Here is a 57,671-nt window from a genome sequence, read left to right on the forward strand (position 1 = left end):
GTTGGGAGCTGTAAACTGTACCCCGTTGATTCCGTTATAATTTCCGATGAAAGAATCCTGGAAGATAGGATCTGTAATTGATTTATAGAAAACACCACCACTCAGAATTCCCACATTGGAAAAATAATATTCTCCCATCAGGTCAAAATTCAATGAATAGGTAGGATTAAGGTTAGGATTTCCACCCTTGAATTTATTATCCGCTTCAATATAAGTTCCTCCCGGCGTAAGGTCTCCGAAATTGGGTCTTGAGAACGTTCTTGTAGCTGCAAAACGGAGATTGGTTTTGTCATTCAATGTATATTTCAAATGGATCATCGGAAGAACAGCCAGATAGTTTTTGGTATTTTCAACAGGCGTAAGGACGTCGTCAATTACGCTGTATCCCCTTACTTTCGTATTGGTATTTGACAATCTGATTCCTCCAAGAAGGGTTATCTTATCATTCAGTTTGTAAGTTGCCATTCCATAAGCATCTGCATGCTTTTCGAACACATCAAAGTTTCTTCCCAATGCTTTATTATACTCTAAAGCTTCAGAATCTGCTGTATTGATCTGTAAGTTCCCCTGATTCTGGTACCAGAACTGGTTCATTCCGGTCGTGGAAAGCACAGGTCCGAAAGTATTCCCGATATGGGCATTCATTTCACTTAAATATTTCCGCCCGTTGGCTTGTGTGGTGATGTATTGGGAATAATCTGACAGAAGGGGTGCCGTTCCGCTGCTCCAGTTGTAGAAAATATCGGAGAATTTCGCATTACGCTCTTTGTCTCGGTATTTGAAACCGTACTTTAAAGTCAGTTGATCAGAAGCATTGATCTCATGATTGAACGCTGCCACGATTTTATCTTTTTCTTCCACAAAAACTTTATAGAATTCAAGATCTGTAAATCTCATCCGGGAAGCATCCATTTTAAAATTAGGATCGCTGTAGAAACCGAAGAGAGCGTCGGGGTTTTTATAATCCAGTTTCCCACCGTCGGCTTTCCAGTACGCTCTTGGTCCGTTTCCGTGATCCGAGATATAATCCGGATTGATGCCCACCCCTGATTGAGTGTATTTGATGACATAATAAGAATTGTTCTGCTTATCAGGAATATTACCATACTTGAACCTATTGTCGTAATAAGATAAATCCCAGTCAATTTTTCCTTTATTTAAATTATGAATTCCTCCCAAAGACACAGACGTAAGTTCTGTAATCAGAAGGTTGTGAATATTCTGAAGTTCAACCCTGGCCGTATTATTTGCAGAACTGAATTTATCAAACCTGATTCTGTGTTTATAGTGTGTCTCGTCATCTGAAAGTGTACCATACATTCCTTTCAGATAGAACGTTGTCTTGGGTGATAAAACATATTCAAAAGCAGTATTGATACCGGTTGTTTTTCTTACTCCGTTGTAATCACGCAGCTCCATTCTGAATACACCTTCATCACCACTTCTTCTCGCTTCAAAATTATCTGTAGACCAGTTTCTGATAAAATGGGCAAAGTTGAAAAGATACCCGAACTTTTTATCCTTTGTTCTTCCGCCATACAGCAATCCAAGATTGTAAACCCCTTTATCTGCCTTGCCATTATATCCGCTTCCCAAAGTTGCTTTGAACTCTGTTTTCATTGGGGGTGTTTTGGTAATGAAATTGACGCCGCCGCCAATTCCGTCCGCTTCAATATCTGGGGTAAAAGACTTATTAACATGTACATAAGAGATCAGTTCTGTTGGAAAGAAGTCAAATGCCGTCGCTCTGGAAGTGGTCTCTTCTTCAGCGGTGGGAAGCCTGTTTCCGTTAATGGTCGTTGATGCCCAGAATGGCGGAAGACCTCTCAGTGAAACAAATCTTCCTTCTCCCTGGTCTCTTTCGATAGAAACTCCCTGTACACGTTGTACCGTTTCTGCTGCGTTTCTGTCCGGTAGCTTTCCGATTCCGTCTGAAGCAATAACATTGGTAATATTGATCGCATTTTTCTGGAGATTTAATGCTCTTGCTTCCGTATTTTTCAAAGTTCCGGTCACTACAACTTCATCAATATTTTTTCGCTGCTGAGAAAGCCTGATCGTTCCCAGGTCAAATGTTTCTCCTGATTTCAGGTCAACATTAATATCAGCAGATTCATAGCCGATGTAGCTTATCTGAAGGTTGTATTGACCTTCTTTGATATCATTGATGGTAAATTTTCCGTCAACGTCAGTGACTGTATTTCTCGACAGCCCTTTTATTTTAACTGAGGCGCCGGGAAGTGGCTGGCTGTCGTCAAGAACAGTTCCTATAATTAACTGTTTCTGCGCTGAAACAAAAATAATGAAGCAGACAAAAACAAGGGTAAGTAATTTCTCTAATGTTGTTTTCATTTTTACATATATTAAATTTTTTATGCAAATCACGCTAATAATTTTAATATATATAAATATTTTGTATTAAGTATTGTTTAACAAATAAGCACTTTTTGTTACGCCTGGTTTACTTTGGAAGCTAAAGAAATTAATGAATGAAAACACTGTTAAATGCTGTTTAAATTCACTATATCAACGTTTTTTGTAAATAATACCTGAAAATGATTGATGGAAATATTTCATAAAAAAGGCCCTTTTTCAGTTAATATTCCGTTCATTTAAGAAAAGAATAGAAAATTAAAAGTTGCATATTTGTAAACTTTTTTGTCAGGACCAATAACGTAGATCAAAAGTAAGTAGATCTGAAAAGTATAAAATAAAGGCTTACCGGTTCGGAAACTTTGAATTTTTTTCATCGTTTGACTTAGGAAAAAGGCGGATAAGTTTTTTATTTAACGCAAAGTTTCAAAGATTCAATTTTTTATGGAAGGGAGCAAAGATGCAACGTTGCCGCTGATGAAATTTTATGGATATGCGTTCGCTTAGACAGAACCAATTTCATTGATTCCAATCTTTGCTCCCTTAAGATATTATACCTGGAAAAATAAGCCTTTGCGTTTGAAAAATATGCAGTTCTGCTGTAAAAGACTCAATGGTTTTTCGTTACATTGAAAATCTGTCACACGGATGATAAGTTTAGGCTAAAGCCAATGGAAATAATCTTTTTAATGAGAACGGGCTAAAGCCCGTCCCTATTGAATAGAATGAGCTAAGGGAATGTGCTGTTGATAAAAACTACTACGCAGTATAAAAGTACAGCACCAGCATCACACAGCTTTCATCACTAATACTTACCGGTACGTGTGGAAACTTACCGTTAAAATATAATGAATCACCTTCTTTCAGAATTACTTCTTCATTATCAATGACATACTTGACTTTGCCTTTTAAAATATATTTGAATTCCCAGGCATCGGTGATTACTTTTTCCCTTTTAGAATTAGGCTCAAGAGTCAGTAAAACAGCTTCAAAGCCTAAAGAGTGAAGACTTTTGCTGAAAATATGCATGTATTTAAAGCCTTCAGCTTCAACCTCTTTTTCTATGATCTGCTGGCTTTCTTTGGGAACATAAATGAATTTCGCATTAGACTTTTTCTCTACACCTTCAAAGAAATAGCTGGCATCAATCTCAAGTGACTGAATAAGATCCAGTAAAACAGGAAGTGAAGGAATGGTTCTCCCGTTTTCAATCCTGGAAACAAGACCGTTGCTTACATTGGCTTTGAAAGCCAGTTCATTAATGGTTAAATTATTCTTTTTTCTAATATCCTTTAATCTCTTACCGATACCTATTAAAAAGTCATTCATACGCTGTGTAATTTAACCTGAATTATATATTGAGAAACAAAGGTAATATTATTCTGTAGAGATTGTATATAAGGAAGGAATCAATTCATTGAAAATTATTGCAGAGGATGTAAATGATGAATTTCGTTCCTGAGTGCTTCCGGCTTTTCAGGAAAAATTTCCCTATTTTTGTAAAACTCCTTATTTCATTTATGAAAAAAATTATTCTTATCGAAGACGAGACCAGCGTAGTTTCTTTTATTAAAAAAGGGCTTCAGGAAAACGGGTATGAAATTTCTGTGGCTTTTGATGGGCGTACAGGAGTGCAGCTCGTTCAGGCCAACGATTTCGATCTGGTAATTCTGGACATTATGCTTCCGGAAATGAACGGTTTGGATGTATGCAAAGAAATAAGAAAAACCAATCAAAGTGTTCCGATTCTATTCCTGACAGCTTTGGGAACTTCTGAGAATATTGTGCTTGGTCTGGAAAGTGGAGGAGATGATTACCTTGTGAAGCCATTTAAATTCATTGAATTGGTTGCCCGTGTAAAATCCCTGCTGAGAAGGAGCCATAACAACGGGCCTCAGGAAGTGGCAGAACCTGAGCCGGATAATGAACATGTGTTTCAGTTTTCGGATCTTACGGTGAACGACTATACTAAAAAGGTGACCCGTGCCGGAGAAGATATTTCTCTTACCTCCACAGAGTATAAATTACTTCTGTATTTCCTTAATAACCCTGAGAAAGTAATCTCCAGAGCTGAAATCCTGGATGCGGTGTGGGGCGTAAACTACGAACTTGGGACCAATGTAGTAGATGTATACGTTAATTATTTAAGGAAAAAACTGGATAATCATGATGATAATAAATTGATTCACACGGTGATAGGGATGGGTTATGTATTGAAAAAGACATAATGAATGTTTAATAAAGTAGTTACAAATCAGACCAAAACGATGGTGCTTTTGATGTTGGTTTTTACAGCCATCATTCTGCTGTTCAGTGGTTTGGTTTACTTTTCAATTGTCAATTTTTCCCATCAGCGATTTTATGAATTGCTGAAAATCCGTACTGCGACTATTGTTCAGATCGAAAAAAGCAAAGACCATCTCGACCTTCCGGAGAATTATATCCTTAATAGCCTGAATGATGAAGAGCTTCCGATGGAGAAAGATTATGTGTTTGCAGTTCCTTCTGATTCCAATTTCAAAAAAATATCCCAGGAAGTTCATATCCCCGATTATTTCTTTAAAAATATCATCAAAACAGGGGAGTCCAATTATAATGATAAAGAGTTTTATTATATAGGACAGAGTTTTAAATATGATAATAAGGATTATATTGCGATTGCTTCTGCCAAAAACCATTATGTGATCTATTATCTTGGTTTTTTAAAGAGAACACTGCTTACCTGCATCGTGCTATCGCTGTTCTTTAGTATGATTTTCTCTTTTTATCTGTCTAAAACATTATTCAGACCGATCTTAAAAATTACAGGCAAGGTAAAGGAGATCAGCTCGGAAAATCTTCATTTAAGATTAGAGCCCCAGCCGGATAATAAAGAACTGAATGAGCTGGTAGATACCTTTAATGGGATGCTCAACCGCATTGAGACTTCTTTTGAAACCCAGAACCACCTGATCGGAAATGTTTCCCATGAATTAAGAACGCCTTTGACCTCCATTATGGGTGAAGCGGATGTCGCACTGTCTATCAGCAGGACACCTGAAGAGTATAAAGAAACCCTGGAAATCATCCTGGATGAAGCGGAAAAGCTTGACAGAAAGATCAAAGCTTTACTGATGATTGCCCAAACCGGATTCGATGGTAAGATCCAGAAAATGGATAAGGTCAGGATCGATCAGCTGCTTTGGGATGTGATCGAAACCCTGAGAAGAATTGATTCCAGAAACAATATCTATCTGGATATCAGTATGCTTCCTGATAACCCTAAAAAGCTTAAGGTTCAGGGGAATGAGCAGCTCCTGCATCTTGCGGTAGCCAATATCATCAGTAATGGCTGCAAGTATTCTAATTTCCAGCAGGTTAAAGTTTCTCTGGGAGCAACGGATACTGATGTGTATATTATTGTAAAAGATAATGGTATCGGAATCCCGGAAGAGGAAATGAATAAAATCTACGATCCTTTCTTCAGAGCTTCCAATACTAATAATTACGAAGGCTATGGAATTGGGCTTCCTCTTGCCCGGAATATTGTGAGAATGCATCACGGTGAGTTGATCGTAAGCTCGCATGAGAACCAGGGAACAACCGTTCAGATGCGTTTTCCTAATTTTTACAGTACACATAAAGAAACAGTGTAAAAGACATACTTGTCGAAAATCTTTGATTGTATTTCGCCTTAAAATCTTTTTTCCCCATATTAATATCCGTTAACAATTTTCTAATCTCATTTTAATCTCTTTAATGACATTTTAATTCCGTTCCAAAGATCCTCTAATCTGGTCGTTCTAGTTTTGTATCATCAAAAAAGATCAACACAATACAAAATAATAAGAACATGGCTAAAACAATTTTAATTGCAACAGATTACTCTCTTGAGTCATTAAACATATTGAAAAAAGTACTGAAGGAGAAAGACGCATCGGAAGATCAGACCCAGTACAATATTCTTCTTACTTCAGGATATGACTCAGGGGACTCTATCAGAGATCTTTTGTTCAACACCAAAACATCGGTTTTCAATAAGATCAGACCGGAAGAGTTTTGTGATGCCTACGGAATTATCAAGAATAAGTACCCTCACCTGGTTAATAAAATTATCTGCGACATTTTTACGGGAAGCTTCCAGAGAACATTCAACCAATATGTGAAAGCTGAAAACATTGAAGAAGCTTATTATTCTTCATCTGTCAAAAGTAAGGGTAAGGGAAAATTTGATCTTATTCCCTATATCAAAAAATGCAAAGACCTGCAGTCTCATGAAATTGCAATTGAAGTAAGAGAAAGACTTCCGGAAAGAGGAAGGTTGGCAGAGATCTTTGTAGAGGTTTAGAAACACATCATGAACAATTTAAAAAATAACAAATGTTAAGAAATTATAGTAACAGCAGGACACTGGGAGACAATATCAGATTGGGGACGCTGACTGCATTTACAGCAGGTACTATAAATATTGCATCCCTATTGATATTTCTCTCTTTCACATCAAACGTAACCGGACATTATGCCATTTTAGCAGCAGAAATCAGTAAAGGAAACTGGACGCAGGTTGCAGTTGTAGGCGGATGGATCTTTTTATTCTTCTTCGGAAGTTTTCTATCCAATTTTATTGTGATCAATTTTAATAAGAAAAGTAAATATTTTGCCCATGCCATGCCGATTGTGCTGGAGATCATATGTCTTCTCTTTGTAGGAGTATACGGGCAGTTGTACTATCAGAAAACCCTGGAAGAAACAGAATATCTGGTTGCCCTGATGCTTTTTGCCACAGGTCTGCAAAACGGATTGACAGCCAGTATTTCCAATTTCTCTGTAAAAACAACCCACCTTACCGGAACTACAACCGATCTTGGAATTCTGGTCTCTATGTTTACCCAGAAAAAATACAGGAAAAACGGTGAGCTGATCGGGAGAGCAAAATTATTAATGAGTATTATGCTTGCCTATGTTTTAGGAGCGGTATTCTCAGGAATGACTTATTATTATCTGGAATTCAGAGTCTTTTATGTCATTAGCCTGTGTCTTCTGATCGTGATCGGATATGATGCCTATAAAATTCATGTGCGCCACTTCAATACAAAATACAGGTATAGCAGGATTTATAAGAAACCCAATCTGTTTGCGTACCTGTATGATAAGATTCACGGAATCCCCAAAAGAGAAAAGAAAAGAAAGCTTGTCTTTGAAGATTAAAATAGATACATCACTATTAATTTTTTTGTATAAACTAGCTGTTACACCCTTGTTTTATCATAAAATGAGGGTGTTTTTTAATGATTTTATGATCAGCACAGGTTTATACTCACAATATCGAATAGAAATAGGCTTGAGCGTATTCTCTAAGCGAGAGAAATAATCATTCTCCAACGATGAACCTGATCCGTAAAACCGGATTTTCCGAATTCAATGAAGAACCTTCCTAAAGTCCTTCGTTACAAACAATAAAAAAACCGGATGGGGATAAATAGGTAAAAATGTTGATAATTAAATATTAAATCCCGTTTTTAGTATTTTAATTCCCGTTTTCATTGACTATTTTTGTAAGTTGATTTACGTTTTTATGTCAGATATTATTCAGCTTTTACCGGATCATGTAGCCAACCAAATTGCAGCGGGAGAGGTGGTGCAGAGACCTGCATCCATCGTGAAAGAACTTTTGGAAAATGCTATAGATGCAGAGGCAACGAAAATTGAATTGATCATCAGGGATGCCGGAAAAAATCTAATCCAGGTAGTGGATGACGGAAAAGGAATGTCTGAAACAGATGCCCGCATGGCATTTGAAAGGCATGCGACCTCCAAAATCAAGGGAACAGAAGATATCTTTAAGATTGCAACAAAAGGATTTCGAGGAGAGGCCTTAGCTTCCATTGCTGCTGTCTCTCAGGTTGAGCTGAGAACAAAACAGAATGACGCTTCCATCGGAACCAATATCTATATAGAAGGTGGAGTTTTCCAGTTTCAGGATCCGGTTCAGACAGCAGACGGATCCAACTTTTTGGTGAAGAACCTGTTCTATAACGTTCCGGCAAGAAGAAAGTTTCTGAAAAATAATAATATCGAGTTCAGACATGTCATTGATGAGTTTCAGCGTGTTGCCCTGGCCCACGAGAATCTGGAGTTTTCTTTATTCCATGATGATGAAGCGGTTTTCAGACTGAGAAAAGGAAGCCAGATGCAGCGTATTGTAGATGTTTTCGGAAGAAAATTACAGCCGCTTCTGATTCCGATCAAAGAAGATATTATCTGGTGTAAACTTCATGGGTTTGTTGCCAAGCCTGAAGGAGCTAAAAAATCCAGAGGAGAACAGTTTTTATTTGTCAACGGAAGGTATTTCAAGAGTCCATACTTTAATAAAGCAGTACAGGAAGCTTTTGAAGGACTGCTTCAGCCTGGATATGTCCCTTCATTCTTCCTTTTCCTGGAGCTTGATCCGGAGAAAATAGACGTGAATATCCATCCGCAGAAAACAGAAGTTAAGTTTGAGGATGAACACCTTATTTTTGCTTTACTGCGCTCAACAATTAAAAGATCTTTAGGAATTTATAATGTCTCTCCAAGCCTTGATTTCGACAGAGATCCTGAATTGGATGAAATGATGAATAAACCCATTCCGAGTAAAGGAAACGGCGGTGGCGGAAGCGGCGTTATCAAAATGCCTGAGATCATCGTAGACAAAGATTATAACCCGTTTCTTGAGGAAAAAAATGTAGTACATCCGGAAGAAATTCAGAACCTTACGGAAATGTACCATCAGAATATTACGGCAGAGCCTTCAAAGATCAATTTATTTGAGGATGAAGATTTTGACGAAGATTTAATGAGGCTCCCGAACGGCTATTGGCTGTTCAACAAAGGAGATGTTACCCTCATGCTGGATTTGGGAAGAATGCACAGGTTATTGGTTTCTGAAAACAATAAATCAACAAGGAAATCAACCACCAACAGCCATGCCCTCCTTTTCTCTCTGGAGTATCATATGAATGAAATTGAAAAAAATAAATACAATTCGTTCAAAAAATATCTTCCGGAATTAGGGTTTGACATGAAAATTGCTCATGAAAGCGTATTGAGAATCGATTCCCTTCCTGAAGGACTGAAAGAAACCCAGGCTATGAAATTTCTGGAAAACCTCTTCGAAATCCTGGATTATAAAACTGAAGAAGAATTTCTACAGTATTACCACAATCAGTGGAATAAAATGCAGTCGAAATCAAGATTTGATTTTCTCTATAAAAAAGATGCGGAACAGGTCATCAAAGACTTTACAGCACTGGGCTTCCCTGAGTTTTTACCGGATGGGAAAAGATGCTTCTATGAAGTTCCGTTTAATGATTTTAAAAACAAATTTTAGAAATTATGTTTAACAATATACCGCCGATCACAAGAAATATTATCATTTTAAATGTTATTGTTTATTTGATTGCTAATTTTTTGTACTATCCGAGTTTATATAATACTCTTTCTGGGTTTTATCCTTTTTCTCCCAACTTTAAGTCCTGGCAGGTGATCACCCATATGTTTATGCATGCTCCCCTGAGAGAATCCGGAGGATTAATGCATATTTTATTCAATATGTTTACACTGTTTAGTTTTGGGCCCATTCTGGAACAGACATTAGGAGAAAAGAAATATCTTATATTGTACTTTGCGAGTGGTTTAGGCTCATTCTTTCTGTTTAACCTCTGGAATTTTGTAGAAGGCCAACAAATTATTTCCGGATTACAAAGTTTAGGGCTTAGTGCTTCTGAAATTTATCCGAAAGCTGCTCTTGATTATGTTGGAAGCCTAAAAATTAGTGCTACAACAGTCGAAGGACAGGAACTGTCAAGTCAATATTATGCTTTATTAAAAACGCCTATGCTTGGAGCTTCCGGAGCTATCTTCGGAGTTGTAGCTGCCTTTGCAACACTATATCCAGATTCAAAAATTGGAATCATGTTTATTCCGGTTCCTATCAAAGTAAAATATCTGTTACCTATTATTGTTGTAATTTCTGTTTATCTTGGTGTTTCGGGCAATGGCGGAGGTATTGCTCACCTGGCACACGTAGGAGGTGCTTTGGTAGGATGGCTGTTGGCACGAATTTGGAAAAAGCATTTGTACAGATTCAACTAAAACAATTTTGTGAAGATTTTCCGACTCATACTTCTGATTCTCCATATCGGAATTCTGTTTTTGCTGCTGGGTACCTTATTGAATGCCTATATTCCGCCTAAGATTTTTCCGTGGTTTAATCTGCTTTCCCTGGGTTTCCCGATCCTGATCATACTGTACATCATACTGACTGTTTTCTGGGTATTCAGCTGGAAAAAAAGAGCTTTTGTATTTATGCTTGCAGGACTGGCCTTTTTAACCCCTGCAAAAAGATGGGTTAATTATTCTGCAGACAAGAATGAGACCTCAGATATAAAAGTTTTGTCATTTAATATTAAAGCCTGGCTTGCAGGAGGTTCAGGAATTACAGATTATGTAGCTTCCCAAAAGGCCGATATTATTTTTCTGCAGGAATTCGGAGGGGTTAAATTACCTTTGTCGGAAGGTTATACATCAGTGAAGACAGGAAGTGCTCTTGCCCTATTAACGAAGTATAAAATTGTAGATCATAAAATATTAGGTTCAAATGGAGGTTTGCAGGCAGACGTTGAAATAAATGGCAGAATATACAGATGTATTAATGTTTATCTACATCCATTCAAGTTTGAAAAAGAGATGATGGACCTTAATGCAGATACAGATGTCAGTAAAAGAAAATTAAAAGATATCCTGAAAAGATTGATTCCTACCTTTAAAAAACATCAGGACCAGGTAGCACTTATCCGGGAATCTATTGAAAATTCACCTTATCCTGTTATCCTTGCCGGAGATTTCAACTCCGTTCCCAATTCTTATGAATATTACCACCTGTCTGACGGTCTTGAAGATGCCTTTCTTACTGCAGGAAAAGGTAGCGCAACAAGCTTTCACGACTATAAATTTCCTATCAGGATAGACTATGTTTTTTCTTCGAAATCATTAAGTGCGGTTTCCTACAAAGTTGACCGTTCTGTCAGTCTTTCAGATCATTATCCGGTCATCGTTAAATTTTCAACACGAAATAAATAATCATAAAATTAGTTAAAATTTGACTACTTGGTAGGATTTTTGCTAAAAAATATCCGTACCAAGACCGTTTTTTTCATGAAGTCGAATCAGATATTACTTTTTATACATATCGCTGTTGCCGTATTGCTGTTATGCACACTGGGAAATGCATGGATTTCACCTAACCTTTTGGGCAATCTTAATCTTCTTTCCCTTGGTTTTCCCTATCTGATGGCTACATATATTATTCTTACACTGGTCTGGGCGTTTAAGAAACAAAAAATAGCCGTTGCTTTTGTCTTAGGTGCACTTATTTTTTACAATCCTGTCAGACGTTGGATCAATTATTCTCCCAAAATAGAGAATGCAAAAACAATAAGAGACATCAAAGTTTTAACCTTCAATGTAAAATATGGTGATTACGGATGGGATAAGATAAAAGACTATATCAAAGAACAAAATGCAGATATTATCCTGGTTCAGGAAAAAGATACCAACCGTGCTATCAAAAAGGATCTGGTAAAATATCCTTCCGTTATTCTCAAAACAAAACATAAAATTGTAAGACAGGCTGAATTGATTGATGAGAAATCCAGAGGAAATTCCTTCTTTGCAGATGTGGATATCAACGGTAAAGTTATCAGAATTGTGAATGTATATCTGGAACCGTTCCGTCTTCATAAATCCATGTTTACCAAGCTGGACGCTTTGGGAATGGGGAATATTTCTACTCTTCTTTCCCATATGGTGCCTACTTTTCAGGAACACGAAGAACAGGTAAAAAGAATCCGGAAAATAGTGGATATGTCTCCGTATCCTGTGATCCTGGCCGGAGATTTTAATTCTGTACCCAATTCCTATGAATATTACAATCTTGGAAAAGACCTGCAGGATGCCTTTCTTGTTGCAGGAAAAGGGAGTGCCAGCAGCTTTCATGACTATAAGGTACCTTTGAGAATTGATTATATTTTCACCTCCAAATCAATCATTCCTTTAAGCTATAAAGTGGATCATTCTGTGAAATTATCGGATCACTATCCAGTAATTGCAGAATTTCTGTTAAATTAGTTCCATGAAAAATTTACTGTCAGCGTTTTTTGTTTTTATGATTCTGTTTATTGCATGTTCCAAAAAAGAGTCACCAGGCTTTGGAGCAGAACAGGAGGTTAAGATGCATTATGATACACTGGCTGTTGATTCATTCTCAAACGGGGCTGTTTCAGTAGATATTGCCCGTAAGATAAGAATGTCTTCGCCAGAGTATCTGGACTCCGTAAAACAGGCTAAAAAGATTGAAGAAGAAGAAAAAAAGCTGAAGGCAGAGCTTGAAAAAGAAAATAAAGCGAAACTGGAAGAAGAAAAGAAAAAGACAGAAGCGGAGAAAAAACAAAAGACAGCAGAAACGCCGGTCGCCAAAGAAGCCCAACCATAACAGATCAAAATATTCCTAAAAATATACAATATGAAAAAACAAATCTTAGCAGCTATTGCAGTTTCTGTATTGGCAGTAGCCTGCACAAAATCAACGACAAAAACTGAACAGGTAGAGAATCCTGACGGGTCAACCACCACTACAACTACTACTGTGACAGAAACCTCTTCCGGAGTTGATACTTCCAAGATCAATAAAGCCAAAGAAGATGTGAAAACAAAAGTAGACGAAGCTGGGAATAAAATAGATGATGCCGCTCAGAAAGCTAAAGATAAGATTGATGCTACAGCGGATAAAACCAAACAGGATCTTAATAAGGCAGGTCAGGATATCAAGAACGAAGCCAATAAAGTAGGGAAAGATGCTAAGGAAGCTGCAAGAAAAGGAGCTTCAAAAGTAGAGGAAGCAGCTAAAAAAGTACAAGAGGACTTAAGCAAATAAAAAATGAAAAACCGCAGCTCAAACTGCGGTTTTTTTATATTTAAAATCCTTACCTGTTGAGTTCCAGCAAAGGATCTATGTACTCTCTGTCATTGCTCAGTCTCGGAACTTTGTTCTGGCCGCCCAGTTTACCTTTGGATTCCAGCCAGTTGTAGAATAAATTATCTTTAGCAATATGAACGATGGGTCTCCTGAGTGTCATATTGTTGTATCTTTTGGCTTCGTAGTCTGAATTTATTTTCTTTAAATGCTGGTCGAAAGCATCGATAAAACGATCCAGATCATCAGGGTGCTGACTGAATTCAAATATCCATTCATGGGCGCCACCTTCGTTTTCCTTCATGAAAACCGGAGCTCCTGTGAAATCTGTGATCTGTGCGCCGGTTAGCTCACATGCTTTAGACAATGCAGATTCTACATTCGTGATCATCAGCTCTTCACCAAAGGCATTAATATAATGCTTGGTTCTGCCCGTTATTTTTATTCTGAACGGATTGGTTGAAGTAAATACTACCGTGTCACCAATCAGATATCTCCATAAGCCTCCATTGGTGGTAATCACCATTGCGTAATTTTTTCCAACTTCCACATCCTCAAGACTCACTACTTTCGGATTGGAAAAATGGAACTGATCCATAGGGATAAATTCATAGAAAATTCCGTAATCCAGCATCAGCAGCATTTCATCGCTGTCGGATCTGTCCTGTATCCCAAAGAAGCCCTCAGAAGCATTGTAAATTTCGTAGTAATTGATGTTTTTTCCGATGATCTGCCTGTATTGTTCCCTGTAGGGCTTAAAGCTGATTCCGCCGTGAAAAAACACCTCAAGATTCGGCCAGAGCTCAGAAACATTGTTAACGCCGGTTTCCTTCAGAACTCTTTGTAAAAGAACCATCATCCAGCTTGGAACGCCCAGAATGCTTCCCACATCTTCATTCTTTACTTCAGAAGTAATGGCTCTCAGTTTGCTTTCCCATTCTCCCATCAAAGAAACTTTTTTGCTTGGAGTGGTGGTAATTTCTACCCAAAACGGAAGGTTATCGATTAAAATAGCTGATAAATCGCCAAATTTTGTATTAAAATCTGCATACAGCTCAGAGCTTCCTCCCAAACGCAGGTTTTTATAATTGAAAAGCTGATTTTCAGGATGGTTGTTGGCGTAAATAGACACCATGTCTTTTCCGGCTTTCATATGGCAATATTCCAGGCTTTCTGCAGAAATAGGGATGAATTTGCTCTTGGCATTCGTAGTTCCTGAAGATTTTGCAAAATGTTTGATATAACCTGGCCAGCTTATATCTTTTTGCCCCTGTCTTGCCTTTTCAATATAAGGTTCAAAATCTTCATACGTTACAATCGGGACTTTATTTTTAAAATCCTGATAGCTTGAAATAGAGTTGAATCCGTAAAGTTTACCGTATTCAGTATCTTCCGCATGAAACAGCTGGGAAAACAATATACCTTTCTGTGTCTCAATGGGATGGTCCATGAAATTCTGGATCTGGTCTATCCTCTGACGGATGAACCAGTTGACTACTGTATTGAAAAGTGCCTTGGTTGCCATTCCAACAAATATAATGATATTTGAATTTTCTGAGAATTTTTTACGGTATTAAATAAAAAAACCGTTACAAAATATGTAACGGTCTGGTATTTAATATATTGTTTATTAGCAATATTCGTCATAAGCAGCCTGAAGGTTTGCTGCGATAGCGCCTGCAGGGTTTCCTTCAATGTGGTGTCTTTCCAGCATGTGAACCAATTCACCGTCTTTGAAAAGTGCTACACAAGGAGAGCTTGGAGGGAAAGGCGCAAGGTGTTTTCTTGCTTCTACTACTGCTTCAGTATCAAATCCTGCAAAAACAGTAGTTAAATGATCAGGTTTTTTATCTCCTGTCAAAGAGTATACTACTCCAGGTCTTGCAGCTCCGGCAGCACATCCGCATACGGAATTGATCACCAATAATGTAGTACCTGACTGCTTTAAAGCCTCTTCTACCTGAGCTGGCGTTGTCAAATCCTGAAAACCTTTATCTGTAAGTTCTGCCTTCATTGGCATTACTAAATCTGTTGGATACATATATTTTGTTTTTTATCAGTACAAAGTTAAGCATTTCTTTACGTTTGATCAATATATAATAACTATCAATGGATTAGGCATATAAAATTAACACAATATTAATACTTCAATAATATTCATAAAAATGTGAATTAAAATTAGGTATAATCAAATATTATTATTAAATTTGAAATGATTCTGAAAAACAGACGACCATGAAAAAAACATTTAAGGCTTTCCCTCAAGCAATCAACCTCTTAAGTACTGTCTGAAAAAGGTAGTAGTTAATTTCTTTTTCAGTTTTTAATTAAAGCTGAATAACAAACTTTAATATCCAAAGAAAACGAAGCCCGGAACTGAAAAGTTCCGGGCTTCTAATCAAATCGATATGCAAAGGTTGTATATCCTTAGTTATGGACTGTGATACATACTGATCACATTATGAAAGCAGCTTTTTGGCCATCTCGGAAATACTTTTTCCGTCTGATTTTCCGGCTAATGTTTTTGAAGCAATACCCATTACCTTTCCTAAATCTTTAACAGATTCAGCTCCGGCTTCTGAAATAATATTCTTCATTTCTGCTTCCAGTTCTTCTGCAGTAAGCTGTTTGGGTAAGAATTGCTCAATGACTTTCATCTGCGCATCTTCCACTTCAGCCAGGTCATTTCTTCCCTGTGCAGTAAACTGATCGTAAGAATCCTTACGCTGTTTTACCATTCTCTGAAGAATAGCAATTTCCTGTTCTGCTGTCACTTCCGCTCCTATAGCTTCGGTTTTCAGCAATAATATCTGTGATTTTACAGCACGAAGAGAATCCAAAGCAACTTTGTCTTTAGCTCTCATCGCTGTTTTTATAGCTTCGTTTATTGTATTTTCTAAACTCATGGTTTGGGCTTTAGGCTTCAGGCAATAGGCAGTAAGTATTTTGATCCGGCTGGCATAGCCTATAGCTTACTGCGTACAGCCTATAGCGTTTAATCTACGTCTTTATTTAAAAATCTGTTTTCTCTGATCTGCATAGAACCGTTGTTGTCAGACAGATAAGTGTTGATATTCTGGTCTGAAGCATTGGTTCCGTCAATCGAGATATTTTTTCTTTTGAAAGCCGGAATAGATTCAAATTCACTTGTGCTGTCAAAGCTCTGATAGCGTGAGTTGAATTCTTTTAATTTATTTCTTCTTTCAATAACTCTGTCCTGATCAATCGTTTTGTTCACAAAAGTGAATTCTGATTCTTCAGTTTTTGGAGTCTCAACTTCAGCTTTGGTTTCAAAAGTTGATCTGATCTCGGCTTTCGGCTCTTCCTGTTTCTGGTAGAATGTTTCAATTTTCTGAGCAGGTTCTGCTACCGCACTTGTCGGAGCATTAAATTCCGCCTTAGGCTGTCCGAAATCATTTTTAGGTTCATTTCTGGTCGGCTCATTCACGAAGAAGCTGAATTCAACAGGTTTTTCCTCTGAAAAAGAGTTGTTGAATGCGTTCCCGGACTGAGGTTCATCTTTTTTATTTTCAAAATCAAATGAGAAAGACTGGATCTCCAGATCGTTCGGATCATCATTTTCTTCATCTACAGAGAATAAACTGTATGCATCCTGCTGATTTTCTTCCTCATTTCTCCAGTTTTGTTCCGGAGTATTGATGATATCTCCTTCTTTATCAGAGAATTTTATTTCTGTTTTAATCTCTTCTTCCTCAATGATCATTTTTTTTTCAATAGAGGTAACCTTGAACTGCGGAGTATCATGGTCTTCATCATCTAATCTGAAATGACTGCTTCTGCTGGAATCAGAGGTTACTTCCGGAGCTGTTTCTCTTTCCTCTCTGGTTTTGAAAGGGGAAGACTTCGGAGTTTCAAAACTATCATTAAGGTTAATTCTGATCTTTTCCGTAGGACCTGCAAATTTCTTATTCTCGTTGGAGAACCCTGTTGCGATAACAAGAACGCTTACTGCATCTCCCAATTCTTCATCAGCACCCACTCCGAAGATGATATCAGCGGTATTTCCAGCCTCCTTCTGGATGTGGTCCATAATGATACCGATCTCATCCATGGTCACTTCTTCGGCTCCACTTCTGATCAGCAATAGAACGTTTTTGGCTCCTGTAATCTTATTATCGTTCAATAACGGAGAATCTAAAGCTTTTCTTACCGCTTCTTCAGCTTTGTTTTCACCTGAAGCTGTTCCTGTAGACATCAGAGCGGTACCGGAGTTCTGAAGTACGGATTTAGCATCTCTGAAGTCAATATTTACATCAAAGTAACCTGTAATAACCTCCGCCATACCTTTGGCTGCATTGGCTAATACTTCATCCGCTTTTGAGAATCCCTGTTTGAATCCAAGGTTTCCGAATTGCTGTCTTAATTTATCGTTGTTGATTACAATCAGGGAATCAACGTTGTTTTTTAATTTATCAAGACCGTTTTCAGCCTGCTCCAATCTTCTTTTACCTTCGAAGCTGAAAGGAACGGTTACGATACCTACGGTAAGGATGCCCATGTCTTTTGCTACTTTTGCAATAACAGGAGCTGCTCCGGTACCGGTACCACCACCCATTCCGGCTGTGATGAACACCATTTTCGTGTTCTGGCCCATAGCTGCCTTGATATCTTCAATACTTTCAATGGCTGATTTTTCTCCTACTTCAGGATCAGCACCAGCCCCGAGACCTTCTGTAATAGAAGTTCCCAGCTGTACTTTATTGGCTACCGGGTTATTATCTAAAGTCTGGGCATCTGTATTACAGATCACGAAATCTACCCCGTGAATTCCTTTCTCGTACATGTGCTTCAGAGCGTTGTTTCCACCGCCCCCTACACCAATTACTTTTATGATGGATGAATTTCCTTTTGGCAAATCAAATGAAAATCCTTGTGTACCTATATTTTCCATAACTATACTTTTAATAATTATAATTAGTAATGATTAATGATAAGAAAAAATTGCCAATTGCTTATCATTCTTCATTTATAATTTACTCTACTTCTTCAAAGAATTTTTTTACTTTTTCCATAAGCGACTGTCCGAAAGTCAGTTTCGCTCTTCTGTTCTCCTGCTGTACGTTTTCTACAGGCTGTTCCTGAACCGCTGCTGTCTGCTGAACCGGCTGAACGGTTTCTGTCTGTGTAACAGCTGTTTCCTGCTTAGGTTGCTCAGTGACTGCTTCAATGGCTTCATCAGCATTCTGCTTTTTGTCTCTGATCTTTAAACTTTCCATCAGTAATCCGATAGATGTAGCAAATTCAGGGCCTTTCAGGTACTGATTTTTATCGTTGGCAATATATTCATTCGCAAAACCGATTCTGCTGTCAAAACCTGTTGTATAATTGGCCAGCTGGCGAAGATGTTTCAGGTTTGAACCACCACCGGTAAGAACAATGCCTGCGATAAGCTTTTTCTTTTGTTCAAAGGCTCCATAAGCTTTAAGCTCTGTATTGACCATTTCAAGAACTTCTTCTACTCTCGCATTGATGATCTGTGCTAAAGTTTTTAAAGAAATTTCTTTGTCCGGTCTGCCGTGAAGGCCCGGAATCGTTACAAAAGTACTGTCTTTTTCCAATTCAGGAACAGCCGAACCGAATTTTACTTTCAATTGTTCTGCATGTTTCTCAATAATGGAACAGCCTTCTTTGATATCTTCTGTAATAATTCCGCCACCGTATGGAATGACACAGGTATGGCGGATGATATTGTCTTTAAAGATTGCAATATCTGTGGTACCACCACCAATGTCAACAATAGCCACACCGGCTTCTTTTTCTTCTTTGGTAAGAACAGCTTCTGAAGACGCTAAAGGCTCCAGGGTAAGGGCTTCCATTTCTAATCCTGCCTCACGGACGCATCTTGCAATATTTCTGATGCTCCCCATCTGTCCTACTACAACATGGAAGTTGGCCTCTAAACGTTTTCCGTGCATCCCAACAGGTTCCTGAATTTCTCCTTCGGAATCCACTTTATATTCTTGAGGAAGTACGTGGATAATTTCTTCTCCAGGAAGCATTACCAGTTTTTTCACCTGATCTTTTAATGCTTCAATGTCGTCGTCTGTAATAAATTTATCCGGATGTTCACGCATAATATAATCGGAGTGCTGCAGAGAACGTATGTGTTTTCCTGCAATACCTACCGTAACTTTGCGGATAGGAACTCCGGCACTGGATTGTGCCTCGGATACTGCAGCCTTGATTGAATTAATGGTTTGTGAAATATTATTCACAATCCCTTTATGAACACCAAGACTTTTAGCTTTTCCTACACCGAGAACTTCTATTTTCCCGTGTGCATTCCTTCTTCCGACAATCGCGACTATCTTTGTTGTCCCGATGTCCAGACCTACTGAATACTCTTGATTTTCCATTTTTATATCGATTTGATTTTTTCTACTTTTTCCTTGATAGGATTTTTCCTATTTTGTGTTAAATAGTCTTTGTGTGACTCTGTTTATTCTATTTTCACCTTTGGTTTGGGCTTTGGCTTGGACTGTGCCGGGGCCGCTGTTTTTTTCTCTGTCTTTTTTGTTTCCTTTGTATGTGTTTTTGGTTTTGTGCTTTCTTTGGGTTTAGCCGCAACTGAACTCACTTTTTTTGCTTCCGCTGTCTTTGGCTTTACTTCCGCTTTTTTAGGAATAACCGTGGGAGTAGGAGCTTTTGCCAGTTCCAGCTTTCCGGCTTTAAGAAGACTGTCATTTTCTTTAAAGTAAGGGTTCAGGGTGGTGACAATCTGATTCTGATATTTTACAGAAACCATGCTGTACTTTTGCGGATCCTGATACACAAGGTATTTTTCTACAAAAGTCTTGAATCCTTTTACTTTAAAATCAATATTATCTAAATCTCCTATTTCCACTCTGTAATTTCCTTCACTTGTCAGAAGATTATAGCTGTCTTTATATTTGGAAATTCCGATAAAGTATTTTTTACTGAAATCATCTTTATCAATTTTTTCAACAAGTTCTGCCAGTTTCTCATACTCATCAGGCTGTACATTACCGGTTATCAGCATACAAGGATGAGAATAGGTCCTTGAAGTAGGGAATTCTATTCCTTTTTCATCCACATAAAAATCTTTTCCATCTTTATTGAGCCTGAAAACCGGAACTCTCTGTTTGATATCCAGATTAAGTTTTCCGTTTAAGTTCAGATAGACATTTGCACTGTCAACAGCCGGAAGAGCATTGATCTTTTTTTCTAAAGAGGGAATATTAAGATCTCCAACTTTTCCTGAGGGGTTTTCTTTTTTCACGATTTCTCTGATGTCTTTCTCGTCTACAAAATACACCGGAGTCTTTTCGCTCATTTTTACAGAAATCTTATTGTCCGTAATCTTCTGGCTGCTGAATCTCTTCAAGGAGAAACTCAGTAACAATCCCAGGATGATTACCGTAACAACAATTTTTAATATTCTGTATTTATTTTTCATATTTTTTCTTTAACGCTATAGGCGAAAAGTATTTTTATTTCTTTTTTAACAGAGATTTTTATTCTCCTTTATAATTTATTTACAACTCGTTTTACTCCATTTTTAAATAAAACTGAATGAAAATTTAAAATCATTCCTAATCTCAGATCTGTTATTCTCAAATAATTTAAAAGCTGAAAGAAATGATAATCATTAATTTCCGGAACTGCTTTTATTTCAATTATTACTTTGTTTTCAATTAATAAATCTACTCTGAACGCTTTTGGGATTTTTAATTCATCATATTCAATATCAATATTTTTTTGACTTTCTATGTGTAATCCTCTTTTTTTCAATTCATAGACCAGGCATTCTTCATATACATTTTCATAAAGGCCTATTCCAAGCGTACGATGTATTTTCATTCCGGCATCGAAAACAATACCTGAAATCTCATTTTCTATCGTACATTGTGTTTTTTATTTTAACGCTATGATCGCAAAGGATCTTTATTTTTCCCCGTTCGCAAAGGCGTTTCACTCAGCTACGGCTTTATTTTTTATAATTTTATTGTTAATTATCTATTATTCCATTTTACTTTCATTGCTGAGTGTAACGTCTCTGCGCCCGTAAATATTTACTTTTTTAAATTTTCTTTGCGAGCATTGCGTTTATTATACTCAAATATTTTCTATCCATTCACAGATAGGATCATACAGGGTGTCTATATTTCCTGCGCCTACGGTAAGGAGGATATCAAAATCTTTCTTTTTTATTTTTTCAAAAGCATCGGACAAAGTCGATACTTCTTTTTGATTTAATGTTACTTTATCCAACAGCCAGCTTGAAGTAATTCCTTCAAAATTCTCCTGAAGTTCTCTTGCAGGATATATATCAAGCAGGATCAGTTCGTCTGCCTTACTTAAACTTTCAGCGAAACCATCAGCGAAATCTCTTGTTCTGCTGAACAGGTGAGGCTGGAAGGCTACCAGTAGTTTTTTATCCGGGTAAAATGTTTTAATTGAGCCCATTACAGCATTGATCTCTGTAGGATGATGGGCATAGTCATCAATATAGATTTTCCCGTTCTGATAAATATGTTTGGTATATCTTCTTTTAATTCCTTTAAAATTGGCAATTGCCTTTTTCAGCGTATCAAAATCTGCGCCTAAATTATGCAGAATAGCCAGTGCCACAGTAGCATTTTCCACATTATGGATTCCGGGAATTTCCCATACAAAATCTTTTATGGTTTCTGTTGGGGTATGGAAATCAAAATAAATCTTATCATGATCCATACGAAGGTTATCCGAATAATAATCTGCCGGCTCATTGACAGCATAGGTCTGATGTTTTCTGCCGATCTCAACCCCTTTTCTTACAAACAGCCGTCTGTCTTCAGGAACCAGAGCGGCAAATTGTCTGAAACCTTCTTCAATATGGCTTTTATCGCCATAAATATCCAGATGGTCTGCATCTGTAGAGGTTACTACTGCCCAATCCGGAGAAAGGTTAAGGAAGCTTCTGTCATATTCATCTGCTTCTACAACTGAATAGGTAGACCCATTGTACAGAAAGTTAGACTTGAAGTTTTCGGAAATACCTCCTAAAAAACATGAAAAAGGCAGATCTGCTTCCTTGCATAGGTGTGCCACAAGAGTAGATGTTGTTGTCTTTCCATGGGTTCCTGCAATGGCGATGCAATCTGTATTTTCTGTGATCAGCCCTAAAACCTTAGCCCGTTTTAAAACTTCAAAACTGTTTTGATTGAAATAATCTAAAATTCCAAGTGTTTTGATTGCCGGAGTATAAATTACCAGTGTATTTTCTTTCTGAAGACCGGTTATCCTTTCATCAATAATATCTTCGAAAACAATATCAATACCTTCATTTATCAGATTTTGAGTAAGCTTGGTGTTGGTTTTATCGTAACCCAATACTTTCTTTCCGGATGCATTGAAATAGCGTGCCAGGGCACTCATTCCGATACCTCCGATTCCAACGAAGTAAAAGTTTTGATATGTTTCTAAATTCTTCATTATTTTATTACTTTAAAAATCTCATCTACAATCTCTTTTGCGGCATTTGGCTTGGCAAAATATTTAAGATTGTCAGACATTTCTTTTCTTACATTTTCATTTTCGCAGATTTCTGAAAGGGTATTCCAGAATTTTTCCTGCATTTCAGAATCTTTTACCATTCTGGCTGCATTTTTTTCAACCAGATTCATGGCATTTTTAGTTTGGTGGTCTTCCGCTGCAAAAGGGAAGGGAACCAATAAAACCGGTTTTTGGGCCACTGCTAATTCTGAAATAGCAATTGCTCCGGCTCTTGAAACGATGATATCTGCTGCAGAGTAGGCCAGTTCCATATCTTTGATGAATTCTTTCAGATGAATGGAAGCTGGAAGCTGGAGGCTGGAAGATAATTCGTTATAATCCAATTTTCCGGTTTGCCAGATCAACTGATATCCTTTTTCTTTTAGTTTTTCTAGGTTTTCTTTCCAACCGTTATTTAAGGTTCGGGAACCTAAAGAACCACCTACAGATAGAATGGTAAGTTTGTCTTTATCTAATCCCATTTTTTCCTTTGCCTGAGCAGTTTCCTGCATTCCTGAAATAATGTTTTCACGAATAGGATTGCCCAGGAATTTTATTTTTTCAGCAGGAAAGCCTTCTACTTTCGGGTAGGCTGTAAAAACTGCCTTTGCCTTCTTGCTTAAGATTTTATTGGTTACTCCTGCATGGGCATTCTGCTCCTGAATGAAAATCGGAATTCCCATTTTATTTGCTTCATACAAAGCAGGCCCGCTGGCAAATCCTCCTGTTCCTACAGCAAAATCGGGAGCGAAATCTTTAATGATCTTCTTTGATCTGAATAAGCTTTTCAGAATTTTGAAAGGTAATCCAAGATTAGACAGCAAATTTCCCCTGTCGATTCCTGCGATATCAATTCCTTCTATTTTGTAGCCTGCCTGTGGAACTTTTTCCATTTCCATTTTTCCGTTGGCTCCAATGAACAAAAATTCTGCATCAGGAAACCTTTTTCTGATCTCATCAGCAATGGCAATGGCCGGGAAGATATGTCCTCCTGTTCCTCCGCCGGATAATAATATTTTTAATTTTTTGTCCATGTTAAGCGATATCGTTTATTTCTGCTATACTTTGTTTTTTGCCCATTCCTTCTTCATCGTAGATCTGAATTCTTGAGCTTATATTTAAAATAATTCCCAGCTGTAAGTAGGTTACCAGCATGGAGGTTCCTCCGTAACTGATCAATGGCAGCGGCTGTCCTGTCACCGGGATCAGATTCACAGCAACGGCTATGTTGACCGATAGCTGAATAAAGATCATTACCCCGAGACTGAGCACGAGCAACGATCCGAAAAAGGCCGGCATTTTACTGGCGATCATTACAATCCGTATCATCATGATCAGGTATAAACTGATCAGGAAGGCAGCTCCTATTACTCCATATTCCTCTACAATAACAGCGAAGATAAAGTCGGAGGCAGACTGTGGAAGCATTTGTTTCAATGCACTTTTTCCTGGTCCCATTCCGGTAATTCCACCATGAACGATGGCTGCTTTTGCCTGCATTACCTGATAATTTTTAGCTTTTACGCTTTCATCATCAACGTCTGCAGTTTTGGCTTTGCTGGAGGTAAAGGTTTCTATACGGCTCATCCATGTGTGAACACGGTTTCCGCCAATCATATTGGTATTCAGAGCAATCAGCAGGAAGAGTACAATGGCAACGAAAGAGGCTGAAATAAATCCTGCAATGTATTTCCAGTGAAGCTGACCGATAACGAGGACGATCACTGAAACCATCAGGATCATTAATGCGGTAGAACCATTATCCTTTGCCACCAATACAAATACAAGAAGGATCGGGCCGAAAATATACATGATATTCTCTATCGGCAGTCTTTCTCTTGTGATCTTTTTGGTCAGGTATCTGCACAGATAGATGATCAACATCAGGAAGGCAAATGAAGACGGCTGGAAGGAAATGGGTGTTCCCGGGATTTTCAGCCATCTGGAAGCACTGGCCCCGTCAATGGTCTGACCGGTAAACATTGTAACTATCAACAGAACAATCATTAAACCGAGCAGTATACTGCTGAGTTTTCCGATGTATTCATATTTTATAGTTCCTACAAGTCTCATAATGGCTAATCCTAAGACTACAAAGAACATATGCTTGATAACGTGACCTGTAGTGGTTCCGTTATTGACAATGTATTCGAGATTTGAACTTGCAGAGTAAACAGGGAAAATAGAGAAGATGGAGATCACAAGGATGACCATCCAAAGTACTTTATCGCCCTTTAGAAATTCAAATCTGCTTTCTGTGTTCTGTTCGTCCATATGTATTGTATTGATGTATGGGTGTACAGGTTGACTGTACTTTTTACATCTGATATTTTACTTTAATACCTGCTCTTTAAACTGGCGTCCTCTGTCTTCATAGCTTTTGAACAAGTCAAAGCTTGCGCAGCATGGTGAAAGAAGAACGGTGTCTCCTTTTTTAGCCAGTGATTTTGATATTTTCACGGCTTCTTCCATGCTTGAAGTATCATAAATAAATTCTTTTTTGTCTTTAAAGAAATCTATGATCTTCTTGTTATCTACTCCAAGGCAAACAATGGCCTTTACTTTTCTTTTGACTAAATCTTCAATTTCAGTATAGTCATTTCCTTTATCTAATCCTCCAACGATCCAAACGGTTGGAGTTTTCATACTTTCCAAAGCGTAATAGGTGGCGTTTACGTTGGTTGCTTTACTGTCGTTGATATATTTTACGCTGTCAATTTCAGTTACAAACTCCAATCTGTGTTCTACGGCCTGGAAGGTCATTAATGAATGTCTTATGCTTTCATTGTTGATTTTTAATATCTTACCGGCTATAGAAGCTGCTAAACTGTTGGCTACATTGTGATTTCCCAATAGAGACAATTCATCAACTTTCATTGCGAATTCGTCTTTCATTTTTACCACAATTTCATCATCATTGATAAAACCTCCTTCAGGTAGCTTCTCTTTGGTTGAGAAAGGGATCATTTTCGCTTTTATCTCAAGTTTTTCAAGAAGATTTTTGCTCATCTCATCATCTTTGTTGTAGATGAAGAAATTATCGTTTTCCTGATTTTCAGTGATTCTGAATTTTGCCAGCGCATATTCTTCATAGTTGTAGTTGTACTGATCCAGGTGATCCTGAGAAAGGTTCAACAATAAAGATATATACGGTCTGAAATTCTGAATATCATCCAGCTGGAAAGAGCTTACCTCCAGCACATAATATTCATGGTTTTCATCGGCAACCTGCTTAGCAAAGCTGTATCCGATATTTCCTCCTAAACCTACATTCAATCCGTCATTTTTCAGGATATAGTAGATCAGGGAGGTGGTGGTTGTTTTTCCGTTGCTTCCGGTAATGGCAATGATCTTTGCATCTGTAAATTCAGAAGCAAATTCAATTTCGGAGGAAAGTCTGATTCCTTTATCATGAATTTTATGGATGATCTCTGCCTTTTTCGGTATTCCCGGGCTTTTTACAATCCAGTCTGCATTTAAAATTCTTTCTTCGTCGTGGTTTCCTTCTTCAAATTCAATTTCATTATCGGTAAGAAACTGCTTATAGTTATCCTTAATGGCTCCTTTATCTGAAAGAAATACTTCCAGACCTTTCTTTTTAGCCAAATAAGCAGCGCCGCATCCGCTTTCTCCACCTCCTAAAACAACTATTTTCATATTATAAAAGCTTTGTGCTATAGGCTTTAAGCTTTACGCTTATTGCTTACAGCTTTTAATTTTTATCTCATTTTTAATGTGATCAGACATACAATTGCCAGTATTACGCCGATGATGATCATCCTGTTCACGATTTTACTTTCGTGAAAGCCTTCTTTCTGATAATGGTGGTGTAATGGTGACATTTTGAATAGTCTGTTGTTTTGGGCATATTCCAACCCGTATTTTCTTTTTCTGTATTTGAAAACAATGACCTGTAGCATTACAGACAGGTTTTCAATCAGGAAGATTCCGCATAATACAGGAATCAGTAATTCTTTTCTTAAAATAATAGCTAAAACGGCGATTACTCCTCCCAGCATTAAACTTCCGGTGTCTCCCATGAAAACCTGTGCAGGATAAGTATTGTACCAGAAGAATCCGATAACGGCACCTACCATGGCCACCGCAAAAATGGTGGTTTCTCCCATATTGGGAAGGAACATGATATTGAGGTAATCTGCAAAGATGATGTTCCCGGAAAGGTAAGCAAAAAGTGCCAGTGTGAGCAGTATAATGGCACTGGTTCCTGCAGCGAGGCCGTCAATCCCGTCGGTAATATTAGCTCCGTTAGAAACGGCTGTTACAATGAATATTACAATAGGGATAAAGACAATCCATGCCCACTCATGGGCATCTTTATCGTTCATCCAGAATAAAATTCCGCTATAATCGAATTCATTGTTTTTTGCAAAAGGAACGGTGGAAACCGTGATTTTTTCTGTAGGCATGAAGTTCTGCTCCACATTGTTTCTGTTCACCACTTTGGCATCTGCATATTTTCTTTTTACGGTAATATCCGGATGGAAATACATTGTAACTCCGACAATTAACCCCAAACCGACCTGGCCTACAATTTTGAATTTACCACTTAATCCGTCTTTATTTTTTTTGATTTTCTTTAAATAATCATCAAGGAAACCGATAGCTCCCATCCAGAACATTGAAACCAGCAGCAGAACAATATATACATTGGTAATTCTTGTAAACAGCAATACCGGAATGATGGTTGCCAGAATGATGATGAGCCCTCCCATTGTAGGGGTTCCTTCTTTCTGTTTCTGTCCATCAAGTCCAAGGTCACGTACCAGTTCTCCCATTTGTTTTGTTCTCAGGTAGTTGATCACTCTTTTTCCGTAGACAAGAGCAATGATCAGTGAGAGCAATACTGCCATCCCGGCACGGAAAGAAATGTACTTCAACATTCCTAATCCCGGAACATGGATGCCATGGCTGGTCAGATATTCGTATAGATAGTATAGCATGTTTCTGTTTTTTATTATTTAAAAATTTAATTTATTTAAAGATTTAAAGATTGGGCTTCTCAATATTTTCGCTTAAATACTTAATGAATTTTGATATGTTTGAAGAAACTTCTCTTGAAAGAGCAATAATTTCTTCTGCTTTATTTTCGTCACCTAATTTTAATCTTTTACTTACAATCAGCATGCTTTTTACTTCTGCACAGCTGCCTTTTGCAATTTTTAAATATCTAATAAATTGTCTGTTATTATTATATTCTGAGCCTTCTGCAATATTGTTGCTAATAGAAAAACTCGCTCTTTTTATCTGGTTATTAAATTCAAATTCTTTTTCAAAACTTTGACTTTGAAGAAAAATATAGACTTTTTCAATAAGATCTAAGCTTTTGATGTACACAGGAAAATTTTCAAAATTCTTTGTCATTATCAAATTTTTAAATCTTTAAATGAGTTCAATCTTTCAATCTATTTGGACATTAATTTCCAAAGCTCATTAATTACTTCTTTGTCATCAAAATGATGTTTTACACCATTGATCTCCTGATATGTTTCGTGGCCTTTTCCGGCAACTAAGACGATATCTTTGGGTTCTGCAAATTTGATGGCCATTTTAATAGCCTCTTTTCTATCCGGAATTGAAGTGTATTTGCTGAAGTTCTGGGGTTCAACGCCTGCTTCAATTTCTTTGATGATCTGTCCCGGATCTTCTGTTCTCGGGTTATCTGATGTGATGATTGCCAATGTTGATTTTTTAGTGGCAATATTTCCCATTTCAGGTCGTTTGGAGTGGTCTCTGTCTCCTCCGCAACCGAATACGGTGATTAATCTTTCGTTTTTGGTTCTTATATCGTTGATGCTGTCCAGAATGTTTTCCAAAGCATCCGGAGTGTGTGCATAATCTACGATAAAGAAAATTCCACCATCGGATTTGAAGGTTTCAAATCTTCCGGAAACTCTTTTTAATTTACTGATGGCCTGAAGAATTTCATCCTGCTCAAAACCAAGTTCAGCAGCAATTCCGAATACAAGCAGCAAGTTGTATACATTGAATTTTCCGGTTAATGTCGTCCAGAATTCTTTTCCGTTGAAGTTCAGCAGCATTCCGTTGAAATCTACTTCCAATAATTTCCCGTGATAGTCTGCCATTGTTTTCAAAGCATAAGACTTCTTTTTTGCCTTAGTATTCTGAAGCATGACGTTTCCGTTTTTGTCATCCACATTGGTGATGGCAGTAGCGGTATCTTCAAGTTCATCGAAGAATCTTTTTTTCGTTTTCAGATATTCTTCGAAGGTTTTATGATAATCTAAATGATCGTGGGTAAGGTTGGTAAATCCGGCTACTTTGAAATGAAGTCCCTCAATTCTGTTTTGAGCAATTCCGTGAGAGCTTACTTCCATGAAAGCAAATTCGCATCCTTTCTCCACGGCTTCCGCCAATATTTTGTTGATGGTGATCACATCCGGAGTGGTGTGGGTTGCCGGAATAATTTCTTCTCCAATTCTGATTTCAACGGTAGATAACAGAGCAGAATCATATCCTAAGTTTTTGAAAACATCGAAAAGAAGAGTAGAAACAGAGGTTTTTCCATTGGTTCCTGTAACTCCAATCAGTTTTAATTTTCTGGATGGATTTCCATAGAAGTTAGATGCAAGATGTCCTAACGTTTTAGCGGAATCTTTAACTTTGATATAAGTTACGTTTTCTGCCAGTGTTTCAGGGAATTCTTCACAAACAATTGTGGTTGCTCCTTTTTCAATGGAAGATGCAATGAACGAGTGCCCGTCCACCACTGTACCTCTCATAGCGATGTAAAGAGAGTTTTCTGTAACTTTTCTGCTGTCGAACACCAGTTCGCTTACCTCACGGTTTTCATCACCGTGAATTTCTACTACTGGAATTCTGTTTACTAATTCTGTTATTATCATTTTTATCAATAGGACTTTACCCTATCTTTTGTTAAATAGCCCCTTCGGGATTGGTTTTTCTAATTTTGCAGAGATAAATATATTCTCTGGTTCTTGCTGATCGTAGTGCCTTCCAATGGGAATTGTTCTTTGATTCTTCCTACTCCTTTATAGTCGACACGGTATCCTAAGTTTTCTAATTGTGGGATCACGTTTTTACCGATTAATCCTACTACATTAGGCATTTGTTTATCATTTACTGCCACTTTGACGTTAGGTTCCACCATTTTGCTAAGGTTTACCTTTTTGTCTACCAACATTTCTTTTTCAATATTCTGAGGTGTTTTCAGGAATGTTTTTCCTGCAATTTCTTTAAATACGGGTGCTGAAACGGGACCTCCATAAAAACCTATTGATGTATTAGGTTCACTTATCATTACATAACAGGTGTATTTCGGAGCATCTGCCGGATAAAATCCTGCGAATGAAGCTCTGTACTTCATAGGACCCGGAAGCCAGTATTCAAATCTTGCGGTTCCTGTTTTACCCGCCATTTTCAGGTTCGGGGTGAAGATGCTTCGTCCGGTTCCTTTTTCTACGGCTTTGGTCAGGGCGCTGGTTATCATTTTAATGGCTTTTTCTGACGCCATCTTATTCACGAGCACTTCAGGTTTTGACTGATACATCACCTTTCCGTCCTTCAGGATTTTGTCAATGAAAAGCGGTTTCAGCATTTTTCCGCCATTGGCAACTCCATTGTAGAATGTGGTCAGCTGTAATAGGTTGATGTTTGAAGAGTATCCATAAGAGATGGAGGCTAATGTTGCGGCATTCCATCTTTTATTTTCCGGGGTTACGATTTTTGGTTTCGTGATTCCGGGAAGCTCGATATCCATTTTATCAAACAGTTTCCAGCGTTTCAGGTGATCAAGGAAAATCTGCGGCTTTTCTGCATAATACTTTGTAATAAGCTTTGCAGTTCCCACGTTGCTGGATTTGGCCAACACATCACTGATATCATAGGTTCCACCGCCGTGTCCGTCAGAGATTCTCTGTTTTGCGTAAGTCCAGACTCCGTTTCCTACATTTACCGTTGTATTCTCATCGATGAATCCATCATCCATGGCTGCTAACAGCGAAATGGTTTTAAAAGTAGATCCGGGCTCGATATTATCTTTTAATGCATAGTTATAAGAGTCTTCATAATCTCCTGATTCTGTTCTTCTTAAATTAACCAGTGCACGTACTTTTCCTGTTTCAACTTCCATGACGATTACAGTGCCATGTTTTGCCTCATAATGGGTAAGCTGCTTCTCCAATGCGGAATGTGCAATGTCTTGAATTCTAAGGTCTAAGGTTGTGTAAACATCTTCGCCATCTACAGGTTCCTGAACTTTCCAGAAGTCGATTGGTTTCCACTGGGAAGAGTTGATTCTCTGTTCCAGTCTTTTTCCGTCTGTTCCTGTCAGGTATTTTGAGAATGCACCTTCAAGACCGGATTTAAGCTCTCCGTTGTCCATTCCGATGGTTCCGGCTCCGATTTCTGAAGTGGCCAGTTCTCTTTTATAGTTTCTGTCTACAATGAAACCTCCTTTATTTTTGCCTCTTTTGAAGATCGGAAATTTTCTGATTCTGTCGTATTGGTCAAAATCAAGTCCTTTTACCAGCGTGTAATACTGGTTTTTCTTTTTCTTCTGTTCGTCAAACTTCTGTCTGAACTCACTTCTTGGTTTTCCGAACATTTTGCTTAAAGAATCAGTAAGTGCTCCGATATTATTGGTGTACACCGTATCTTTCATTGTTTTGAAATCCAGATAGATGTCATAGCGCATTACGGTGGTTGCGAGAATAGAACCGTCAGAAGCAAACAGGTTACCACGGGCCGCTTTTAATGTGGCCTCACGGTAGTTTTTATTAATGTAATCGTCTTTGATCTCCTGAACGTTGGTATTCTGAAGGATAACAATTCTTGCCAAGAACATTACAAACACGCACAAAGCTACCACTGCAAAGAGGTAGCCCCATCGTAACGTTTTTTTACGTTTATTGTCGTATTCATTTTGCTTTTGCATCTGTACTGTCCAGTTTTATTAGCAATTTGTGAGGGTGGTTTTCCAGGGTCATCAATGAATCCCGGGCGACCTCTTTCCCCAGCTCTGATTCCATTTTTACTTTGATCAGCTTACTCTGGGCGTAAGCGTTTCTTGATTTGTATTCTTCTGTTTCTTCCTTTAAGGCGTTAACAATTTTAATTTTTTTATTGACGAGATGGTTGGTATAAATCATGGCCATCATCAGGACAAACAACAGGAGAAAATACTTGTAATGTATTTTGATCTCATCACGATTCAGAAAGTTTCCTTTTATAATGTCTATAAAAGTGAGTCTTTTCTGGGGGCGATTTGTTGTTCTCTTTGCCAATTTATTATGTCAATTTGCTTCGCAGTGAATTTACTTCGTGTCAATGGTCAATTTTATTTTGTTAAATGATTCACTATTGACGATTCGCTCATTCACATTTTATACTTTAATTCCCGTTCTCATTTTAGCACTTCTTGCTCTTGAGTTTTCTTCGATTTCCTTATCATCGGGAATGATCGCTTTACTCTTTACCAATTCGAATGCTTTCTTATAATTTCCGTAGATATCTCTTTCCGGTTCTCCTTCAAACATCCCGTTTTTCAGAAATCTTTTTACAAGACGGTCTTCTAAAGAATGGTAAGAGATTACTACCAATCTGCCTTCCGGTTTTAAAACATTATAAGCCTGAACCAGCATTTCTTTTAATACTTCAAGTTCCTGGTTTACTTCAATTCTCACAGCCTGGAAGAGTTGGGCATAGAATTTATTCACTTTGTGGGGCGGAATATAGCTGAAAAGCTTTTTCAGATCCTCTGTGGTCTCTATGCTTTTTGTTTTCCTGTGATGAACAATCTCTCTCGCCAGTTTTCTTGCTTCTCTCAATTCTCCATAGTGGTAAAAGATGTCTGCAAGTTCTTCTTCTCCATATTCATTGATCACTCTTTTCGCATCCAGATTCTGCATCACATTCATTCTCATATCCAAAGGAGCGCTGCTTCTTGTAGAAAAACCTCTGTCTGCTTCATCAAACTGGTGGGACGAAACGCCCAGATCAGCCAAAACACCGTCAATCTGATTGATTCCGTACATCAGCAATGAATTTTCCAGAAATCTGAAATTCTGATTTACCAATGTAAATCTGGGATCATCAATTGTATTTTTAAGTGCATCCAGGTCCTGATCAAAGCTGAACAGTTTTCCTTTGTCTGAAAGTCTGCTCAGAATTTCTCTTGAGTGACCTCCGCCTCCAAAGGTGCAGTCCACATATATTCCGTCAGGATTCGTCACCAAATCATCAACACTCTGCTTCAACAAAACGGGGTTATGATACATGCTTAATTGTGTTTTTTATTTAATACTTATATAATTAACAACCGATCCTGTTATTCTTCATCAAAAGAGCCCATTACATCTTCGGCCAGACTTGCAAAATCGGTTTCGTTGGTGGAAATAACCTTTTCATAGGCATCTTTATCCCAGATCTCGAAAAGCTCTCCTGCACTGGTAATCACAATGTCTTTGTGCAGGCTTGCGAAATTCGTCAGGTCTTTGGAGATCTGTAATCTTCCCGCATTATCCAATTCTGCTATTTTTACTCCTGCCGTAAACATTCGTATGAAATCAGCATTCTTTTTTATGAACCTGTTCAGTTTATTAATTTTGCCCATCAGTTTGTCCCATGCATTCATAGGGTAGACTTCCAGACAAGGTTGGAACACAGATCTTTTGACTACAAACGCCTTATCGTCGAAGTTCTCCATCTGTTTGATCAGAGAGGAAGGAACTTTTAAGCGGCCTTTGTCGTCAATTTTACACTCATATGTTCCAATGAAATTTTTCATTTGGGACAAATTTATATAATAATTTCCAAAATTTCCCACTTTTTCCCACTTTTTGACTCAATGTTAATAAGTTTTATTAAAGATTGAGTTTCAGGAACGTAATTTGCTGATATGTAGATGTTTGTTAAAACTGTTATTTAAGCCATAATAAAGCAGTTTTTAAAAAAAAAGTTAAAAAGAGGAATATTGTATTATTTTTATCTTAAATTAGGATAATCAAAATATTTTTGAGGTTTAATTTGTATTTTTGCAGGGCTTTATTAAGGCGATTTATGATATTTAGTACAAAAAAAGAAAAGAAATATTCCTATGTAGAGGCGGGGGAAGGACATCCATTAGTGCTGTTGCACGGGTTAATGGGTGGATTGAGCAATTTCGATAAAATGGTAGATTTTTTTTCGGATAGGGGATTCAAGGTGTTTGTTCCTCAGCTGCCGATCTATGATCTGCCGGTACTCAATACGAATCTTACCACACTCGCAAAATATATTATCAAGTTTATAGAAGGTCATATTTCAGGACCTGTCACTATCGTAGGAAACTCGATGGGAGGACATGTAGGACTCATCCTGACACTGGCCAGACCAGACCTGGTAAAAAATCTTGTTCTGACAGGTAGTTCCGGATTGTATGAGAGAACCTTCGGAGACAGTTTCCCAAGAAAAAACGACAGATCCTATATCAGAAAGAAAACGGAAGAGGTTTTTTATGACCCTAAAGTGGCTACTGAAGATCTTGTGGATGAAGTTTTTGCGGTGGTAAATGACAGGATGAAAGGAATAAAAACCGTAATGCTGGCCAGAAGCGCCATCAAACACAATATGCTGAACGATCTTCCCAAGATTGTAACACCTACCTGCCTGATCTGGGGAAAACAGGATAATGTGACACCTCCGGAAGTAGCGGAAGATATGCACAAGTTTATCCCGAATTCAGATCTGTTCTGGATTGACCACTGTGGTCATGCTGCTATGATGGAAAAGCCGGACGAATTCAATGAAATTCTGTACAGCTGGCTAAAAGATAAAGTTTAAAAACATAATAAATAACCATTAAGAGCTTTTCTTAGTGGTTTATTTTTCTAAAATACATTCAAAAAAATGGTTATTAAGACAGCAGAGTTTGTAAAGAGCAGTGGAAAGTGGCAGGAGTGTCCTGACCCGAATATTCCTGAGTATGCTTTTATCGGAAGATCCAATGTAGGAAAGTCATCCCTGATCAATGCGATGATGAATCATAAAGATTTGGCCAAAACTTCACAGACCCCGGGAAAGACCCAGCTGATCAATCATTTTCTGGTGAATGAGAACTGGTACCTTACCGATTTACCGGGCTACGGTTATGCAAAGGTTTCAAAAGTTCAGCGAAAGGATTTTGAAAAGCTGATCACGAACTATATTCTAAACAGAAGGAATCTGGTTAATCTTTTTGTTTTGGTAGATATAAGACATAACCCGCAGAAAATTGATCTGGAGTTTATCCAATGGTGTGGAGAAAGCGGAATTCCGTTTTCAATTGTCTTTACAAAATCAGACAAGCTAAAGCCAAGTGCTATCGTTAAAAATGTGGAAGATTACAAGGCTGAGCTTCATAAGACCTGGGAAGATCTGCCGGAACTCTACATCACCTCAGCAGAAAAGAAAGAGGGCGGAGATAAGATTCTTGATTTTATCCAGAAGACCAATGATTTTTTAACGAATAATAATATAAGCTTCGATGAGTAATATTATCTGGAAAATCAAGACATTTGAAGAGTTTACCGTTCCTGAGTTATATGCTGTATTAAAGGCTCGTATAGACGTTTTCGTTATTGAGCAGAACTGTCCTTATCCGGATTTGGATAATTATGATCAGAAAGCGGTTCATATCTGGGCGGAAGAAGACGGGCAGGTCTTAGCTTATTGTCGAGTTTTCGATAAAGGCATAAAATATGAAGAAACTTCTATCGGGAGGGTTCTTACTACAGAGCAGGCCAGAGGAAAAAGCTTAGGTAAATTATTGATACAATATGCCGTAGAAACGATTGAAAACCGCTTCCATACTCCTGAAATCAGAATTTCTGCACAGGATTATCTGTTGAGATTCTATAGCGGTTTTGGGTTTGAAGATACCGGGAAGAAATATCTGGAAGATGATATTCCGCATACGGAAATGATCAGAAAATAAAGAAAAGCGAGGAAATGTATTCTTCGCTTTTTTAATAGTTATATATGTTGAGTGTGTTTTTTATTTTCCTGAAATCGTTTTTAAGATAATCGGCTCCAGATTGGAAGGAAGATCAGCAGATTTGATCTGATAATTTTTAATTTTCATTTCTTTGAACCAGTTTTCCCAATATTCTTTGATGACCGCTTCTTCAAAAGGGTTTCCTTTTTCCGGATTGATTCCTAAAACAATAACCTCAAGATTACTCAAATTTTCATTTGCTATTACAAAGCCATAGCCATTTTTTTTGATAACATCTTTAAAACCGGAGTTCGTTAAATTATTGGCTTTTATAAGTTTGGTTGTTAAATAGGAAGTTCTGTATGAGTTTTCGTTTTTTTCTTCAAATTTGGTGTTTTGATGATACATATAACCGTCTGTCAAAATGAAAAGGATGTTTCTGTGATCATCTTTTATGCAATAGTCTTTCACCTTATTTTTGAAAAACTCCCAGATGTCGGACCCAACGTATTGTCCGTCTTTAATTGCTGAATTATAGATTTTTAAAGGTAATTCCGAATATTTTTTATCCACGGAAGCAAAATAGGTTCTTGGAGTATCTTTATTGAAAGAAACCTTCAGCTCCTTTGTCAGTTCATTCATTTTCGGATCTGCGGGTTCCGGGTTGAAGAATACCTGCATCTGATCGTCATAGGTGATGATTCTTTTTGATTTAATATGGTTTAAAAATCCTTTTTCAATGGCTTTGATATATTCCGTATCCCGCTGAAAATATTCCATCGTGGGATTGGGATTGGTTGAGGGATCAATTCTGTCTGAAAGATCAATTAAAATGCTGACATTGATATTGTTTGAGTCAACAGCAACAGAGCTTTTCTTTCCTATGTTTGTTCCTTCATTTTTTTCTTTAGAACAAGAAACCAGAGAAATTATCATAAACAAATACAATATTTTTTTCATAATCGTAATTTTACAAGGATGATAAATACACTAAATTTTGGTTGTCGGAATTAGCACCCACCATTTCCAGGTTAGTGTTGTAGGTGGCTATGCAGTCATCGATCATGGTTTGCTTTTCCGTTCTTGATACTGCGATTTTTTCACCGATAAAAGTGATCCAGCCCTGTACGTATTCCGAGGCGTAAAGTTTGTAATCTTTGGTCGGAATAATCACACCGTCAATGATGTTCTGAAGCTCCTCGATCCTTCCTCGAGTTTTGATAATTAATTCTTTTGTATTTCCGATATTGGCCAGAATTTCTTCGATTTCCTTTTTCAATACATTGATCTTTTCCTGAAAGAATTCAACCCTCTTCTGTCTGATTTCCTGTTCATTTTTAATCTTATCTTTCTCACGGTGTTCTTTCATTACAAAATCGAAAACCAGTCCCCAAATAATGTATACAATAAATCCTGCGAAAATAATTCCCCAAAACTGAATTTTGGTAAAAGCAATTTTAATATCAAATGGAGGGGATTCAAAAGTTTTGTTTAATTCATACAGTTTTGATTCAATTTCGTAAGCTAAAATGCAGTCGAAAATAAAGGTGACAATAAATAATAATCCCAGCTTGATATAATTGGCTCTGGTTTTATTCTCCCAAAACATGTGAATCAAATAGCCCAGCCCAAGGAAAACAAACGGAATCAAGGTTACAAAAGCTCCTTCAATAACTCCTTCGTTCCACGCCTTACTGAAAGCCTGTGCATCTAAAACACTTTGAATAATTGTACTTTTTGCATCAAAACTTTTGAAAAAAGCGGAATAAGAAGTTGAGATATAAAATGTTCCTAAATATAATGTAATGGGAATCAAAAGAAAAAGCCCGATCCAGAATTTCGCAGATGCTCCTCTTGTTGCTTTTACATTGTATTTTTCCGGATTTCTGGGAAGATCAAGAATTTCCGCTTTCAAATTTTCAATGGTATGCTGATGGTTTTCAACTTCTATATTTTTGCTTTTTAGCTGCTCCTCTTTCGTTTCCTGTGATACGGTGAGTGCCTTAATCTCAGTTTCTTTGTTTTTCTGTTCGTTGACGTAGGATTCTTTCAGCTTTTGCTGCTTTTCTACCATTTCTTTTTCTTCATTCTGAAATTTCGAATAAACGGCATCCAGGCAGATGGATAGGGTAGAGTGGTTTCCGTTTGTACGTGAGCTGTCTCTGTAACCTGATTCGTGGTAGGTCCTTTTACGGGTTTCTTCTAAAGATTCGTCATTAAGATTAATTTCGTTTTTGGGAAGAACCTCCTGTTGTGATTCTATCGGAACAGATTTTAGTTTAAATAAATTTTTTATGCTGATGGTATCCATGATGAGTTAGTTTTTTAATTCATATAAAATTTCGCTTTTGTTCTTTCCGATTTTTACGGATTCAATCAGATAATCTACAATGGCTGTTGCATTTTCTTCTACAAATCCAAACATCAGAACATATTTTTGCATGGCAGCATATTCATTTGGAGAAACAATTCCGTCTGCCCAGATCATTATGGTGAGATCATATAAATAATCTACTTTCTCCTCAATGGTCTGTGGTACCAATGATTTTAAATTGATTGGATTTAAAAGAATTTCATCTAAATTCTTGGATGGAATTCCTCTTTCTTCTGCACATTTATAGAGCATTTTTAATTCTAATGCACTGAAATCATCATCACAGATAGCCATTTGATACAGCCGTAAGAAATGAGCCTTGAGATTTTCAGTTATTTGATCGTTTTCCATAGGGTTACTCTTGTTTTGTTTTTTTAGGGTTAATGATCCTGTCTCTGGAAACAGTTCTTTGATGTATTGGCATTGTATGCTCTGAAGGTTCTTTGGGAACTTCTTCTTCCTTCTTTGGTTCTTTTCTTTCTATAAAATTGATCAACAGAAACAAAATTCCAGTTATGATATCAATCGGAATCCATATTCCTTTCCGATAGAAATAAAAAGGAATGATGGGATTGAAAAGAATGAGGATGACAAGAAATATTATACTGAAATAGTGTTGTTTAGAACTCAAAGTATTGTATAAAACCAGTAAAGCTCCAATGGAAACAAGAATTCTGAGAAAAGTATAATATTCTATAGGAAGTCTGAAGATACCGAAGAAACAGCATAACGCACAGAAGGTGAGAAATGGTTTCATGATGTTTGTTTAAAATCCTGTTCTGGGATTATATTTATGATTAAAACGGCTTTCAGACATAGAAATAAAGACGAAGAAATCAAAAAATGCAATGAATGCAGGAATAAAAGTCCAGCAAAATACCAGATACAGTATTCCCATCCCATTCTGACCTAAGTAAAACCTGTGAATGCCTAATCCTCCAAGGAAAAATGCAAGTAGAGCGGCAGTAGATTTTGATTTCATAATTTAAACTCTGGATAAGATTTCGTTCTTTTTTATTTCAAATTCTTCAGGAGAGATTATTTCATTTTCCTTTAGCACTTTTAATTTCTGCAATAAGGCAAAAGGATCTTCGTTCTCTATCAATAGGGTCTTTTTTTCCTGCTGAAATTGTTGAGGATGCGTGATAATGGGTGTGGCATTATTTACGGTAACGCCTCCTGCAGATGCTCTCAATGTTTCAAGACTTTTTTCTCTTCTCACCCCCCGCATTCTTTCTTCTACTTCCTGTGCAAACTGATACAGTTTTCTTGCCTGCTTTTTAGGCAGATAATCCATCATGTTAGTATAGTTTGCTGTTGTTCTCATTGTAAAAGTAGAGCCAACAATTCCTTCTTTGATATGGCAGTCAGCTATATCTACCCAATTATAGTCCTGAAAATCCATTGACAAACCGAAGGTTTTAGGCCTGCAGAAAATAATTCTTCTGTTGGTGAGGGCAATACAATCAGGAGATAAATTGATTACAGGTTTCTTCTGAACGGCTATATATTCTACGACTTCCTGTGAAGTAAGAAGGCTGTTGATTCTTCCCAAAAGCTTTTCAACAGCTTGAGGATCCTGTTCTTCATTTAAAAATTTCTTTAAGTTCATATTATTTTGTTTTTTGATTATTTTACAGCTTTATTGAAGATGTACCCCGTTTTTCCACTTGATTTGACCCGTACTTTATACCATGGACCTTCCTTTGAGAGCTGTATCAGTTTGGCATCCTTAGTTACTATTGTTATTACTTTAGACTGAAAGTTGGGTTTCTCGTAAACATTTGTTGTTGCAATGCCTGCAATGTACCTGTTGTTAGAGTTAAGATTGATGTTTGCCTTGTCAATAAATACTTTTGGAGGTTTACCGGTATGGGGCTTTGAAGACCTGTAGGAATCCGGGGATTTATGTTTTTTAGATTTGCCTTTCGAAGAACTTCCCGATGATAAACTTTTTCCAGAAGACCCGCCCCGACAAACCCCACAGGTTCCACCGCTGTTGCAGTGGCCACATCCAGAGCAATTTGAACAGGCTGTACAATATGCGGAACCTGTACATCTTCCGCCATGTCCTACATTGTCATTGGCTTTAAAACAGGAATTTAACATCAATATGCTGAAGGTAAGTATGATGAATGGGATTAGTTTTTTCATGGTGAGTAATTTTTAGGTATAGTTTTCCAATGTCAGATGAAGCTGATTTCTATAATTGTAAATTTCATCGAGAGTATTCAACAGAACCTTTTCACCTGCTTCTTTTCCGTTATGAAAAGTTTCTAAATATTTATTTGCCGAGTTAAAATGCAACCTGCAAAGAGGTTTTCTATTATTGTCATCCAGCAAAATCCCGAAATAAGATAGTGTATCTCTATAAGCAATTCTCGATGAAGGAATTTTTTCTCTCAGAATCGCTTTTACAATTTGGAAGCCTTCCAGTTCTTCTTCGGTGGTTACGATTTTAGAATCGTTATTTTGATCGATAGGCTGTGATGTTTTTACATCGTCTTCTTTCTTTTCTATTTGTTCATTGATGCTCAGTGCGGATTTTAACCGGAAACTGATTGATTCATTGATAGAAGTAGTCAATGCTTTTTTAGCATATTCCTTGAAAGAAACCATTCTGTTGGCTGTTAAAGGCTTTTCAAAGAAACGGCTCACCAGAAGTTTTACCAGTTCGTCAGACGGGTTTTCAATTTCTTTTTCAAATTCTTTTCTGATGGCTTTGATGTACTTTAATGCCTCTGCAGAATCAAGAATGCTTTCAAGATTGTAATCTTTCTTGGTAAAGTTTTCCAGTATTTTGATAGAGCTGTCTTTTAAATCTTCAATATTAATGGTGAAAAATGGTTTTTCATCCATAATATTGGGCTTCTCCAGGTCTGTATAAAAATTATAAACAATCCCGTTGGTTAGAACCCCGAATCTCGTTTTCGAAACATGATAATACCTGTGAAGCTGCGAGTTGTGGGCATCTGCACTTTCCTTCCAATGTTTACATTCAATAATAAAAATGGGTTCATCATTATTTCTGATTACGTAATCTACTTTTTCTCCTTTCTTTGTTCCGATATCGCAGACATGCTCCGGAACCACTTCTGTAGGATTGAAAATATCATAGCCCAAAATTTGTATAAAAGGCATCACAAAAGCATTTTTTGTGGCTTCTTCTGTTCCGATCTGCTCTTTCAGGCCAATTACCTTTTGATGCAGTTGTTCCAGTTTAATTTTAAGATCCATTGTTTTTAGTTTTTTAAAGTTTCATCAACGATTTCTGCTTCTGGAGCATTTGATTTTACGGAAGCGATACCATTTTCCATTCCGGATTTTGTGGTGTACATTTGGCTGTTTCCGATAATTTCACCATTTCTTGCTTTTAATACGAAATAGTCTTTTCCGTTTTTAGCAAGTCTTCTGTCGTATTTTGAAAGATCCTGGGAATTTACTTTTACGGATTCGATTCCTTTCTGACAGGATGCTTTCTGAACGTATCCTTCGCTGGTTAAAATAATTTCACCATTTCCGGCTTTCAGATTAAACTGATACTCTTTGTTGATTCTCTGTGTGATTACAAATTTTCCCATGATTGTTATTTTTAATTAATCTTACTGAAATTTCTGTTTCATTAAGAATTTGTTGATTAGGTAAAATGAGCTGGATTTTTCCGTAAGGATTTTCTATGATATAAGCTCCGGACCTGCAGTTTTGAAAACGATATTTTAAAGCCTTTAATCCAGAAATAAATCCATCATGCATTGTTTTTTCGTAAACGTGTCTTGAGCAGCTGGTCCTGAAAATACATTTCCGTCTTTTTGATGGAGGAATGACCAGCCAATAGATTTTAATAATAAGAATTAATAGGTTTTTCATTTTCGTTTTTACTAAAAACTACCATCTGATAAGAAGTCATATAACCAGGTTTGACTGTATTTCCAAAACAACCCTCAACAGGTTGTATATAAGTGGATACACTTTCCAGTCTTACATATTCCCAACCATCATTGGTATAAACTTTTATTAAATTATCTAATTGTTCTGCAATATTTTTTGAACTCATATTTTGTTGATTAGCAGTTGCAACAAATGGTATTACTTTGTATTCCATAATTGGTTATTATTTAATATTCCAAAAATATGAGCATTAAATTTTGATCCGTTACGGGTTTCCGTAAAACGGGCAAAAAATAAAAAACCTTTCAAAAAGTTTGAAAGGCTGTGAGTTTTATGAATTGTATTTTATATAATGCCGATATCCTTGCAGAAAGCTACTAACTGTTCATTGCTGTTTATTTCGAGGTCTTCCTTCAGGCTATTTAATCTTTTTTCAATGCTGCTCAAGCTGGAGGGTTTAATATTTCTCTCTTCGAGATGAACAGGAATGTTTTTCTGTAAGACTCCTTTAGAAAGGAGGGAAACAAGGGTGATGTCAAACGTAGAAAATTCATAGCTGTTGAATTTTTTCATATCCTGCTTCAGATCAAAAGACAAATAATTTTCACCAATATATACAGATGCAATGGACTTTTTCAAATCTTTGGAATCGTTTCTGGCTTTCCGGACATATCCGTTGATTTGATAATCTGAAAAAAGGTTCTCTATTATTCCCGTTTTATGTTCTGCCGAAAATACAATGACTTTCAAATTGGGCTGTATCTCTTTTGCTTTTCTGATAAGCTCTTTTCCGTCTTTAAGGTTTTGCTCATGATGATCATCTTCATAGTACAGATCTGTAATCAATAAATCATAAGGGTGTTCTTCCCGTAATGCTTTCTGAATTTTTCCTATGGCATCATCACAGTAATATACATAATCTACCTTAGGAATATTCAGCTCCTCGAGGGTTTTTTGAACAGAAATATTGATGCTTTCATGATCTTCGGCAATTAAAATTTTTTTGAACATGGTTATACGGTTTAATTAAAAAAATTGGTTAAGACCTCAAAAGTATATTCATTTATTATTTCATCATTACGGGTTCACGTAAAAAGAACGAAAAAACAATCTTTTTGCAGAGAAGATCAGATCAGGCCAATATCTTTACAGATTACAATCATCTCAATATTATTTTTTGCACCCAAACTGTCCCGAAGTTCATTCAATCTCTTTTCAATAGATCTGATGCTATATGGCATCATTCGGTGCTCTTTTAAGTAATTGCTTATTTCACTTTGTTTGTATCCTTTAGCAAGAAGCTCAAGCAACTTGATATCATATGCATCAAATTCTGATGAAATATGACGCATTGTATTCAGAACCTCCTGTGGAATTACAATTTCTCCATTAAAAACTTTTCGTATCGTACTTTTCAGGTCTTGCCCGTCACGCCGTGCCTTGGTGACAAAACCGTCCACATGATAAACCTTATAAAGATCGTTAATTTTCTTGGCTTTTTTTTCCACAGAGAACACAACGACTTTTAATCCGGGTTGAACCTTTTTCGCTTCAGAGATAAGTTCCTGTCCGGAACGAAGTTTCTGAGGAATATGGTCTTTTTCAAATGACAAATCAGCAATAAGAAGATCATACGGGTTTTTCCTTTCTAAAGCTATTCTGATCCTGTTTAAAGCTTCATCACAATACGTTACATAATCAAAATCAGGGATCTCTAATTCTTTTATCGTGTTCAGGAGTCCCTGGTTCATTATCTCCTGATCTTCAACGATTAAAACTTTTTTGAACATGGCTGGATGGTTAGGAAACGGGGAATGAAAGATTTACTTTCAGCCCTTTTTCAATTTTCGTGTCAAAAGTAATGGTTCCGTTAATCGTTTCAATACGGGATGCCGCATTACGTAAACCATTTTTATAAACAAGGTCTCCCGAAATTCCTATTCCATTGTCTTTGTACTGAATCTCAACAATGTTGTTTGTTTTTTCAAATTTAACAGCAACATGGCTGGCATGGCTGTGTTTTTTCATATTTACCATCAGCTCACGAACCATTTGGTAAACCTCATCTTTTACTGTAGGAGAAACGGATTGCCAGATCTCAGGGCTGTTTCCTGCGGTAAAAGTTTTTACCATATCATTATTAAAAGAAGCAATAAGCTCTGAGATTACTTTGCTGAACTCTTTTTCTTCACCAATTTTATCATAAGAAATGTCTCTGGATTTTTCGTATACAAATTCCAGTTCGTCAAGTGCTTTATCCCGGTCAAAATCTTTCTGGTTTTCAAGCTTTGTCATCACCTGATAGATGCCATTGGCTACTACATCGTGAACTTTCTTCGACATTTTGAGCTGGTTTTCTTTAATTTTTAGCTCATTCTTTTGTTTCAAGTTTTTCTGCCTTCTTCTATACCAAATAATAATGATGAAAATAACAACAATCAAGGTTCCCATAACAAAACTCTGTTTTAGTATAAGAGCTTCTCCTTTGGCTTTTTGATATTTTAATCTTTGATTTTCAATATTCTTTTTTTCTACATCATACTCAATTAAAGCAAATCTGTTTTTTGCGTCATCTTTTGCGGCAATAATACTATCATTTAAATTCTGGAATTCTTTAAATATTTTTTTACTGTTTGCAGATGAAGAAATTCCCAAAAGTGTACCTAAAGACTCTAATCGGTCGTATGGATTATTTAAAATAAGTGAAAGCCTATATTTAGCATCAGTATGCTGAATCGCTTTCTGTATATTAGTCTCTGAGTAATATTCAGCCAAATGTGAATGCGTAGATATCTGTCCTTTAATATCTTTTGAGTCTATTTTTAATTGTAAAGCTCTTGAAAGTTCTGGTTCAGGATTAAAGTTTTTGTTCTGTAACCATTTAGTATAATTGTAATTATCCAGTATCATTGCATAATCTGTGATAGACTTAATTATACTTTTATCGTTTAAAAGGCTTTTATAAATTTCTATACTTTTTAGATAATCTCTTTTTTTTGCGTAGAGATCTGCAATATTATTTTTAATAATTTTTTCTTGTCCATCAATATTATTGGCTTTTAGAGCCTTTTCATACCATTGTAAAGCTTCCGTATAATGTTTGAGGTTTTTTTGTGCAATCGCCAATGTATTATAAATGGAAGGTAAGTAAGCTGAATCTTTAGGGAGATTCAGAAAACTTAAAGCTTCTATGGCTCTTTCGTTGCTTGTAAAATGATCTCCAATATCATTCAGAATCATGGCTTTGAAAGCTAAACTAGCGGCGGTATCCAGAGAATCTTTATTCTGTTTGTAAATATCTTCAGCTTTTGAAAATAATAAAAAAGCTTGCTGATTATCATTCTTTTTATAATACTGCTTTTCTGCTTCTTTATAAATACTATCAGCTTTTTTTATAGCAATATTTTCAACTGTATTTGATGTTGAACTTTCAGAATAATTACAGTTTATTAAAAGAAAAAGTAGTAAAAATCTTAGATAATACATGTATAATAAATTGAAGCTTAAATATATATAAAAAAGGGCGATTTAATCGCCCTTCTCATATGATTATTTTTTCGGTGGAGGAATATTTCCAGTTTCTCCACTGGTATCACCTTCACTTCCAGTTTCTCCAGTTGATCCTCCCGGATCTGCGGGACTATTTTGAACCTGTACTGTCCCTGGTGTCTGGTTGTTATCAGTTGTTGTTACTGTATTTGCGTTATTATTTGAAAATGCTAGCCCTAGTAGCATTAGAATGAACTGTATCATTGCCTAAAAAGTTTTAAGATTTTTGAAAAATTTTCTTCCTCTCGAGGGTTTAATCCCGAGCAGTACACGATTAAAATTTCGAAGCGCTTCTTAATTTTTTAGGGAAGTGAACCATCAAAAACGGAGGAGAAACATCTGCTTCCCAATCCGGAGTTTTCCTCCGTTTTATCTGGTGATTTTGAAATCAGGTTTTGATTTTAGTTTTATTTTTTCCGTCCTGATTTCTTTTACAAATATCTTGTATATAACCTCAAATATTCAGACAGGCGATGGACAGCTGGATATGTGTAAATGTTTGATTTTTTGCGGTAAACCGTAAATTTTCTGTTAACTTTTTGTCTAATTTGGACAGCAAATAACTAATACCTGAAAAATTATGTATGAGAAGAAAAGATTTTTATTGAAAACTGTATTTGAAACTGCAAAAAATGAGCTTCCTCGTAAGAGCAAATCTTCTGTTTCAAAATATTTAAGTTTACTGTTTGAAGAGCGGTATGGTTTTTCAAGAGATGATAAAACATATAGCCGGTTTTATACCCATTTAATACAAAACAATGAAGATTATAATATTGATGATGATGCTTTATATTATTTGAGTAAGTATATAGGATATGATGATTTTGATGATTTTTGCAATAGGGTGAGTATAGAAGGAGATGGAACAACGACTTTTACTATGAGCTTCAGGGATCTGTCTGATAAAATCCAGCAAATAATTATCACCGTAACACCAACGGTATTATTACAGGACTTTATGAAGAAAAACGGTTTAGGTATTTTAGAAATGACTTTTGTTTTATTCCTTGTTACCGGAGGTGTTGTTTTTTCTAATGGTAAAAACTCTAAACATTTGGGTTTCATATCCGGTTGGGGAACTCCGGCTGTTGATAAAGCTTACATGTACTGGGATAAGGATAGGTATATGGCCACGGATAGCAGCTCTCTTGGCTCTCAGTTTGAAATAGTTCCGATGAATGAATATATGTTTAAATATTTTAAGAAAATTACAAGGCCAGATACACTTACTACTCAGAATGCTATGGGGAAAGTATGGTATGATAAAAGTAATAATAAGGTAGAATTCTTTACCAGCTTTGGTAAACATCCTGAAAATGAAAAAGCATTAAAAGATGTATCAGAAAGAATATTAGAAACCTATGCAGGAGAAAATGCTGAATTGGAAGAACAAGTTTTCCCACAATAATTTTAAATTCAAATTCAATTTTTTTTGCACAAAAAAAAGCGAAGATCTCTCTCCGCTCTATATTATTCTGCATTCAGCATTCCAAGTTCTCCGAAATGCTTTTTAAACTTCTGGATTTTAGGTCCCACAACAGCGCTGCAATATGGCTGGGTTGGGTTCTCGTTATAGTATCCCTGATGATATTGTTCTGCAGGCCAGAATGTATCGAACTTCGTTAATTCTGTCACATAAGTTCCCTGCCATCTTCCTGATTCTTGGGAGGCTTTGATGGCTTCTTCAGCTTTGGCTTTTTCAGCATCGTCTTTATAGTAAATAACGGAGCGGTATTGGGTTCCTATGTCATTGCCCTGTCTGTTCAGCTGGGTAGGATCATGAAGGAAGAAGAATACATCCATCAATTGTTCATAGGAAATAACAGCCGGATCATAAGTGATCTGTACTACTTCAGCATGCCCCGTTTCTCCGGTACATACTTCCTGATAGGTCGGGTTATCTTTATGACCTCCTGAATAGCCTGAAATAGCAGATTGAACGCCTTTCAGCAAATTGAAACAGCTTTCCACACACCAGAAGCATCCGCCTCCGAAGGTGATCTGTTCTAAATTATTGTTGTCCATTTTTGGGTAATTATATTGTTTACAGTATTTTCTTTTGCTCCAAATGTTGCAGAAAATGCTGATCAAAAATAAGAAAAACTTCATGGATTTTACTACGAAGCCAATGAATTGTTTTCATAGATAATACTAATGATGAAAGCTGGTATTGAACTCTTTCTTAGGCCTGAAGAAATGAATAAAATAAATGAGCGCATTTGCAGTGATTACAATGCCTTTCTAACATAAAAAGCTACCTAAACGAGATAGCTTTTGTTATAATCAGTGGTCCAGTTATTTTTCCCAGACTAAAGCACTTGCTCCAAGAATGGCAGCATCAGCTTCGTCCAGTTCACTGAAGACCAGTTTTACTTTATTTCTGAAGATCGGAAGAAGGTTTCTTTCCATATGAAGTTTAGCCGGCTTTAAGATAAAATCTCCCGCCTTGATCACTCCGCCAAATAAAAGAATGGCTTCCGGTGAGGAGAACATCACAAAATTGGCCAATGCTTCACCCAGTTTTTGTCCCGTATATCTGAAAACCTCTTTGGCAATAGGATCATCTTGCATTGCACATTCATACACGGTTTTAGAATTGATTGCGTCTTCCGGATATTGATTCAGCATAGATTCCGGGAACTCTGCTCTCATTTTCTTGGCAGTGATTGTAATTCCTGTAGCAGATGCATAGGCTTCCAGACTTCCTTCAGATCCTGTACTCCAATGTTTTCTTCCGCCCGGTTTTACAATCGTATGTCCCAGTTCTCCGGCAAAACCGTCATGTCCATAGATCAGACTTCCGTTAGCGATAATTCCGCTGCCTACGCCGGTTCCCAGGGTAATCATAATGAAATCTTTCATTCCTCTTGCCGCACCGAAAAGCATTTCTCCCAAAGCGGCAGCATTGGCATCATTGGTTACGGTACAAGGTAGATTAAACTTTGCCGTCATCAGTTCTGCAAAAGGAATTACCCCTTTCCATGGCAGGTTAGGAGCCAGCTCTATGGTTCCTTTGTAATAGTTGGCATTAGGTGCGCCTACTCCTATTCCGTCGAAGTGCTTTTCTGTACCATGTTTTTCCATCAGTGGATATACATGTTCATATAGAGCATCGATGAAATCTTCTACTCTGTCATAGGCATCTGTTTTAAGATTACCTTTATCCAGAACTTCTCCACGGTGGTTTACAATTCCGAACTTTGTGTTGGTTCCGCCGATGTCAACTCCAAGGGCAACTTGTTTTGATAAATCTATTAATGACATTCTATTATTAAATTCTAAGGTCTAAAATTATAAAAAAGATTGTATTAATGGATTATTAACTGAGTTTTATTTAAGGTTTAAGCTGTTTTTACCGCTTTTTTCTTTCTTCGTCCCCACCAGATCATAAACCCGGTTACCGGAAGAGAAGCACAGATAAGACTTACTGTAAAAGCAATGATCTTGGTAGGAAGTCCTAAAATAGCCCCTACGTGAATGTCATAATTGGCATTGACTACTTTTTCTCCGAAATTTTTGTCTTTCGGATCATGCGTATGAAGCAGGTCTCCTGAATTTTCATCAAAAATAAGGCTGCTGCTCTTGTGATAAGAATAGGTAAGGTGCTTTACATAAACCTCAAAGTTGGGATGTTCATGATCATCCATATGCTCATGTCCAAGGTCGATTGCGAAACCGTAAGAATCCGGGTATTTTTCTTTGACAGTATTGATGATTTTATCAAGAGTTCCTTCTGTTCTCAGTTCTACAGGAGCTTTTGTCTTGATGTGGGAGAAGTCAGGGTATTTGGTTTCTCCGCCTGAAAAGATCACATAGATCATTGCCTGCACCACAAAAAAAGCATAGAAAAGTCCTGTAATAGAAAAGATCAGTGCAAAAATGGACGCATAAAAGCCTAAGACATTATGAAGATCGTAGTTCTTTCTTTTCCAGCTTTTTACATTCTTCCACTTAAAAGAAAAACGCTGTTTCCTTGCTGCTTTGTTCTTAGGCCACCATAAAACGATTCCTGTTATCAGCATGATCACAAAAATGATCACCGGTATTCCCACTACATAAGTTCCCCAGTCCTGTTTCAGAAGAAAGCTCCAGTGGATCATTTTTACAATATTGAAAAAGCCGTTCTTTTCATCATAAACCCTCAGAACTTTTCCGGTATATGGATTTACATAAGCCTGTTTATAAACCGGAAATTCATCAAAGTAGTTCCATGCTTTTGTATTGTGCTCATACCAGAAGAACATATAAGACATTTTCTTATCAATAGGGATATTGACCCAATGGATGGGATATTTTTCCTTTACCTGATCCGCAACCGCTTTCTCCATCACTCTGATAGGAAGGATCTGCTTTTGCTCAATATTCTGTTCATTATGGTAAATGACGTCTTTCCGGGTGAAGTTTTCTACCTCATCTTTAAAGACATACAGTGCACCGGTAATGGAAATAATAAAGATCAGAAATCCAATTCCCAACCCAAACCACAGGTGGAGCCTGGCAGACCACTTTTTAAAGAAACCCGGCTTTTTTTTATGATGATGCTTTTTCTTCATAGTACAATAGACAGTTGAGCAAAGATATGCTATAATTCTTATTTAGTTTAATTAAAATTTATATTCAATCATGAATGTACCTCTCAAGCCTGCAGAATTGGTGAAATCACTGTCTCTTGCTGCCCACCATGCAATGGCAGGTTGATATTGCCTGTTCAGAAGATTCTCGATGCCTAAAGAGATTTTCCAGTTACGGTTGACCTCATAGCCTGATTTAAAATTGAAAACGGTATAATCCGGTACAAAGCCTTCTCCATATGCAAATACTCCTTTAGCATTCGGAGTAAAACGATCCTGTTGGAAAGAATGAAGCATATCAAAGCCAATAGATAATGTAGGTATTGGTTTTCCCTGGATATACGCCAGTACTTTAGGCGCTGAGATCCTGCTGTTGTTGATCTTCGAAGAGTAGTCGCCATCATCCTTCGGAGAGGTGATCCCTTCCATCCAGCTATAGCTTCCCCCGAACTGTAGCCATTTTGCAGGGGTGAAATGCAGGAATCCTTCTATACCATACACAATTTCCGGAGACCTCTGGATCATTAATGCCCTGTCTGCACTTTGAACGAATGTTGCCCCAAGTTTGGATGTACTTACATAAGAAGTCAATTCATAATGAAGCCAGTTGGAAAGCTGTCCTGTAGCGCCTAATTCGTAGTTGTTGACAATGATTGGTTTTGTTTCAAGGCTTTTAATGGTTTCAGATGTTGAGGTTCTTAAGATCCTTCCGAGCTCATTGATGGAGTAGGCCTGTGAGAAACTTGCAAAAAGATTGATGTATGGCTCGATATTATAACGGATCCCTATATTTCCTACTAAAGCATTATAACTTAGTTTTCCTCCTTCTACCGGAATACTCTTCGTAAATGTACCGTCATTTTTAATGACAGAAAGCGTATTGAAATCATCTACATTGACTCTGATATTTTCATAGCGAAGTCCTCCTTTGATGGTCAGCTTTTTAAAAAGATCAATTTTTGCCAGTACAAACGGAGCGATATTGGTCATACTCATATTGGGTGTCCAGAACCGGCCGTCTTCCAGTTTCTGTACAGTCTGATCATTCAGGATATCTGCTCCGTAGATAATTTCTCCCTGCGAATTTTGGGAATTCCACAATTGGGTATCAAAATTGAAGCGGGCTCCCACTTTTTTGGAAAGAACATTGGATTGACCGCCATTAAAGAACGTATCACTGTATCCGTAAACGGTTTTAAAATCCTGATAATAAAGATTGATGTTTAATGAAGTTCCTGCAAACAGGTTCTTATTGTCATAGCTTACTCTGATATTATGATTCTTTGGTGTCCCTTGCGGTGTTGTTTCAAGACTTTTTCCTTCTCCTTCTCCAATCGTAGGTTTAATGCCGTATTTTCCGGTGCTTAAACCGACATTAAGATCTGATCTGGAAGAATATCCGATATAGGAAGCTTCAATTCTTTGATTGTCATTGATGTCATAGCCCAATTTCAGCATCCCGTTGTAATTATCCATACGGGCTGTACTGTAAGTAGGACTTAGCAATACTCCGTCTGCATCTTTCATATAGCCGGTTCTTTCATAAGCTAATGAAAGGGTGTAATCGAATTTTTTGATTTTTCCCGATAAAAGCTGGCTTGCTCTTACGCCTAAAGTGCCGCCGTAAAGCTGTCCTGTAAGACCTATCTGTGAAATTCCGGAGATTTTTTTATCTGTTTTATTTCTCTTTGTAATATAATTGATGATCCCTCCGTCTGCCCCGTTTCCGTAGATGGCAGAAGCTCCTTTGATTACCTCAATCCTTTCAATGGCTGAAGGATCAATAACCCTTAGATCTCTTGCCCCGTTTCTAAGCGGAGTAGATTGCGGAATACCATCAACAAGTACCAGCACCTGGCGTCCTCTCAAGGTCTGTCCTGTATTGGAAGTCTGTCCGGAATTAGTTCCTAAACTGGGTACCGTATACTGCAGGATGCTTGTGATATCAGAATTCACCGTCAGCTGAGACTGAATCTGTTTTTCTGCTACAATAGTAACAGAGCTTGGAACCTCTTTGATATTTTCCTTTTTCCTTGAGGCTGTCATCACGATTTCCTCGACATTTTTGGTTTGTAAACTATCTTTAACCTGTGCAAAAACGGTAGTGGTTCCCAGGCAGGCAGCTGATAAAAGCGCTTTTTTCATTATATTTTCTTTCCTTGTTTCTTTCTTTTTCCCCACCAGATCAAAAATCCGGTTACCGGGAGTGAGGTGCAGATGAGGCCGGCTATAAACCAGATGATTTTTCCAAACAGCCCAAAGTAGGAGCCGGTATGGATATCATAATTGGCATTTGCATATTTTTCTGCGTTGTTCAGTTTTTGATGAGGTTTATGGGCTAATAGTTTTCCTGAGTATTTATCAAAAGTTAAAAGATTTCTTTCGCTGAATCTTCCTTCCTGTCCGTAAATGGTTACCGGAAGGTTTTTAAGGTCTTTTCCCTTTTTATTCTTTCCGTTTAAAGAAATTCTGAAGCTTGATGAACCGGCATACAGCTTCCTGGTTTGAAGGGCAGCAATATCAAACACTTCATTATTCTTTGCCAACATGGAATCCGGAGATTTGATCTCTTTTTCTTTTGGAAGATCCACTGATCCCGATAAGGCTAGATTGAATGTGTTTTTTACATAAGGATAAGCAAAGTAAATCCCGGTAATGCTCATCAATAATGCAATGAATGAAGCATAAAACCCAAGTACATTATGAAGATCATAGTTCTTGCGCTTCCAGCCTTTTACATTTTCCCAGTTGAACCGGAAGCGGCCTTTTCTTGCATTTTTATTTTTAGGCCACCACAGAATAATCCCTGTGATCAGCATACAAATGAAAAGCACGGTCGGAATTCCCACCACATATTTTCCCCAGTCAGAATTGAGCAGAAGTCCCCAATGGATGTATTTTAAAATATTGAAGAAATCATATTTCTCGTTATATACGGCAAGAATTCCCCCGGTATACTGATTGACGTAGACCTGTTTGTTGATGAGAACCTCCTGAAAATAATTCCAGCCCTTTTTATTTTTTTCATAATACAGAAAACGGTAGGATTTATTTTTATCTAGAGGGATTTCTACGGAAGTCAGCGGATATTTTTCATTAAGTTCCAGGGTTACCTTTTCCCGGAGAAGCCCAATGGATAAAGGGTTTTTACCGGAATCTTCACTTTTTACATAGATGGCTTCCTTACGGAGACTGTTCTGTACTTCATCTTTAAAAACATATAAAGTCCCCGTAAGAGAGACTATGAAAACGATAATACCAACAGATAAGCCCAACCACAAATGCAGTTTGGCAGACCATTTCTTTGCTGGAGAAACTTTCTTTTTATGATGATGTTTCTTTTTCATAGAAAAAGTTAACCCCTGAGGGGCTAACCTGTATTTTTAGAATTTATATCCGATTGATATTCTGAAATTTCGTGGTGCATCTGCCTGATAATAATAGTAACCGGCGTAAGGTGCTCCTGAGTATAAATACCTGTTGAAGATATTAAACACATTGAAGTTCACTCTGAATTTTGAATTTTCCCATGAAGCTCCTGCATCAAATTTTACATAATCAGCCATTTGCTGAGTATTTGAGCTTCCCCAGCCCCAGCTGCTTCTGTCTGCCATATACGTTCCTCCGAAACTCAATCCGAAACCTTCAAGGATATTATTGCTGAAGGTATAGTTTAGCCAGCCGTTTGCAGTGTGCTTCGCATATCCGGGAACACGGTCTCCTTTTTTGCTTGCCGCTGTTGTTTCTGTAAACTTATTCTCTGTAAAGGCATAATTAAAAATAGCATTGAAGCCTTTTACAATTTCTCCTTTAAGATCAAATTCTACTCCCTGTACTCTTGTCTTTCCAAGAAGAATGGAATATTTTCCGTTAGGATTATTCGTAAGATCTGGGTCTCCGGTAATCTCGTTGTTCTTGTTAATATTATATAACGAGAGGGTAGTATTCCATTTTCCGGCAAACCAGTCTTTCTTAAATCCTATTTCAATGTTATTTCCGGTTAATGGAGATGCCGTTGTTCCATCTCTGAATAAACCTGCCTGAGGTACGAATGACTGATCGTATAGTGCATATGCAGACATATTTTCATCTATAGAATAGCTCAGTCCGATTCGTGGGGTAATTCTGTTGGCTTCAGCTTTCGTTCCGTAGTTTACTTCTTTTACGTTGGTATAACGAGCGGCCAAAGTAAGCCTTAGTGCATCATCAAAGAAACCCAGTTCATCCTGTAAATATAAACCGGTATATCTCTGGTCAATAGTACTTCCTGCTCCGGCTCTTACAGAAAGAGGAGTTGATTTATTAAAGGGCTTATAAGCTTCCGTATTATTAGGTCCGTAATATTTGCCTTCGCCGTTGATATCATAATTGTTGGTGTCTATATTATACCAGTAATTGTGATCAGCTACATTGTTATTGACAGCGTCAAAATCTCCGTTGGCATTAAATTTATCCAGATTATATCCCTGAGACCAGTCTGCCATATATTTTTTGCTTCCAAGATCAAGTCCTGCTAAAATTTTATGAGAAACAGTTCCTGTCTTCACAAGACCGTTCAGGAACACCTGCCCGAATTTCATTGTATTGTCTGCCTCCCAATAGTTTAATCGGCGAATCATATGATTTCCCTCAAACATACTTGGCCAAAGATCACTTCCCATAGTATATTCATTCACATACGTTAACTGAGATGTTAATTTCCAGTTTTCATTAAACTTATGCTGTACATTAACATTAATCGTATTGTTGTCAACTTTTGTCGGATCAAGACCCGGATCAGTAAGGGTATATCCTACAGGCTTTGCCCTGTACCCCTGAAAACTGAATACATAGGCTGAACCTACTTCAGACATTTTTGCCTTTTGGTAGATATATTCGGCTGTAAGAGTGGTTTTATCACTAAGATTTACTTTGATAGACGGGTTGATAATGTATCTGTCATTGAATTCATAGTCTCTGAAGCTGTTTTTGTTCTGAGCCATTAAATTTAATCTGAAAGCAACTTTGTCAGTAATTTTTGTATCAACGTCTGCTTCTCCTCTATACATATTGAAACTGCCGAGCGTAACCCTTGCTGTACCGTTGAAAGCCTTTCCTGTAGGTTTTTTGGTAACGATATTGTAAATACCGCTTGGTTCACCGTTTGACATTAAGAATCCTGACGGCCCTTTGATAAATTCAATATGATCTACATAGCTCATATCTTCGCTTAGAGGTCCCCAGCTTGAAGTTACATTTACTCCATTCATAAAAGCAGCAGCTCTGGCTCCCCTCATATTGACCCTGGTATACATATCTCCCCAGTGCTCCAGCCTCTGAGCTCCGGCAACGTTTCTTAAAACACCGTCGCTTAAAGTAGTTACCTGCTGGTCTTCCAATGCTTTATTGGTGATAATTGAGATATTCTGAGGTATTTTAATAAGTGCCTCATCCAGACGAAGAGAGGATGATCCCTGTTTTTCTACATATTTCTTGTAATATCTTCCGTTAACAACTACTTCTTCAATATCGTTGGATTTGATGGTGTCTTTTTTTTCCTGTGCAAAACTTAACATGGAAGTTAATAATGCCGCTCCTATTGTTATTCTCTTCATTGTTTAAAGGGGAGTAATTTATTCTAACAGTTTAAAATTTATAAGTAAAGCTTCCTAATACGTTGGCAAGAGCCTGAGCATTGGCAGTTGTATATCCGCTCCAGTAGTGTTCGTTGGTAAAGTTGTCTACTTTAACTCCGACTCTGAATTTTTTAGTGTCGTAAAATGCGTTGGCATTCAGTACCAAATATTTTGGAAGGATGAAAGTACCCATCGTTGTAGAGTTCACGATCTTATTGTCGCTCGCATAGTTTCCTCCAACTCCGAATCCAAGCCCTTTTAAATTTCCGTCAAGGAACTGGTAACTTGCATTGAAATTAACCAACCATGGAGATGATGCAGTAGCAGGTCTTCTTCCCATTACTGTTTCATCAGCTTCCGTATATTTCATATCATTGTAGCTTACTCCGGCAATAACGGAGAATCCTTTGATCAGGTAAGCATTTGCTTCCAATTCTACTCCCTGGCTTCTTAATAAACCAGCCTGATTTTGTACAGCCTGTCCTGTTCCTGTCATCTCACCGGTATTCAGGAGGGTATTTTTAACCTGAATATTATAGTAACTTAAAGTTGTAGTAACTCTTCCTTTGATAAGGTTTGTTTTGAAACCTCCTTCAAACTGATTGGCTCTTTCTGGTGTTGAAAGGGTTATACCTCCTGTTTTATCGGAGGTATAATATCCATTTACTGAAAAACTATTCTGGAAGTTTCCGAAAACGGATAATTTATCAGGAAGAATCTGGTAAACAACACCAAATTTTGGTGACCATGCTCCCTGGCTAAAAGAATCAGTAAGTTTTTGTCCGGTTTGTCCTCCTTTGAAATTTACACTTTCGTATCGTACAGAAGTAAGAATATTAAGCCCTTCTACCGGAGTGATCACGTTGGAGATATAACCACTGTAAATATCTCTTTTTCCTTTGCTTATATAAGTGTTGTTTTTCTCAAAATCAGACCCGCTTTGTAGTGCTGTGTATTTTGCTCCCAAGGTCTGACCGTTCATATTGGAATAATCTGTGGCATTAAATGGAACCCAGTCAAAATCTGTAAACAGAAAATACTGGTTGTCATTCATTCTCATATAATCGAAACCGGCAACCGTTCTGTTTCTTACATTTCCGATATTGAAATCAAAATTGAAGTTCTGCTGAAGCTGGAAATATGTTCTTTTGCTGTCTTTGGTAGACTGGTCAGCTCTTGCTACCCCAATTTCTGAACTGTTTGCAGGGTTTGGAGCAAAATAGAAATAGGGGTTAAACCCGTCTGAGTAAGAATAAGAAGTACTTACATTCGTAGAGGATTTGATATGCTCATTAATCTTATAGTTCACCTGTCCAAAGATGTTTCTTGCCCTACCAACAGTTTTAAGACCTTCGCCCATGTAAGACTGTTTATAGTTATAACCTAATTTCTCCAGTTTATCCATGCTGTCTGCACCAAGTTGTGAGCTCGGGAAATAAAAGAAAAATGCGGTTTCAGGATATGAATTGGTTTCAAACATTTCCAGCTCAGCATTAATCTCTAAATTATCTGTAGGGCGGTAAGTAAGGGATGGCGTGAAAGCATAGAAAGAGTTCTTTGCATTCGTTCTCTGGAAAGTCCCCTGGTTGGTATAGGCTGTATTTAGTCTGAATAATAATTTTTTATCTTTCGTAAGCGGAGCATTCACATCTGCCTGCACTCTGTAGTAGTTATAGCTTCCACCTGCCAGAGAAACAGCACCTGCAAAAGTTTCAAAGGGTTTTTTAGTCACTCTGTTCACAACTCCTCCATAAGAGGTTACATTACTTCCGAATAAAGTAGCAGAAGGCCCTTTTAAAACTTCAATTCTCTCTACATTAATAGCATCCATAGAAGTTGTAAT

56 protein-coding genes (2 of these 56 cut by a window edge) are annotated in these 57,671 nt (G+C 37.3%); 14 read left to right on the plus strand and 42 right to left on the minus strand.

Annotated features, from left to right (window positions below; all coding sequences use genetic code 11):
• Both ACTJJF_RS14015 and ACTJJF_RS14020 read right to left on the minus strand, forming a co-directional pair.
• Window positions 1-2,352, minus strand: partial view of a TonB-dependent receptor gene (locus ACTJJF_RS14015; RefSeq protein ID WP_440700044.1) — the 5' portion only. It extends 474 nt beyond the left edge of the window; only the first 2,352 of its 2,826 coding nucleotides appear in the window; the start codon lies at window positions 2,350-2,352; the stop codon falls past the left edge of the window.
• Between the two features lie 780 nt (window positions 2,353-3,132).
• Window positions 3,133-3,702, minus strand: coding sequence for a helix-turn-helix domain-containing protein (locus tag ACTJJF_RS14020; RefSeq protein WP_312297614.1), 570 nt, complete (start codon window positions 3,700-3,702; stop codon window positions 3,133-3,135).
• 191 nt (window positions 3,703-3,893) lie between these two features.
• Between ACTJJF_RS14020 and ACTJJF_RS14025 the strand changes: the two genes are divergently transcribed.
• From ACTJJF_RS14025 to ACTJJF_RS14070, 10 genes are all read left to right on the plus strand, one after another.
• Window positions 3,894-4,601 (plus strand): response regulator transcription factor, encoded by a 708-nt coding sequence (locus tag ACTJJF_RS14025; protein WP_312297616.1) that lies wholly within the window; start codon window positions 3,894-3,896, stop codon window positions 4,599-4,601.
• A gap of 3 nt (window positions 4,602-4,604) precedes the next feature.
• Window positions 4,605-6,008 carry a sensor histidine kinase gene (locus tag ACTJJF_RS14030; RefSeq protein WP_312297617.1) on the plus strand — a complete coding sequence of 468 codons (1,404 nt, stop codon included), beginning with the start codon at window positions 4,605-4,607 and terminating at the stop codon, window positions 6,006-6,008.
• Window positions 6,009-6,205: 197 nt separating this feature from the next.
• Window positions 6,206-6,700 carry a hypothetical protein gene (locus ACTJJF_RS14035; RefSeq protein WP_312297618.1) on the plus strand — a complete coding sequence of 165 codons (495 nt, stop codon included), beginning with the start codon at window positions 6,206-6,208 and terminating at the stop codon, window positions 6,698-6,700.
• Between the two features lie 32 nt (window positions 6,701-6,732).
• Window positions 6,733-7,560: a YoaK family protein gene (locus ACTJJF_RS14040; protein WP_065399806.1), complete on the plus strand. Its 828-nt coding sequence runs from the start codon at window positions 6,733-6,735 to the stop codon at window positions 7,558-7,560.
• 367 nt (window positions 7,561-7,927) lie between these two features.
• Window positions 7,928-9,721: a DNA mismatch repair endonuclease MutL gene (mutL, locus tag ACTJJF_RS14045; protein WP_440700045.1), complete on the plus strand. Its 1,794-nt coding sequence runs from the start codon at window positions 7,928-7,930 to the stop codon at window positions 9,719-9,721.
• Window positions 9,722-9,726: 5 nt separating this feature from the next.
• Complete coding sequence (locus ACTJJF_RS14050) at window positions 9,727-10,485, plus strand: rhomboid family intramembrane serine protease (RefSeq protein ID WP_440700046.1); 759 nt, start codon at window positions 9,727-9,729, stop codon at window positions 10,483-10,485.
• A 9-nt stretch (window positions 10,486-10,494) separates the two neighbouring features.
• Window positions 10,495-11,472: an endonuclease/exonuclease/phosphatase family protein gene (locus tag ACTJJF_RS14055; protein ID WP_440700047.1), complete on the plus strand. Its 978-nt coding sequence runs from the start codon at window positions 10,495-10,497 to the stop codon at window positions 11,470-11,472.
• A 75-nt stretch (window positions 11,473-11,547) separates the two neighbouring features.
• A complete protein-coding gene (locus tag ACTJJF_RS14060; RefSeq protein WP_312297626.1) occupies window positions 11,548-12,519 on the plus strand; it encodes an endonuclease/exonuclease/phosphatase family protein in 972 nt (323 codons plus the stop codon).
• A 4-nt stretch (window positions 12,520-12,523) separates the two neighbouring features.
• A complete protein-coding gene (locus ACTJJF_RS14065) occupies window positions 12,524-12,883 on the plus strand; it encodes a hypothetical protein (protein WP_440700048.1) in 360 nt (119 codons plus the stop codon).
• Window positions 12,884-12,913: 30 nt separating this feature from the next.
• Window positions 12,914-13,324, plus strand: a complete 411-nt coding sequence (locus tag ACTJJF_RS14070) for a hypothetical protein (RefSeq protein WP_312297629.1) — start codon at window positions 12,914-12,916, stop codon at window positions 13,322-13,324.
• A 49-nt stretch (window positions 13,325-13,373) separates the two neighbouring features.
• On the opposite strand, the gene ACTJJF_RS14075 is transcribed toward ACTJJF_RS14070, so the two are convergent.
• The 18 genes from ACTJJF_RS14075 to mraZ form a co-directional block, all read right to left on the minus strand.
• Window positions 13,374-14,888, minus strand: coding sequence for a GH3 auxin-responsive promoter family protein (locus ACTJJF_RS14075; protein WP_312297631.1), 1,515 nt, complete (start codon window positions 14,886-14,888; stop codon window positions 13,374-13,376).
• A gap of 105 nt (window positions 14,889-14,993) precedes the next feature.
• Window positions 14,994-15,404 carry a BrxA/BrxB family bacilliredoxin gene (locus ACTJJF_RS14080; RefSeq protein ID WP_047099553.1) on the minus strand — a complete coding sequence of 137 codons (411 nt, stop codon included), beginning with the start codon at window positions 15,402-15,404 and terminating at the stop codon, window positions 14,994-14,996.
• Between the two features lie 418 nt (window positions 15,405-15,822).
• Window positions 15,823-16,269, minus strand: a complete 447-nt coding sequence (locus ACTJJF_RS14085) for a GatB/YqeY domain-containing protein (RefSeq protein WP_312297635.1) — start codon at window positions 16,267-16,269, stop codon at window positions 15,823-15,825.
• 89 nt (window positions 16,270-16,358) lie between these two features.
• The gene (gene ftsZ, locus ACTJJF_RS14090) at window positions 16,359-18,275 is read right to left on the minus strand and encodes a cell division protein FtsZ (protein WP_440700049.1); all 1,917 of its coding nucleotides are present in this window, start codon (window positions 18,273-18,275) and stop codon (window positions 16,359-16,361) included.
• An 82-nt stretch (window positions 18,276-18,357) separates the two neighbouring features.
• On the minus strand, window positions 18,358-19,740 hold the full coding sequence (ftsA, locus tag ACTJJF_RS14095) for a cell division protein FtsA (protein WP_440700050.1): 1,383 nt from the start codon (window positions 19,738-19,740) through the stop codon (window positions 18,358-18,360).
• 83 nt (window positions 19,741-19,823) lie between these two features.
• A complete protein-coding gene (locus ACTJJF_RS14100; protein ID WP_440700051.1) occupies window positions 19,824-20,801 on the minus strand; it encodes a cell division protein FtsQ/DivIB in 978 nt (325 codons plus the stop codon).
• Between the two features lie 68 nt (window positions 20,802-20,869).
• Window positions 20,870-21,244, minus strand: a complete 375-nt coding sequence (locus ACTJJF_RS14105; RefSeq protein ID WP_440700077.1) for a GxxExxY protein — start codon at window positions 21,242-21,244, stop codon at window positions 20,870-20,872.
• A 216-nt stretch (window positions 21,245-21,460) separates the two neighbouring features.
• On the minus strand, window positions 21,461-22,819 hold the full coding sequence (gene murC / locus ACTJJF_RS14110; protein ID WP_440700052.1) for a UDP-N-acetylmuramate--L-alanine ligase: 1,359 nt from the start codon (window positions 22,817-22,819) through the stop codon (window positions 21,461-21,463).
• Window positions 22,819-23,913, minus strand: a complete 1,095-nt coding sequence (gene murG / locus ACTJJF_RS14115) for an undecaprenyldiphospho-muramoylpentapeptide beta-N-acetylglucosaminyltransferase (protein ID WP_440700053.1) — start codon at window positions 23,911-23,913, stop codon at window positions 22,819-22,821. Before murG ends, murC begins: the two co-directional genes overlap by 1 nt.
• A gap of 1 nt (window position 23,914) precedes the next feature.
• A complete protein-coding gene (locus tag ACTJJF_RS14120; RefSeq protein WP_126652843.1) occupies window positions 23,915-25,153 on the minus strand; it encodes an FtsW/RodA/SpoVE family cell cycle protein in 1,239 nt (412 codons plus the stop codon).
• Window positions 25,154-25,210: 57 nt separating this feature from the next.
• On the minus strand, window positions 25,211-26,536 hold the full coding sequence (gene murD, locus ACTJJF_RS14125) for a UDP-N-acetylmuramoyl-L-alanine--D-glutamate ligase (protein WP_312297645.1): 1,326 nt from the start codon (window positions 26,534-26,536) through the stop codon (window positions 25,211-25,213).
• Between the two features lie 62 nt (window positions 26,537-26,598).
• On the minus strand, window positions 26,599-27,840 hold the full coding sequence (gene mraY / locus ACTJJF_RS14130; protein ID WP_065399791.1) for a phospho-N-acetylmuramoyl-pentapeptide-transferase: 1,242 nt from the start codon (window positions 27,838-27,840) through the stop codon (window positions 26,599-26,601).
• A gap of 43 nt (window positions 27,841-27,883) precedes the next feature.
• A complete protein-coding gene (locus tag ACTJJF_RS14135) occupies window positions 27,884-28,261 on the minus strand; it encodes a four helix bundle protein (protein WP_440700054.1) in 378 nt (125 codons plus the stop codon).
• Between the two features lie 41 nt (window positions 28,262-28,302).
• Window positions 28,303-29,763: a UDP-N-acetylmuramoyl-L-alanyl-D-glutamate--2,6-diaminopimelate ligase gene (locus ACTJJF_RS14140; protein WP_440700055.1), complete on the minus strand. Its 1,461-nt coding sequence runs from the start codon at window positions 29,761-29,763 to the stop codon at window positions 28,303-28,305.
• Window positions 29,764-29,822: 59 nt separating this feature from the next.
• Entirely contained in the window at window positions 29,823-31,814 is a 1,992-nt protein-coding gene (locus ACTJJF_RS14145) for a penicillin-binding transpeptidase domain-containing protein (protein ID WP_440700056.1), read from the minus strand.
• Window positions 31,798-32,163, minus strand: a complete 366-nt coding sequence (locus ACTJJF_RS14150) for an FtsL-like putative cell division protein (protein ID WP_002981890.1) — start codon at window positions 32,161-32,163, stop codon at window positions 31,798-31,800. The genes ACTJJF_RS14145 and ACTJJF_RS14150 overlap by 17 nt, the downstream gene beginning before the upstream one ends.
• Window positions 32,164-32,262: 99 nt before the next feature.
• Window positions 32,263-33,156 (minus strand): 16S rRNA (cytosine(1402)-N(4))-methyltransferase RsmH, encoded by an 894-nt coding sequence (rsmH, locus tag ACTJJF_RS14155; RefSeq protein WP_440700057.1) that lies wholly within the window; start codon window positions 33,154-33,156, stop codon window positions 32,263-32,265.
• Between the two features lie 50 nt (window positions 33,157-33,206).
• A complete protein-coding gene (mraZ, locus tag ACTJJF_RS14160; RefSeq protein ID WP_440700058.1) occupies window positions 33,207-33,665 on the minus strand; it encodes a division/cell wall cluster transcriptional repressor MraZ in 459 nt (152 codons plus the stop codon).
• A gap of 272 nt (window positions 33,666-33,937) precedes the next feature.
• Between mraZ and ACTJJF_RS14165 the strand changes: the two genes are divergently transcribed.
• The 3 genes from ACTJJF_RS14165 to ACTJJF_RS14175 all read left to right on the plus strand — a co-directional run bounded on the left by ACTJJF_RS14165 (window position 33,938) and on the right by ACTJJF_RS14175 (window position 35,831).
• Window positions 33,938-34,699 (plus strand): alpha/beta fold hydrolase, encoded by a 762-nt coding sequence (locus ACTJJF_RS14165; RefSeq protein ID WP_312297652.1) that lies wholly within the window; start codon window positions 33,938-33,940, stop codon window positions 34,697-34,699.
• A gap of 66 nt (window positions 34,700-34,765) precedes the next feature.
• Entirely contained in the window at window positions 34,766-35,389 is a 624-nt protein-coding gene (yihA, locus tag ACTJJF_RS14170) for a ribosome biogenesis GTP-binding protein YihA/YsxC (protein ID WP_440700059.1), read from the plus strand.
• Window positions 35,382-35,831 (plus strand): GNAT family N-acetyltransferase, encoded by a 450-nt coding sequence (locus tag ACTJJF_RS14175; protein WP_312297655.1) that lies wholly within the window; start codon window positions 35,382-35,384, stop codon window positions 35,829-35,831. Before yihA ends, ACTJJF_RS14175 begins: the two co-directional genes overlap by 8 nt.
• Window positions 35,832-35,891: 60 nt before the next feature.
• Here the strand turns inward: ACTJJF_RS14175 and ACTJJF_RS14180 are convergent, their stop codons facing one another.
• From ACTJJF_RS14180 to ACTJJF_RS14250, 15 genes are all read right to left on the minus strand, one after another.
• Window positions 35,892-36,791: a hypothetical protein gene (locus ACTJJF_RS14180; RefSeq protein ID WP_440700060.1), complete on the minus strand. Its 900-nt coding sequence runs from the start codon at window positions 36,789-36,791 to the stop codon at window positions 35,892-35,894.
• A gap of 10 nt (window positions 36,792-36,801) precedes the next feature.
• A complete protein-coding gene (locus ACTJJF_RS14185; RefSeq protein WP_312297659.1) occupies window positions 36,802-38,142 on the minus strand; it encodes a beta-carotene 15,15'-monooxygenase in 1,341 nt (446 codons plus the stop codon).
• Between the two features lie 6 nt (window positions 38,143-38,148).
• Window positions 38,149-38,556, minus strand: a complete 408-nt coding sequence (locus ACTJJF_RS14190) for a hypothetical protein (protein ID WP_312297660.1) — start codon at window positions 38,554-38,556, stop codon at window positions 38,149-38,151.
• Window positions 38,557-38,560: 4 nt separating this feature from the next.
• Window positions 38,561-38,962, minus strand: coding sequence for a DUF6804 family protein (locus ACTJJF_RS14195; protein WP_440700061.1), 402 nt, complete (start codon window positions 38,960-38,962; stop codon window positions 38,561-38,563).
• A 9-nt stretch (window positions 38,963-38,971) separates the two neighbouring features.
• Window positions 38,972-39,187 (minus strand): TM2 domain-containing protein, encoded by a 216-nt coding sequence (locus ACTJJF_RS14200; RefSeq protein ID WP_312297663.1) that lies wholly within the window; start codon window positions 39,185-39,187, stop codon window positions 38,972-38,974.
• A gap of 3 nt (window positions 39,188-39,190) precedes the next feature.
• Window positions 39,191-39,817: a PH domain-containing protein gene (locus ACTJJF_RS14205; RefSeq protein ID WP_312297665.1), complete on the minus strand. Its 627-nt coding sequence runs from the start codon at window positions 39,815-39,817 to the stop codon at window positions 39,191-39,193.
• Between the two features lie 17 nt (window positions 39,818-39,834).
• Window positions 39,835-40,359: an SH3 domain-containing protein gene (locus ACTJJF_RS14210; RefSeq protein ID WP_440700062.1), complete on the minus strand. Its 525-nt coding sequence runs from the start codon at window positions 40,357-40,359 to the stop codon at window positions 39,835-39,837.
• A gap of 12 nt (window positions 40,360-40,371) precedes the next feature.
• Complete coding sequence (locus tag ACTJJF_RS14215) at window positions 40,372-41,442, minus strand: type I restriction endonuclease (protein WP_440700063.1); 1,071 nt, start codon at window positions 41,440-41,442, stop codon at window positions 40,372-40,374.
• 5 nt (window positions 41,443-41,447) lie between these two features.
• Window positions 41,448-41,786 (minus strand): YegP family protein, encoded by a 339-nt coding sequence (locus ACTJJF_RS14220; protein ID WP_312297670.1) that lies wholly within the window; start codon window positions 41,784-41,786, stop codon window positions 41,448-41,450.
• Window positions 41,737-42,072, minus strand: a complete 336-nt coding sequence (gene yidD, locus ACTJJF_RS14225) for a membrane protein insertion efficiency factor YidD (protein WP_312297671.1) — start codon at window positions 42,070-42,072, stop codon at window positions 41,737-41,739. The genes ACTJJF_RS14220 and yidD overlap by 50 nt, the downstream gene beginning before the upstream one ends.
• A complete protein-coding gene (locus ACTJJF_RS14230) occupies window positions 42,044-42,307 on the minus strand; it encodes a hypothetical protein (protein WP_312297672.1) in 264 nt (87 codons plus the stop codon). The genes yidD and ACTJJF_RS14230 overlap by 29 nt, the downstream gene beginning before the upstream one ends.
• Before the next feature lie 131 nt (window positions 42,308-42,438).
• Window positions 42,439-43,104: a response regulator gene (locus tag ACTJJF_RS14235; protein ID WP_312297674.1), complete on the minus strand. Its 666-nt coding sequence runs from the start codon at window positions 43,102-43,104 to the stop codon at window positions 42,439-42,441.
• 116 nt (window positions 43,105-43,220) lie between these two features.
• Window positions 43,221-43,883 (minus strand): DUF5932 domain-containing protein, encoded by a 663-nt coding sequence (locus tag ACTJJF_RS14240; RefSeq protein WP_312297675.1) that lies wholly within the window; start codon window positions 43,881-43,883, stop codon window positions 43,221-43,223.
• 10 nt (window positions 43,884-43,893) lie between these two features.
• Complete coding sequence (locus ACTJJF_RS14245) at window positions 43,894-45,579, minus strand: tetratricopeptide repeat-containing sensor histidine kinase (protein ID WP_312297676.1); 1,686 nt, start codon at window positions 45,577-45,579, stop codon at window positions 43,894-43,896.
• A 63-nt stretch (window positions 45,580-45,642) separates the two neighbouring features.
• The gene (locus ACTJJF_RS14250; RefSeq protein WP_440700064.1) at window positions 45,643-45,846 is read right to left on the minus strand and encodes a hypothetical protein; all 204 of its coding nucleotides are present in this window, start codon (window positions 45,844-45,846) and stop codon (window positions 45,643-45,645) included.
• Between the two features lie 400 nt (window positions 45,847-46,246).
• On the opposite strand from ACTJJF_RS14250, the gene ACTJJF_RS14255 reads away from it, so the two are divergent.
• The gene (locus ACTJJF_RS14255; RefSeq protein ID WP_312297678.1) at window positions 46,247-47,050 is read left to right on the plus strand and encodes a hypothetical protein; all 804 of its coding nucleotides are present in this window, start codon (window positions 46,247-46,249) and stop codon (window positions 47,048-47,050) included.
• A gap of 62 nt (window positions 47,051-47,112) precedes the next feature.
• On the opposite strand, the gene msrA is transcribed toward ACTJJF_RS14255, so the two are convergent.
• The 7 genes from msrA to ACTJJF_RS14290 all read right to left on the minus strand — a co-directional run.
• Complete coding sequence (msrA, locus tag ACTJJF_RS14260) at window positions 47,113-47,667, minus strand: peptide-methionine (S)-S-oxide reductase MsrA (protein WP_440700065.1); 555 nt, start codon at window positions 47,665-47,667, stop codon at window positions 47,113-47,115.
• Between the two features lie 270 nt (window positions 47,668-47,937).
• Window positions 47,938-48,906, minus strand: a complete 969-nt coding sequence (locus ACTJJF_RS14265) for an ROK family protein (RefSeq protein ID WP_312297680.1) — start codon at window positions 48,904-48,906, stop codon at window positions 47,938-47,940.
• A 77-nt stretch (window positions 48,907-48,983) separates the two neighbouring features.
• Window positions 48,984-50,195 carry a PepSY-associated TM helix domain-containing protein gene (locus tag ACTJJF_RS14270; RefSeq protein WP_440700066.1) on the minus strand — a complete coding sequence of 404 codons (1,212 nt, stop codon included), beginning with the start codon at window positions 50,193-50,195 and terminating at the stop codon, window positions 48,984-48,986.
• A gap of 51 nt (window positions 50,196-50,246) precedes the next feature.
• A complete protein-coding gene (locus tag ACTJJF_RS14275) occupies window positions 50,247-52,358 on the minus strand; it encodes a TonB-dependent receptor (protein WP_440700067.1) in 2,112 nt (703 codons plus the stop codon).
• A complete protein-coding gene (locus tag ACTJJF_RS14280) occupies window positions 52,358-53,560 on the minus strand; it encodes a PepSY-associated TM helix domain-containing protein (protein ID WP_440700068.1) in 1,203 nt (400 codons plus the stop codon). Before ACTJJF_RS14280 ends, ACTJJF_RS14275 begins: the two co-directional genes overlap by 1 nt.
• A gap of 36 nt (window positions 53,561-53,596) precedes the next feature.
• On the minus strand, window positions 53,597-55,807 hold the full coding sequence (locus ACTJJF_RS14285; protein WP_440700069.1) for a TonB-dependent siderophore receptor: 2,211 nt from the start codon (window positions 55,805-55,807) through the stop codon (window positions 53,597-53,599).
• Between the two features lie 31 nt (window positions 55,808-55,838).
• A protein-coding gene (locus ACTJJF_RS14290) for a TonB-dependent siderophore receptor (protein WP_440700070.1) crosses the window boundary here: on the minus strand, window positions 55,839-57,671 show its 3' portion. 360 nt of this gene lie beyond the right edge of the window; the window shows 1,833 of its 2,193 coding nt (coding positions 361-2,193); its start codon lies beyond the right edge, outside the window — the gene reads right to left on this strand; its stop codon occupies window positions 55,839-55,841.

The sequence above is a fragment of the Chryseobacterium sp. 22458 genome (assembly GCF_052044975.1).
Lineage (GTDB): Bacteria > Bacteroidota > Bacteroidia > Flavobacteriales > Weeksellaceae > Chryseobacterium.

What these genes read in the sequence shown, in the direction of transcription:
- ACTJJF_RS14020 (WP_312297614.1), bottom strand. Translation starts at nt 3,702, where the DNA reads ATGAATGACTTTTTAATAGGTATCGGTAAGAGATTAAAGGATATTAGA.
- ACTJJF_RS14025 (WP_312297616.1), top strand. Translation starts at nt 3,894, where the DNA reads ATGAAAAAAATTATTCTTATCGAAGACGAGACCAGCGTAGTTTCTTTT.
- ACTJJF_RS14030 (WP_312297617.1), top strand. Translation starts at nt 4,605, where the DNA reads ATGTTTAATAAAGTAGTTACAAATCAGACCAAAACGATGGTGCTTTTG.
- ACTJJF_RS14035 (WP_312297618.1), top strand. Translation starts at nt 6,206, where the DNA reads ATGGCTAAAACAATTTTAATTGCAACAGATTACTCTCTTGAGTCATTA.
- ACTJJF_RS14040 (WP_065399806.1), top strand. Translation starts at nt 6,733, where the DNA reads ATGTTAAGAAATTATAGTAACAGCAGGACACTGGGAGACAATATCAGA.
- mutL (WP_440700045.1), top strand. Translation starts at nt 7,928, where the DNA reads ATGTCAGATATTATTCAGCTTTTACCGGATCATGTAGCCAACCAAATT.
- ACTJJF_RS14050 (WP_440700046.1), top strand. Translation starts at nt 9,727, where the DNA reads ATGTTTAACAATATACCGCCGATCACAAGAAATATTATCATTTTAAAT.
- ACTJJF_RS14060 (WP_312297626.1), top strand. Translation starts at nt 11,548, where the DNA reads ATGAAGTCGAATCAGATATTACTTTTTATACATATCGCTGTTGCCGTA.
- ACTJJF_RS14065 (WP_440700048.1), top strand. Translation starts at nt 12,524, where the DNA reads ATGAAAAATTTACTGTCAGCGTTTTTTGTTTTTATGATTCTGTTTATT.
- ACTJJF_RS14070 (WP_312297629.1), top strand. Translation starts at nt 12,914, where the DNA reads ATGAAAAAACAAATCTTAGCAGCTATTGCAGTTTCTGTATTGGCAGTA.
- ACTJJF_RS14075 (WP_312297631.1), bottom strand. Translation starts at nt 14,888, where the DNA reads ATGGCAACCAAGGCACTTTTCAATACAGTAGTCAACTGGTTCATCCGT.
- ACTJJF_RS14080 (WP_047099553.1), bottom strand. Translation starts at nt 15,404, where the DNA reads ATGTATCCAACAGATTTAGTAATGCCAATGAAGGCAGAACTTACAGAT.
- ACTJJF_RS14085 (WP_312297635.1), bottom strand. Translation starts at nt 16,269, where the DNA reads ATGAGTTTAGAAAATACAATAAACGAAGCTATAAAAACAGCGATGAGA.
- ftsZ (WP_440700049.1), bottom strand. Translation starts at nt 18,275, where the DNA reads ATGGAAAATATAGGTACACAAGGATTTTCATTTGATTTGCCAAAAGGA.
- ftsA (WP_440700050.1), bottom strand. Translation starts at nt 19,740, where the DNA reads ATGGAAAATCAAGAGTATTCAGTAGGTCTGGACATCGGGACAACAAAG.
- ACTJJF_RS14100 (WP_440700051.1), bottom strand. Translation starts at nt 20,801, where the DNA reads ATGAAAAATAAATACAGAATATTAAAAATTGTTGTTACGGTAATCATC.
- murC (WP_440700052.1), bottom strand. Translation starts at nt 22,819, where the DNA reads ATGAAGAATTTAGAAACATATCAAAACTTTTACTTCGTTGGAATCGGA.
- murG (WP_440700053.1), bottom strand. Translation starts at nt 23,913, where the DNA reads ATGGACAAAAAATTAAAAATATTATTATCCGGCGGAGGAACAGGAGGA.
- ACTJJF_RS14120 (WP_126652843.1), bottom strand. Translation starts at nt 25,153, where the DNA reads ATGGACGAACAGAACACAGAAAGCAGATTTGAATTTCTAAAGGGCGAT.
- murD (WP_312297645.1), bottom strand. Translation starts at nt 26,536, where the DNA reads ATGAAAATAGTTGTTTTAGGAGGTGGAGAAAGCGGATGCGGCGCTGCT.
- mraY (WP_065399791.1), bottom strand. Translation starts at nt 27,840, where the DNA reads ATGCTATACTATCTATACGAATATCTGACCAGCCATGGCATCCATGTT.
- ACTJJF_RS14135 (WP_440700054.1), bottom strand. Translation starts at nt 28,261, where the DNA reads ATGACAAAGAATTTTGAAAATTTTCCTGTGTACATCAAAAGCTTAGAT.
- ACTJJF_RS14140 (WP_440700055.1), bottom strand. Translation starts at nt 29,763, where the DNA reads ATGATAATAACAGAATTAGTAAACAGAATTCCAGTAGTAGAAATTCAC.
- ACTJJF_RS14145 (WP_440700056.1), bottom strand. Translation starts at nt 31,814, where the DNA reads ATGCAAAAGCAAAATGAATACGACAATAAACGTAAAAAAACGTTACGA.
- rsmH (WP_440700057.1), bottom strand. Translation starts at nt 33,156, where the DNA reads ATGTATCATAACCCCGTTTTGTTGAAGCAGAGTGTTGATGATTTGGTG.
- mraZ (WP_440700058.1), bottom strand. Translation starts at nt 33,665, where the DNA reads ATGAAAAATTTCATTGGAACATATGAGTGTAAAATTGACGACAAAGGC.
- ACTJJF_RS14165 (WP_312297652.1), top strand. Translation starts at nt 33,938, where the DNA reads ATGATATTTAGTACAAAAAAAGAAAAGAAATATTCCTATGTAGAGGCG.
- yihA (WP_440700059.1), top strand. Translation starts at nt 34,766, where the DNA reads ATGGTTATTAAGACAGCAGAGTTTGTAAAGAGCAGTGGAAAGTGGCAG.
- ACTJJF_RS14175 (WP_312297655.1), top strand. Translation starts at nt 35,382, where the DNA reads ATGAGTAATATTATCTGGAAAATCAAGACATTTGAAGAGTTTACCGTT.
- ACTJJF_RS14180 (WP_440700060.1), bottom strand. Translation starts at nt 36,791, where the DNA reads ATGAAAAAAATATTGTATTTGTTTATGATAATTTCTCTGGTTTCTTGT.
- ACTJJF_RS14185 (WP_312297659.1), bottom strand. Translation starts at nt 38,142, where the DNA reads ATGGATACCATCAGCATAAAAAATTTATTTAAACTAAAATCTGTTCCG.
- ACTJJF_RS14190 (WP_312297660.1), bottom strand. Translation starts at nt 38,556, where the DNA reads ATGGAAAACGATCAAATAACTGAAAATCTCAAGGCTCATTTCTTACGG.
- ACTJJF_RS14195 (WP_440700061.1), bottom strand. Translation starts at nt 38,962, where the DNA reads ATGAAACCATTTCTCACCTTCTGTGCGTTATGCTGTTTCTTCGGTATC.
- ACTJJF_RS14200 (WP_312297663.1), bottom strand. Translation starts at nt 39,187, where the DNA reads ATGAAATCAAAATCTACTGCCGCTCTACTTGCATTTTTCCTTGGAGGA.
- ACTJJF_RS14205 (WP_312297665.1), bottom strand. Translation starts at nt 39,817, where the DNA reads ATGAACTTAAAGAAATTTTTAAATGAAGAACAGGATCCTCAAGCTGTT.
- ACTJJF_RS14210 (WP_440700062.1), bottom strand. Translation starts at nt 40,359, where the DNA reads ATGAAAAAACTAATCCCATTCATCATACTTACCTTCAGCATATTGATG.
- ACTJJF_RS14215 (WP_440700063.1), bottom strand. Translation starts at nt 41,442, where the DNA reads ATGGATCTTAAAATTAAACTGGAACAACTGCATCAAAAGGTAATTGGC.
- ACTJJF_RS14220 (WP_312297670.1), bottom strand. Translation starts at nt 41,786, where the DNA reads ATGGGAAAATTTGTAATCACACAGAGAATCAACAAAGAGTATCAGTTT.
- yidD (WP_312297671.1), bottom strand. Translation starts at nt 42,072, where the DNA reads ATGAAAAACCTATTAATTCTTATTATTAAAATCTATTGGCTGGTCATT.
- ACTJJF_RS14230 (WP_312297672.1), bottom strand. Translation starts at nt 42,307, where the DNA reads ATGGAATACAAAGTAATACCATTTGTTGCAACTGCTAATCAACAAAAT.
- ACTJJF_RS14235 (WP_312297674.1), bottom strand. Translation starts at nt 43,104, where the DNA reads ATGTTCAAAAAAATTTTAATTGCCGAAGATCATGAAAGCATCAATATT.
- ACTJJF_RS14240 (WP_312297675.1), bottom strand. Translation starts at nt 43,883, where the DNA reads ATGTTCAAAAAAGTTTTAATCGTTGAAGATCAGGAGATAATGAACCAG.
- ACTJJF_RS14245 (WP_312297676.1), bottom strand. Translation starts at nt 45,579, where the DNA reads ATGTATTATCTAAGATTTTTACTACTTTTTCTTTTAATAAACTGTAAT.
- ACTJJF_RS14250 (WP_440700064.1), bottom strand. Translation starts at nt 45,846, where the DNA reads ATGATACAGTTCATTCTAATGCTACTAGGGCTAGCATTTTCAAATAAT.
- msrA (WP_440700065.1), bottom strand. Translation starts at nt 47,667, where the DNA reads ATGGACAACAATAATTTAGAACAGATCACCTTCGGAGGCGGATGCTTC.
- ACTJJF_RS14265 (WP_312297680.1), bottom strand. Translation starts at nt 48,906, where the DNA reads ATGTCATTAATAGATTTATCAAAACAAGTTGCCCTTGGAGTTGACATC.
- ACTJJF_RS14270 (WP_440700066.1), bottom strand. Translation starts at nt 50,195, where the DNA reads ATGAAGAAAAAGCATCATCATAAAAAAAAGCCGGGTTTCTTTAAAAAG.
- ACTJJF_RS14275 (WP_440700067.1), bottom strand. Translation starts at nt 52,358, where the DNA reads ATGAAAAAAGCGCTTTTATCAGCTGCCTGCCTGGGAACCACTACCGTT.
- ACTJJF_RS14280 (WP_440700068.1), bottom strand. Translation starts at nt 53,560, where the DNA reads ATGAAAAAGAAACATCATCATAAAAAGAAAGTTTCTCCAGCAAAGAAA.
- ACTJJF_RS14285 (WP_440700069.1), bottom strand. Translation starts at nt 55,807, where the DNA reads ATGAAGAGAATAACAATAGGAGCGGCATTATTAACTTCCATGTTAAGT.